Here is a 45,724-nt window from a genome sequence, read left to right on the forward strand (position 1 = left end):
AGCTCGTCCAGCGGGCGCCCGCTGCGCGCCATCGCCGCGATCAGGTGCAGGCCGGTCAGGACGCCGTCGCCCGTCGTGGCATGGTCCAGCATGATCACGTGGCCGGACTGCTCGCCGCCGAAGACGAACCCGCCCTCCTTCATGGCCTCCAGCACGTACCGGTCGCCCACCGCCGTCTCCACGACGTCGATCCCCGCGCCACGCATCGCGATCTTGAAGCCGAGGTTGGACATCACGGTGGCCACGACGGTCTCACCGGTCAGCCGTCCCGACTCCCGCAGGTCCATCGCCAGGATCGCCATGATCTGGTCGCCGTCCACCGGCTCGCCGTCGGCGGTCACGGCCAGGCAGCGGTCGGCGTCGCCGTCGTTGGCGATGCCCACGTCCGCGCCGTGCTCGCGCACGGCCTTCTGCAGCGCCTCCAGGTGGGTGGATCCGCAGCCCGAGTTGATGTTGAGCCCGTCCGGGGCCGCGCCGATCGCGATCACATCGGCGCCGGCCCGGCGCAGCGCCTCGGGCGCCACGTCGGAGGACGCGCCGTTGGCACAGTCGACCACCACGCGCAACCCGTGCAGCGACACCGGCACCGTGCTCAGCAGGTGCGCCACATACTGCTCGACGGCGCCGTGCGCGTCCCTGACGCGGCCCACCAGGGACCCGGTGGGCGCGTCCCAGTCCTGGCCGAGCGTCCCCTCGATCCTGTCCTCGATCTCGTCCGGCAGCTTGTAGCCGCTGCGGTCGAAGAACTTGATGCCGTTGTCGGGAGCGGGATTGTGCGAGGCCGACAGCATCACGCCGAGGTCGGCGTCCAGTGCGTGGGTGAGGTACGCGACCGCCGGGGTCGGCAGCACCCCCAGCCGCAGCACCTCCACGCCCGCGCTGGCCAGCCCGGCCACCACCGCGGCCTCCAGGAACTCCCCCGAGGCGCGCGGGTCGCGCCCGACCACGGCCACGGGACGATGCCCCTCGAACGCGCCCGCCTCACCCAGGACCCGTGCCGCCGCGACGGACAGGTCCATGGCCAGCGGCGCGGTCAGATCGCGGTTGGCGAGCCCGCGCACCCCATCGGTCCCGAAGAGACGACCCACTGTTCAACTCCCGATACGAACAAGAGACCGCGGGACACCTCCGGAACGCCGGTTCGCCGGATCCACGCGGTCGAGCCCAGAGCGCGCCCCGTCCGGCGCGCGGTCGATCTTGTGCCCGTATCCGCGGCAAGCATGCCCGGTCGTCCCGGACGTCCTGGACGGACGGCGCGCGTCCACGGGTGACCCGACCGCAGGCGCGCGGGTGCGTCGCTTCGCGGTCGTCTGTCATGAAGGCCATGAAAGCAGCCGGACCCGGCCCGCATGGCGCTCTTCGCGTGGCCGGATGCCGCCGTACCGCGTGCAGAGGGCGCACGAGGCGTCCAGAGTGCACAGGGCAGACGGCGCACAGGGTGCACGGGGCGCACGGGCCATGCGGGAGCGGAGAGCGGGCCGGAAAGCGGACGAGCCGCCGCACCCTGCCGCCGGCCATGGGGACCGGCCGCGGAAACGCCATGGGGTGCGGCGGCTCGTACTGCGATCAACGCTTGCTGTACTGCGGAGCCTTACGGGCCTTCTTGAGACCGGCCTTCTTCCGCTCGGGCACCCGCGCGTCGCGGGTGAGGAAGCCGGCCTTCTTCAGCGCCGGGCGGTGCTCGATGTTGGCGAACTGGAGCGCCCGCGCGATGCCCAGCCGCAGCGCGCCGGCCTGGCCGGTGGTGCCACCGCCGTTCACCCGTGCCAGCACGTCGAACTGCCCCTCCAGGCCCAGCAGCACGAACGGCTCGTTCACGATCTGCTGGTGCACCTTGTTGGGGAAGTACTGGTCGAGGGTGCGGCCGTTGATGGTCCATTTGCCCTCGCCGGGGACGATCCGCACCCGGGCGATGGCCTGCTTGCGGCGTCCGGTGCCGGCGGCGGGGCCGGTCGCGACCGGCTGGCCCAGGTAGCCGGTGTCCGCGGCCTCCGGGGTCTCGGTGGTGTACTCCGACGGCGCGTCCTCGTACGAGTCGTACTCGACGCCCTCGGCGGACGTCTCGGCGGCGGGCTCGGTCACGGTTCTCCTTGGGGTCTTCTAGCCAGGGCGGCGGGCCCGGTGTCGTTCGTCGGGTGCCCCGGCGGCCACTGTTTCGAGTCCGGCCGCGCGCTCGCCGGCGCGGGCCGGTGCCACCGCGCGAACGGCGGCGGGATGTCGCTACTGCTTGATCTGGGTGATCTCGAACGGCACGGGCTTCTGCGCCTGGTGCGGGTGGTCCGGACCGGCGTAGACCTTGACCTTGCCGAACATCTTCCGGCCGAGGGAGTTCTTGGGCAGCATGCCCTTGATCGCCTTCTCCACGGCCCGCTCGGGGTGCTTGCGGATCAGGTCGGCGTAGGTCACCGAGCGGAGCCCGCCCGGGTAGCCCGAGTGCCGGTAGGCACGCTTCTGCTCGAGCTTGTTGCCGGACAGCGCCACCTTCTCGGCGTTGACGACGATGACGAAGTCACCGGTGTCGAGATGGGGCGCGTAGATCGGCTTGTGCTTACCCCGAAGCAGCTGCGCGACCTGACTGGCGAGCCGACCCAGCACGACATCGGTCGCGTCGATGACGTACCACTGACGCTGCACGTCAGTGGGCTTTGGGGTGTACGTGCGCACGGTCGTAGCCTTCGTTTCTCGTCGACTTTCTCAGCGGATTCCTGCTCGCGCCGATCAGAGGCTGATCCGACCAGGCGCTCCCGGGAGACCGGTGATCCGGATCCGCGCGAGCCGACGGACAGCCGACGACGGCTGACGACAGCCGACGACGCGGAGGACACCGGCGATTCGCGGCCCGCCCGAGGACAGGCGTCACCGCATACAGCAGTAGGTCAGCATACCCGGCCGCAGGGGCGCTGGGCAAAGTGAGCCGGGCCCGCACCAGGTGATCGTCTTTTTGAGGGATTGCCGGGACGTAAGTGGCCTATCGGGATAAAGTTCGCGCGACCGGTCCATCACGGCGACGCCGGCCAGGCCCTGCCGCACGGCAGGTGCCAACGACGCTGTGCCGACGAGAACCGGGAGCCCCGCCGATGCCGACCTACCCCGCCGGACCCACCGAAACGCACCGTCCCGGCCGCGACCGGGACGACGACCGCCGCCCGTCAGGACACCGCGTCGGCGGCCGCTCCAGAAGGCGGCCGGACCGGCGCTCCGGCCCCAAGCGCGCGCTGACCATCACGGCCGTGGCCGCCGCCTCGGCCCTCGCCGTCGGGACCGGCGTGGCCCTGGATCGGCTCGTCCTCCCCGAGTTGCGGTCCGAGCCCGTCTTCGCGGGACGGGCGGCGCCCGGGAACGCCCCTCCTCCGCCCGGCACCGACCTCGGCACGCGCCGGGACGCGGCCGACGCGGACCCTGTCCCGTCGCCCGGCGAGAGCGCCCTGCCCCTCAAACCCCTCCCGGGCGGTACGAAACGCGCGACCCCGCGTCCGGAGGAGTCGAAGTCCGCGAGTCCGGGCGGCGGGTCGTCCGGCGGCGGCACCCCCCGCGTCGGCGGAGCGACCGTGGCCGAGACCACCGTGGTGACCCTCACCAACAAGGAGCGGGCCAAGGAGGGCTGCTCGCCGCTGCGGATCGACGCGAAGCTCATGCTCGCGGCCAAGCGGCACTCGGCGGACATGGCGGCGCACAACTACTTCGACCACACGTCCCGCAACGGCGACAGCCCGTGGGACCGCATGGAAGCGGCCGGGTACTCCCAGCCCGGGGCCGAGAACATCGCCAAGGGCTACGCCACCCCGGCGGCCGTGGTGCAGGGGTGGATGAACAGCCCCGGGCACCGCGCGAACATCCTCAACTGCAAGCTCCGGGCGATCGGCGTCGGGATGGCCCAAGGCCCCGGCGGCCCCTACTGGACGCAGAATTTCGGCTGGGTCTAGACCCCTGACCGGCGGCATGTGACCTTTCCCAAACCAGCCGCGCTGCGTTCTTCCCCATGTCATGGTGTTGTTCCGTTAGGTCAGCTACCAGACGAAGGGAACGGTAAGGTCCGACCCATGGGTTATCCGGGCGATCAAGGCAAACCGGGCGGCTGGCCGGTCGGGGGAGGCCAGGCGTCCCCCTACGACGCGCCCTGGGAGCAGGACCGGGCCGACCTCACCCAGCCCGCCTCTACGAGCGCGCCCTACCGGACGCCGCAGGGCAACGGCTTCCCCGGCCCGCCCCAAGGCGATGACCCGTACGCGCCGCCGAACGTGCCGTACTCGCCCGGCGGAAGCTTCGGCTCGCCCGGCGGCTTCGGCGACGACACCTACGGCGGCGCGTACGAAGAAGGCCCTGGGATGCCGGGCCCCGCGAGGCAGGCTCCGCCGGGCATGCCCGATCCGAACGGCCCCGACCAGGGCATGCACGGTCCCGGAATGCACGATTCCGGAATGCATGGCCCTGGGATGCCGGAGATGGGGATGCCGGGTCCGGGCGGCGGTGGCATGCCGAGGGAGAGGCGGCGCCTGCCGCTGATCGTCGGGGGTGCGGCGGCGGCCGGGCTGCTGCTCGTCGGTGGCGGCGTGGTGCTCTCCTCGATGCTTCGGGACGACTCGTCGGCCAACGCCGGGAACGCTTCCAACCCCGCGCGGTCACCGGCCGTCAAGGCGTCCCCCACCCAGCCCACCCTGGAGCCGGTCAAGCTCAAGAGCCGCGCGACCGACCCGAGCGCCCTGTCACTGAAGGAGGTGTTCGGCAAGGCCGCGTTCACCGGCTCGGGCAAGAAGTACGTGCGCACCGCCTGGCACATCCACCGCTCCTGCACGGGTGCGGTCGAGGGAGCCAAGCTGTCGGTTGCGATGAAGAGGGGCGGTTGCACGCAGGTGCTGCGCGCCACCTACGCCCGCCGCGACGGGCTGCTGGTCGGGACGGTCGGGGTGTTCAACCTGGAGACCGAGGACGCCGCCAAGGTCGCGCAGCGGGCCGCCACCGCCAAGGACGCCTTCCTGAAGCCGCTGCGCGGCGCCGGATACAGCAAGACGATCGGCAGGGGCGAGGCCCTGGGCACCGCCGAGGCGCGCGGGCACTACCTGGTGATGACCTGGGTGCAGCGCCCGGATGGTAAGAGGGTCGCCACCAAGTACCATTCGGTGGTCTCGACCTTCGGGCAGCACCTCATCCGGGGCAGCGGTCTCAGCTTCGCGCTGCACTACCGCGAGACCGAGGGCAAGCCCTTCCAAAACTGACCTGGACGAATACTTCGTGGCTATGTCTGGATCTCACGAGGCCGGTGACCGGCCGCAGGACGCGGAAACGCCCCCCGTCCCGGCGTCGGCCGCGCCGCCCAGCTTCGGCAAAGCCGAGCCGCCCGCCGCCGAGGCCGCCTCCGCCGCCGGCGAGAAGACGGCGGACGAGGGTTCCGTGCCCGTCGAGATCCGGCTGCCGATCGGCCTGCAGAAGCCGTGGTGGGCGGATGATGACGAGCCCGCTCCCACCGCGCCCGAACCCGCGCCGGAGCCTGAGCGGGCCGCAGAGCCCGAGGAGGCGAAGCCCGAGGCGTCGGAGTCCGAGGAGGCGGCGGAGCCCGAGGAGATCCCGGGCACGCTGGTCGCCGGGACGGGCGTCCCGAGCGTCGACACCCGGCGGGCCGTCCCGAACAAGCCCATCGTCGAGCGCCCCCGCCCCGCGTCCCGGGACACCGACCCGGACGGCATCCCCGCCGTCACGGCGACGGAACCGGAACCCGAGCCCGCGGCCCAGCCCGAGCCCGCACCGGAGCCTGAGCCCGATCCCCCGGCCCCGGAGGCGGAGGTCTCCGGGCAGGTCCTCTCGCCCGACTCGTTCCTCCCACCCGGGACGACACCACCCGAGGACGGCGACCGAACGCCCACAACGCCCACTCCGATACCCACTCCCATGCCCGCTCCGGTCGTGACCGAGGCGTCCAAGGAGACCCGTCCCCAGGTGATCACGCCCGTCTACCACGCGGAGGGCGGGCTCTCGATCGACAGCACGCCGTTCGCCGACGGCCTGCTCAACACGGGCACGGACACGGGCAGCGGCAAGGGCACGGGCCGCGCCTCCGGTGGACGCCGCAAGGCGCTGCTGATCGGCGGGGGTGTGGCCGTCGTGGCGCTGCTCATCGGCGCCGGCGGCTTCGTCGTCGCGAACGGGGGCTCCGACAGCACCACCCGCCGCGCCGGGGCGGCCGAGACCTCGGGACCGCAGGTCGCGCGGAACGGCCCCGCCCCGTCCCAGAGCCCCTCCAGTACCCCGACGCCGCCCTCGGAACCGTCCGTCATCGACAGCGTGCGCACCGATCCGAAGCCGCTGGCGCTCACCGAGGCGTTCCCGACCTCGCGGATCGTCCTGGCCGGGCGCGCGTACGCCCGCGACCGCTCTTCGGTCAACCACCAGTGCGCCCTGGTCGCCCGCGGCGCGATGGCGAAGGCGCTCACCGCGCTGCGATGCAGCAGCGTCGTCCGGGTCACCTACCTCGACAGGAAACGGTCCCTCGCCGTCACGTCCGGCATCGCGGTGCTGCCCACCAAGGCCGCGGCGCTCAAAGCCAACACGGCCGGCGACCCGAGCAGATACGAATGGTTCCGCGGGATGCCCGGCAAGCGCGCCCCCGACATCGACCGGGCGGGCGGGTACGCGGCCAGCACGGTCAGGGGACGCTACATCGTCTACGCGTACGCGACGTACGCCAACGGCAAGCGGCCACTGCCGGGCGACCCGATGCTCAAGGCCGTCGCCGAACAGTTCGTGGGGTACGCGCTGCGTCCCATCGACACGCGCGCCCGAGGCTGAACCATGGCACGGCGCTAGCCGGCCACGGAGTCACCGGACAACCCCGAGCCGGACCCGGAGTTGAGCGTGCGGACACGCCGGGTCTCCTGGGCGCGCTGGGCGAGGTTCTCCGGCTCCGGGTAGCGGATCTCCTCCAGGGAAAGCCCGTGCGCGGGCGCCACGTTCACTGCCGAGTCGCGGACCCGCCGCGACAGCACTTCCCTGGGCCATTCCACGGCGCGCCTGCCGTCCCCCACCACCAGCATCGCCCCGACGAGGGCGCGCACCATCGAGTGGCAGAACGCGTCGGCCTCGACGGTCGCCACGACCATCCCCCGCTGCTGAACCGCCGGACGCGGCACGTCGCCCCGCGCGGCGTCCCTCACGCCGTAGGGCTCCTCACGGTGCCACTCGAAGCGCTGCAACTCCCGGATGGTGGTCGCGCCCTCCCGTTTGCGGCAGTACGCGGCGAAGTCGTGCTCACCCAGCAGCATCGCCGCCGCGGTGTTGATGCGGTCCAGGTCCAGCGGACGGGGATGCCACAGGACGTCGTGGCGGCGCAGCGGATCCACCCCGACCGGGTCGTCGCACACCCGGTACACGTACCGGCGCGACAGGGCGGAGAAGCGCGCGTCGAACCCCTCCGGGGCGACCGACACCCGCCACACCCGCACGTCCGGCGGCAGCAGGCCCGCGAGCCGCCGCGGCATGGTGCCGTTGACCGTTGAGTACGAGGCGACCGGCACCACCACGTGCGCCACCTGGCCCCGCGCGTGCACGCCCGCGTCCGTGCGGCCCGCCACGGTGAGCGCCGGAGGCGGGTCGAGGCGCAGCAGGCGGGCCAAGGCGTCCTCGATGACGCCCTGCACGGTCCGCTGGTTGGGCTGGCGCGCCCAGCCGGCGAACCCCGACCCGTCGTAGCCGATGTCGAGCCGGAGCCGTACCAGCGCGGTCATCCCACCCCTCTCACGTGACCATGAACGTGACCATGACAGCAGTCTGGCAAAGATCGGGCCCGCCGTCCCGTAAGGGACCGGCGGGCCCGAGCGCATGTCGAACGCACCAAAAGGCGCCCTGACCTGCTACTTCTTGGTGTCGCCCTCGTCGGTGGCCGTGTCGGTGGCCTCGGTCTCGGCGTCCTCGCCCTTGGACAGGGTCACCTCGTCCTCGGCCTCGCCCTTCTCGGTGACCTCGGCCGGGGTGGGCGCCACCACGGCGGCCTTGGACCGCGGAGCCGCGGCGGGACGGCCGGTCGAGGCGGCCAGCTCCTCCTGGACGAGCTCGATCACGGCCATCGGGGCGTTGTCGCCCCGGCGCGGCCCGATCTTGGTGATCCGGGTGTAGCCGCCGGGACGGTTCGCGTAGCGCGGCGCGATCTCGGTGAAGAGCTCGTGCACGACGCCCTTGTCCCGGATCACCTTGGCCACCTGGCGGCGGTTGTGCAGGTCGCCCCGCTTGGCCTTGGTGATCAGCTTCTCGGCCAGCGGGCGCACCCGCCGGGCCTTGGCCTCGGTGGTGGTGATGCGGCCGTGCTCGAACAGCGCCGTCGCCAGGTTGGCCAGGATGAGCCGCTGGTGCGCGGGGCTGCCGCCCAGACGGGCGCCCTTGGTGGGCTGAGGCATCGTCGTTCCTTCCTGCGCCGGCCGTATCAGGTACCGGCGTCAGCCTGGTTCCAGGCCGGGGGCCGCCCGTGTTCGCGGCCCCCGGCCTGGAATGGAGAGTGCTTAGTACTGCTCGGTCTCGGCGTAGCTGGTGTCGTCGTCGCCGTAGTTGTCGGCCGCCGCGCTCGGGTCGAACCCGGGCGGGGAGTCCTTCAGGGACAGGCCCATGTCGCTGAGCTTCTGCTTGACCTCTTCGATCGACTTGGCGCCGAAGTTGCGGATGTCCAGCAGGTCCTGCTCGGAGCGGGCGACCAGCTCGCCCACCGAGTGGATGCCCTCGCGCTTGAGGCAGTTGTAGGAGCGGACCGTGAGGTTGAGCTCCTCGATGGGCAGCGCCAGGTCGGCGGCCAGCGCCGCGTCCGTCGGGGACGGGCCCATGTCGATGCCCTCGGCCTCGACGTTGAGCTCCCGGGCCAGCCCGAACAGCTCGACGAGGGTCTTGCCGGCGGAGGCCACCGCGTCCCGCGGCAGCATCGCCTGCTTGGTCTCCACGTCCAGGATGAGGCGGTCGAAGTCGGTGCGCTGCTCGACCCGGGTCGCCTCGACCTTGTAGGTGACCTTAAGGACGGGCGAGTAGATCGAGTCGATCGGGATCCGGCCGATCTCCTGGCCCGGCTGCTTGTTCTGGGCCGCCGAGACGTAGCCGCGACCGCGCTCGACGGTCAGCTCCATCTCCAGCTTGGCCTTGTTGTTGAGGGTGGCGATGTGCAGGTCGGGGTTGTGCACCTCGACGCCGGCGGGCGGCGCGATGTCGGCCGCGGTCACCTCGCCGGGGCCCTGCTTGCGCAGGTACATCACCACCGGCTCGTCGTGCTCGGAGGAGACCACCAGCTCCTTGAGGTTCAGGATGATGTCGGTGACGTCCTCCTTGACCCCGGGCACGGTGGAGAACTCGTGCAGCACGCCCTCGATCCGGATGCTGGTGACGGCGGCGCCGGGGATCGAGGACAGCAGGGTGCGGCGGAGCGAGTTGCCGATCGTGTAGCCGAAGCCCGGCTCCAGCGGCTCGATGGTGAACCGCGACCGGAACTCGTCGACCTGCTCCTCGGTGAGGGTGGGACGCTGAGCGATGAGCATGGGAATTCTCTCTTTCCGCGGTGCCCGCTATTTGACGACCGCGTGCTCCATGGTACTTGCCCGTCCCCGGCCGGCCTCCGTACGGGACGGAGGCCGGCCGGGACGGGCCGTGAGCCCTTGCCTGGACGAGCCCTTACTTCGAGTAGAGCTCGACGATCAGCTGCTCCTGGACGGGAGCGTCGATCTGCTGCCGGACGGGCAGCGAGTGCACGAAGATCCGCATCCGGTCGGCGTCCACCCCCAGCCACGCCGGGACCTGGCGCTCGCCCGCCTCGGCCTTGGCGACCTGGAACGGGGTCATCTCCAGCGACTTGGCCCGCACATCGACGATGTCGGCCTCGCTGACCAGGTAGGACGGGATGTTGACCTTCTTGCCGTTGACCCGGAAGTGGCCGTGCCGGATCAGCTGGCGGGCCATGTCGCGGGACTTGGCGAAGCCCGCGCGGTAGACCACGTTGTCGAGCCGCCGCTCCAGCAGGGACAGCAGGTTCTCACCCGTCTTGCCGCCCTGCCGGTTGGCCTCGACGTAGTAGTTGCTGAACTGCCGCTCCAGCACCCCGTAGATGCGCTTGGCCTTCTGCTTCTCACGAAGCTGGAGCAGGTACTCGGTCTCCTTGGGACGGCCGCGCCCGTGCTCACCCGGCGGGTAGGGCCGGATCTCGATCGGGCACTTGGGTCCCTCGCACTTGCTGCCCTTGAGGAACAGCTTCATCTTCTCGCGACGGCACAGCTTGCAGTCGGCGCCGGTGTAACGAGCCATTGTCCTGAATCTCCCCCTCAGACCCGACGGCGCTTCGGCGGCCGGCAGCCGTTGTGCGGAACGGGCGTGACGTCCTGGATCGAGCCCACTTCGAGCCCGGTCGCCTGCAGCGACCGGATCGCGGTCTCACGGCCCGAGCCCGGGCCCTTCACGAAGACGTCGACCTTGCGCATGCCGTGCTCCATGGCACGCCGGGCGGCCGACTCGGCGGCCTGCTGGGCGGCGTACGGGGTCGACTTGCGCGAGCCCTTGAACCCGACATGGCCGGAGGAGGCCCAGGAGATCACGTTCCCGTTCGGGTCGGTGATCGAAACGATCGTGTTGTTGAACGTGCTCTTGATGTGGGCGTGCCCGTGAGCGACGTTCTTCTTCTCCTTGCGGCGCACCTTCTTGGCGCCGGCACGGCTCTTGGGAGGCATCTGCTCTCTCTACTCCTGAGGTCGTCGATCCGGATCCGGCGGGCGCCGGAGGCCGGACTACTGGATGATGTGCGTCCTCTGCACGTTCGGACGGTCCGGCGTCCCGGCGAGGGCCGGAAGGGAATCGCTCACTTCTTCCCGGCCTTCTTCTTGCCGGCCACGGTCTTCTTCTTGCCCTTGCGCGTCCGCGCGTTGGTCTGGGTGCGCTGGCCGTGCACGGGAAGCCCGCGGCGGTGCCGGATGCCCTGGTAGCAACCGATCTCGATCTTGCGCCGGATGTCGGCCTGGACCTCGCGGCGCAGGTCGCCCTCGGTCTTGTAGTTCGCCTCGATCCAGTCGCGCAGCTTGACCAGCTCGTCGTCGCCGAGCTGGTGGACGCGCAGGTCCGGGTTGACACCGGTGTTGGCCAGCGTCTCCTGCGCCCGGGTACGGCCGATGCCGTAAATGTAGGTGAGAGCGATCTCCACGCGCTTGTCGCGCGGGAGGTCGACGCCCAGCAGGCGTGCCATCTAGGGCAGTTCCCTTCATGTCGCGGAGGTGTGTGCGCGCCGCTCCCGCGAACACCCTGCCCGGGTGGCGGCCTCGGCCTCCGTCCGAGGGTCCCCCTTCACCCGCGCGGGTCCCCGTGGAGGAGGCCGTGCCTCCGGCCCCGGGGACACCGGTGCCGCACGACCCGATCCAGGGTCGTACGGCCACGTGGTGAAAGATCGCGACGCGCTTGTCTTGTTCGGTTGTGCCGGTCCGGCGGTGCCGGTCGCCGGGCCGGGGCCTCAGCCCTGGCGCTGCTTGTGGCGCGGGTCGGAGCAGATCACCATGACCCGGCCGTGCCGGCGGATGACGCGGCAGTTGTTGCAGATCTTCTTGACGCTCGGCTTGACCTTCACTGGGTCTCCTTCGTTCAGGGTCACCCTCACGCCGCCACGCATGAGGAAGGCAACCCCAGTGGGTTATCGATTCACTTGTAGCGGTAGACGATCCGGCCGCGCGAAAGGTCGTAGGGGCTCAGCTCCACGACGACGCGGTCGTCCGGCAGGATCCGGATGTAGTGCATCCGCATCTTGCCGCTGATGTGGGCGAGCACCTTGTGCCCGTTGTCCAGTTCCACCCTGAACATGGCGTTGGGGAGGGACTCGATGACGGTGCCCTCGATCTCGATGGCGCCTTCCTTCTTGGGCATGTCCTCCGCGCTTCACTGATCGGCTCTTGGGACCGGCCCGCGGGACCCCCGGTCAGAACTCTGGTGATAAGAGATCTCCACGGGACTCCGGCCGCGACCATGCCGAGATCGAATCTCCGGGCAGGAATCGTGGGCGGCCGACAGCAGGACCGACATAGGAGTCTACGTCACCGGACCGCCGATTGTGAAATCAACGCATGTTCCGGTGCCCGACACCGCTCCCGTCCCCAGCATACAGCGCCCGCGCGTTGTACCTTTCCGGAAGGAAGGACGTCCAAGGAGGAGTCCAAGGAGGATCGGCATGCCGAGCTATGACTTCGCGCTGATCCTCAGCCGTCCCCTCTACGAGGAGGAACTGGACGCCCTGTTCGACCGCACGTACGGCCAGGTCACGGTCTCGATCATCACCGAGCCCCAGCACGCCGACCGGCCGGGCAACGCCTCCTGTAGCTGGCAGGGGCCCACGCTGGCGGCGGCGATCATGGAGCTGGTGGAGCATGTGGAGACCAGCGCGCCCGGCCTGCGTGTCCAGCGGGTGGAAGCCGACCCGCTGCTGACCATCCGCGACATCGCCGAGCGGGTCGGCCGGTCGGTCGACTCGGTACGGCTGTCGATCACCGGCGCCCGGGGACCGGGCGGCTTCCCCGCCTCGGAGATGTCGAGCGCGGGCCACCGGCTCTGGCGCTGGTCCAAGATCGCCGCTTGGTACGAGGTGGACGACCCGCAGCTACGCGAGGCCCGGCCCACCGTCCAGGCGATCAACGGCTGGCTGGCGCTGCGCGACGTGGTCCCGTCGATCGCCCCTGCCCCCGAGGACGTCACCTCGGCCCTGTCCGCGGTCATCCCGCATGTGGCCTGACCCGTCCCGGCACGCCGCCCCACCGCGGCGGACATGTCCCGCGCGGAATCGGGGATCTTCCCGACAGGAGTGATCTTGCTTTCGCCTGGGTGGATCGACAGGCCCGCCCGCGAAGGCGAGGATCGGATCGGACGGCACCCGGCACGGAGGACGGCCGCCGGCAAGGCACCGGGCACCGCCCGCATCCATGGCCCTGCGGGAGGGCGTGAGCGTGCCGGAGGGAAGGCAGCAATGGCGATTGTCGCGCAGTTCAGCGACACCCATATCACCGCGGACGAACGGGGCGTGGTGCCCGACGACTCGGGCCCGGTGCGCGCCCTGCGGGCCGCGGTGTCCGCCCTGCTGGCCCTGCCCGCCCGGCCCGACGCGGTGGTGCTGACCGGCGACCTCACCGAGGCCGGGCAGGCCGCCGAGTACGACCGGCTGCGCGCCCTGCTGTCACCGCTGCCGATGCCCGTCCACCCGATGCCCGGCAACCACGACGACCGGGACGCGCTGCGCGCCGCCTTCGGCGCTCACCCGGCCGTCGCGGCGACCGCCGACGGGCCGCTGGCGCCCGTCCAGTACGCGGTGGACGTGGCGGGGACACGGCTCGTCTGCTGCGACACCACCGTCCCCGGATCCCCGCACGGCGCGATGGACCCCGAGCGACTGGCCTGGCTGGACGACACCCTCGCCGCCGAGCCCGGCACCCCCACCGTGGTGGCCACCCACCACCCGCCCTATCCGATCGGGATCCGGTTCATCGACGACATGCGCTTCCGCGACACCACCGGGTTCGCCGAGGTCATCCGGCGCCACGAGCAGGTGATCCGGGTGATCAGCGGCCATGTGCACCGCGGCTCGGCGGGCACGTTCGCGGGCCGGGTCAGCACCACCTGCCCCAGCACCTACCGGCAACTGTTCCTCGACCTCAGCCGGCCCGGCCGCGCGGCGGTCACCGGCGAGCCGGCCGGTTTCGCCGTCCATCTGATCGGCCAGGACGGCGGCGCGACCACCCACTTCGTTCCCAGCGGCAGCCACCGGCCGCTCATGGACGTGGAGTGAGCCCGGCCCGGCCCCGGCCTTCAGCGGCCCCGGCCTTCAGCGGCCGCGACGCTCAGCGCCGGGACGCTCAGCGGCTGGGGCGTCTGGGCTGGCCGAGGAGCGTTCCGATCAGCAGAACGGCGCCCCACGGCCCCGCGACCCAGATCCACCACGGGTACACCAGGGTGCCGGTGAGGGCGAGGGCCAGCCAGAGCGTGACGTTGAGGGAGCTGATGACCGCCCACGTGGTCCACAGCGCGCGGCGTCCCGTCCGGAAGGACTCCGTGCCCGTCTCGTAACGCGTCGCCGGGGCGGCGGTCGTGCGCTGGGACGCCGGCACGGGCAGCTCGTACAGGTCCTCCTCGGGCAGGTCGGAGGTGATCTCCTGGAGCTGCCCGATGGTCTTGGCGGCGTAGACCGACTCAAGCCGCTCCTGGAGCTCGTCCATGGTGATGCGGCCCTGGGCACAGTGCTCGCGCAGCGACCCGGCCACGCGGTCACGGTCGGCGTCAGAGGCCCGGATATCAGGATTTGGCGGCATACCGGCCCCTTCACTGCTGTCAGAAGGGAAGGCTACTTCCCAGCCTCGACGATTCCCAGCTTCGTGAACCACTCCCGGCCCTCATCAAGGGCCGTGAGGACCCGGGGGCCGTCCTCGGTGACCGCGAAGGTGTGCTCGAAGTGGGCGGAACGGCGGCCGTCGCCGGTGACGACCGTCCAGCCGTCGGCCAGCTCCACGGTGTCCTTGGTGCCGAGGTTGACCATCGGCTCGACCGCGAAGCACATGCCCGGCTCCAGGACGGGGCCGTGTCCGGGCTCCCCGTGGTTAGGGATCAGCGGGTCCATGTGCATCCGCGTCCCGATGCCGTGGCCCCCGTACCCCTCGACGATGCCGTAGGAGCCCTGAGAGCGGATATGAGACTCGATCGCGTGGGACATGTCGGTCAGCCTGGCCCCGGCCGTTCCGGCCGCCAGACCGTGCCACAGGGACGCCTCGGTGACCTCCAGCAGCCGCGCCTCCTCCGGCGTGATCTCGCCCACCGGAACGGTGATCGCCGAGTCGCCGTGCCAGCCCGCCACGATCGCGCCGCAGTCGATGGAGAGGACGTCGCCGTCCCGCAGCTCCCGGTCGGCGCTGGGGATGCCGTGCACGATCTCCTCGTTCACCGAGGTGCAGATCGTCGCGGGAAAGCCGTGGTAGCCCTTGAACGACGGGACGCCGCCATGGTCACGAATGTGCTGCTCGGCGAGCACGTCCAGGTCCATCGTGGTGATCCCGGGCTTGACCGCCTCGCGCAGCCTCTCCAGCGTCTCGCCGACCAGCAGCCCGGCCGCGCGCATCAGCTCCACCTGCTCGGCGGTCTTGACCTGGATGCCGTGCCGCCTGCGCCGTCTCAACATGAATCCCCCTCATTCCCGATCTTACGGGCAATCCGGAATCGGGGGACCTGGCGGCGAAGCGGGCGCGGCGGGCGACGCGACAGGCCGGCGAGGACGGGCGGCGGGCGGTCCAGGAGACGGCCTCTCAGCGCTCCAGAGGACGCAGCGCGGCCAGGGCCCGGTTGGTGACCTCCTCCACCGGCCCCGTCGCGTCGATGCCGACCAGGATCCGCTCGTCGGCGTAGAACTGCACCAGCGGAGCCGTCTCCTGCTGGTACACCTCCAGGCGGTGCCGGACGACCTCCTCCTTGTCGTCGTCGCGCTGGAAGAGGTGGCCGCCGCAGTCGTCGCAGATGTCGTCCTGCTTGTCGTCGAAGTCGACATGCCAGATCCGCCCGCACCGCTCGCAGGTGCGCCGCCCCGACAGCCTCCTGATCACCTCGTCCTCGTCGACGATCAGTTCCAGGACGATGTCCAGCTTGACGTCCCACTCGGCGAGGATCTTCTTCAGCGTCTCGGCCTGCGGCACGTTGCGCGGGAAGCCGTCCAGCAGGAAGCCGTCCCGGGCGTCGTCCTCGGCCAGCCGGTCCCGCACCATCGCGATGGTGATCTCGTCGGGCACCAGGTCGCCCCGGTCCATGTACTTCTTGGCCTGCCGGCCCAGCTCCGTCCCCCGGCTCACGTTCGCGCGGAAGATGTCACCTGTCGAGATCTTCGGGATGGACAGGTGCGATGCGATGAACTGGGCCTGTGTCCCCTTGCCCGCTCCCGGGGGGCCCACCAGGACGATACGCACTACCGGAGGAAGCCCTCGTAGTTGCGCTGCTGGAGCTGACTCTCGATCTGCTTCACGGTATCCAGTCCGACGCCGACGACGATGAGGATGCTCGTCCCCCCGAACGCGAAGTCCTGGCTCGCGCCGATGAGCGCGAACGCGACCATCGGGATCAGGGCGACGACACCCAGGTACAGCGAACCGGGCGTGGTGATCCTGGTGAGCACGTAGTCGAGGTACTCGGCGGTCGGCCGGCCCGGACGGATACCTGGGATGAACCCACCATACTTCTTCATGTTGTCGGCGACTTCGGTGGGGTTGAAGGTGATCGCCACGTAGAAGTACGTGAAGAACACGATGAAGCCGAAAAAGATCGCCATATGCCAGGGGTTGTCCTGCGCCAGGTACGGCTGGATGCGCTGCAGCCAGTCGGTCTCCGGCCACAGCTGGGTCGCCAGCACCGGCAGGTACAGCAGCGACGAGGCGAAGATCACCGGGATGATGCCGGCCTGGTTGACCTTGAGCGGGATATAGGTCGAGGTGCCGCCGTACATCCGGCGTCCCACCATCCGCTTGGCGTACTGGACGGGGATCCGCCGCTGCGCCTGCTCCACGAACACCACGCCCGCCATGATCGCCAGGCCGACGATGAGCACGATGGAGAAGACGAAGCCGCCCTTGCTGGTGTAGATGCTCCAGAACTGGGCGGGGAAGACCGCCACCACCTGGGTGAAGATCAGCAAGGACATGCCGTTGCCGACGCCGCGGTCGGTGATCAGCTCGCCCAGCCACATGATGACCGCGGTGCCGGAGGTCATCACGATCACGATCGTGATGATCGTGAAGATGTCGTTGTCGTAGAGCACGTCACCGCTGCCGGCCACGCCCTGGAAGAGCTGCCCCGTGCTGGCCATCGCCACGATGCCGGTGGCCTGGAGGATCGCCAGGCCCACGGTCAGGTACCTGGTGTACTGCGTGATCTTGGTGGTGCCGGCCTGGCCCTCCTTCCGCAGGGCCTCCAGGCGCGGGATCACCACCGTCAGCAGTTGCAGGATGATGCTCGCCGTGATGTAGGGCATGATGCCCAGCGCGAACACCGACAGCTTCAGCAGCGCACCGCCGCTGAACAGGTCGACCAGCCCGTAGAGCTGGTTGCTCTCCCTCGCCGCATCGGCGGTCTCACGCAGGACCTCGGTGTTCACGCCCGGGGACGGCAGCACCGAGCCGATCCGGAAGATCACGATGATGAAGAGCGTGAACAGAATCTTCTTACGCAGGTCCGGCGTACGGAAAGCCCGGGCGAACGCGGTCAGCACCATTCCTCCTGCGCGACTGGCGAATCCTTGGCCGCCGACGAGGGGCCGGGTTCGGGTCCATGGACGGCGCGGCGCCGAGGAGTTGCCGACACCGCCGCCGGTGAGACTCTAACAGCAGATGATGCCGGGGCCGCGCGCCGTCGCGCCGGGGCCGCCGTTCCGGGTCCCGGAGCGGAGCGCCGGCGGAGCGCAGGGAACCGCGACGGCCTGCTCCCCCGGGGGGTGTGGGGGGTCGCCCCCCCACCGGCACATGCCGCCCCGGCGCGCGCGATCGGGCGCGTCCCCGGCATCACGGGTCCTTCTCCCTCGCCGCTTACCGGGACAGCTCTTCGGTGGAGCCGCCGGCAGCGGTGATCTTCTCCTTGGCGGATCCGGAGAAGGCGTGCGCCTTCACCTGGACCGCGACGGAGATCTCGCCGGTTCCGAGGATCTTCACCGGGCGGTTGCGGCGCACCGCGCCACGGGCCGCCAGGTCCTCCGCCGTGACCTCGCCGCCCTCGGGGTACAGCTCGGCCAGCCGGTCCAGGTTGACCACCTGGTACTCGACCCGGTTGGGGTTCTTGAAGCCCTTGAGCTTGGGAACCCGGCGGATCAGCGGCATCTGGCCGCCCTCGAACCCGACCGGCACCGTGGCACGGGCCTTGGTGCCCTTGGTGCCGCGGCCCGCGGTCTTGCCCTTGGACGCCTCGCCCCGTCCCTTACGGGTCTTGGGGCGGTTGGCACCGCGGGCCGGGCGCAGATCGTGCAGCCCGAGCGGGGTGCCCTCGGCACCCCCGCCGGCCTTGCTCAGATCGGCCATCGTCAGTCGACCTCCTCGACGGCGACCAGGTGGTTCACCGTCCGGATCATGCCGCGCACCTCGGGACGGTCGTCCCGCACCACGCTCTGCCCGATCTTCTTCAGGCCGAGGGTGCGCAGCGTGTCACGCTGGTTCTGCTTCTCGCTGATCACCGACTTGGTCTGGGTGATCTTCAGCCGTGCCATCAGGAGGCCCTTCCTTTCTGGGGGGGCAACCCCCCAGGCCCCCCGTCAAATGCAGCGATCATGCCCTCGCTCCGCTCGGTCATGACGCCTCCGCCCGCGGCTCGCTGCCAGCGGCGCGCGCCCGCAACATGGCGGCGGGAGCGACGTCCTCGATCGGCAGACCGCGCTTGGCCGCGATCTCCTCGGGCCGCTTGAGCGACTTGAGCCCGTCCACCGTCGCGTGCACGATGTTGATCGCGTTGTCGGTGCCCAGCGACTTGCTCAGCACGTCGTGGATGCCGGCGCACTCCAGCACCGCGCGCACCGGGCCACCGGCGATCACGCCGGTACCGGGGCTGGCCGGGCGCAGCAGCACCACCCCGGCCGCCGCCTCGCCCTGCACCTGGTGCGGGATGGTGCCCTGGATCCGCGGCACCTTGAAGAAGTGCTTCTTGGCCTCCTCGACGCCCTTGGCGATCGCCGCGGGCACCTCCTTGGCCTTGCCGTAGCCGACGCCGACGGTGCCGTTGCCGTCACCGACGATCACCAGGGCGGTGAAGCTGAAGCGCCGACCGCCCTTGACGACCTTGGCGACCCGGTTGATCGCCACGACCTTCTCGATGTACGACTGGCCCTTGTCGGCGCCACCGCGGCGGTCGTCGCGGCGGCCGTCGCGACGGTCGCCACCCTGACCGCCACCACGCCTCTGCGCTGCCATCAGTGGTTCCTCTTCCCGTTGTCGAAGATCAGGGCCATCAGAGCTCGAGGCCCCCCTCGCGTGCGCCGTCCGCGACGGCGGCCACGCGGCCGTGGTACTTGTTGCCGCCGCGGTCGAACACGACGGCGCTGATCCCGGCCTCCTTGGCGCGGGCGGCCACCAGCTCGCCGACCCGGCGGGACTTGGCCGTCTTGTCGCCGTCGAAGGCACGCAGGTCGGCCTCCATGGTGGAGGCGCACACCAGCGTGTGCCCGACGGTGTCGTCGATCACCTGGACGAACACGTGCTTGGTGGAGCGGGTCACGACCAGGCGCGGCCGCGCGGCGGTGCCGACGACCTTCTTGCGGACCCGGAAGTGCCGGCGCTTGCGCGACCGCGCGCGGGCCGACGTGGCCTTGCGGGCCAGGGTCTTGGTGCCTGCCATGACTACTTACCAGCCTTTCCGACCTTGCGGCGGATTTGCTCGCCCTGGTAACGCACGCCCTTGCCCTTGTACGGGTCCGGCTTGCGCAACTTGCGGATGTTGGCGGCGACCTCGCCGACCTTCTGCTTGTCGATCCCCTCGACGACCAGCTGGGTCGGCCGCTCCACGGTGAAGCTGATGCCCTCCGGCGGCTCCACCACGATCGGGTGGCTGTACCCGAGCGAGAACTCCAGGTTCTTGCCCTTGGCCGCCACACGGTAGCCGACGCCGTGGATCTCCAGGGTCTTCCGGAAGCCCTCGGTCACGCCGACCACCATGTTGTTGATCAGCGACCGGGTCAGGCCGTGCAGCGCCCGGTTGACGTTCACGTCGTCCGGCCGGGACACGGTGACCTTGCCGTCCACCAGCTCCACCGAGATGGGCTCGGCGACGGTGTGGCTCAGCTCGCCCTTCGGCCCCTTGACGCTGACCTGCCGGCCTTCGATCCGCACGTCGACGCCGCTGGGAACGGTGATGGGGAGACGTCCGATACGCGACATGTGTAGTGCCCTCCCCTCACCAGACGTAGGCGAGGACTTCCCCGCCCACGCCGCGCTTGCCGGCCTGCCGGTCGGTCATCAGGCCGGACGACGTCGAGATGATCGCGACGCCCAGCCCGCCCAGGACCTTGGGCAGGTTGTCCTTCTTCGCGTACACCCGCAGACCCGGCTTCGACACGCGCTTGATACCGGCGATCGAACGCTCCCGGGTCGGGCCGAACTTCAGCTCGATCACGAGCTTCTTGCCGACCTCGGCGTCCTCGACGCTCCAGCCCGAGATGTAGCCTTCCTGCTGGAGGATCTCGGCGATATGCGCCTTGATCTTCGAGTACGGCATCGACACCGAGTCGTGGTACGCCGAGTTCGCGTTGCGCAGACGCGTCAGCATGTCTGCGATCGGATCGGTCATCGTCATGGGCTACAGGCCCTCCCTCGCCACGGTTTCCTTGGTGTTCCCCGTGGACCTTTGGCGTGGTCGTGGACGCCTTCCACAGGCGCCCTGGTGGTTATTACAAGCTTTCGGCTGGTTACCAGCTCGACTTCGTGATGCCCGGCAGCTCGCCGCGGTGGGCCATCTCCCGGAGGCAGATCCGGCACAGGCCGAACTTCCGGTAGACCGACCGCGGACGCCCGCAGCGCGAACACCGAGTGTATGCGCGCACAGCGAACTTGGGCTTGCGGGCCGCCTTGGCGATCAGAGCCTTCTTCGCCATCGTTCAGTTCTCCTTGAACGGGAAGCCCAGGAGCCTCAGCAGCGCCCGGCCCTCGTCGTCGGTCTTCGCGGTGGTGACCACCGTGATGTCCATGCCCCGGGTGCGGTCGATCCGGTCCGGGTTCACCTCGTGGAACATGACCTGCTCGGTCAGCCCGAAGGTGTAGTTGCCGTTGCCGTCGAACTGCCGGGGCGACAGCCCGCGGAAGTCACGGATCCGTGGCAGCGCCGTGGACAGCAGCCGGTCGAGGAACTCCCACATCCGGTCGCCGCGCAGCGTGACGTGCGCGCCGATCGGCATGCCCTCGCGCAGCTTGAACTGGGCGATGGACTTGCGGGCCCGGTTCACCATCGGCTTCTGGCCGGTGATCGCGGTGAGGTCGCGGACCGCGCCCTCGATCACCTTGGCGTCGCGGGCGGCCTCGCCGACCCCCATGTTGACCACGATCTTGGTCAGCCCGGGGATCTGCATCACGTTGGCGTAGCCGAACTGCTCGCGCATCGCGGGCGCGATCTCCTCGCGGTAGCGCACCTTCAGGCGCGGCACCGGGACGGGACGGGCCTCAGTCGTCTCGGTCATGGTCAGATCTCCTTACCGCTGCGCCGCGAGATCCGGACCTTCGTCCCGTCCTCGTTGATGCGGTATCCGACCCGGACCGGCTTGCCGTCCTCGACGATCGCGACGTTGCTGACGTGCAGCGGCGCCTCGACCGTGACCCGGCCGCTCTCCTTGCCCGCGCGCTGCTGGTCGGCCTTGATGTTCTTGGTGATGAGGTTGACGCCCTCGACGACGACGCGCTCGCGGCGCGGATCGACGCGCAGCACCTTGCCGGTCGCGCCCTTGTCCTTGCCGGCGATGACGATGACCTCGTCGCCCTTCCTGATCTTCACTTACAGCACCTCCGGGGCGAGCGAGATGATCTTCATGAACCTCTTCTCGCGCAGCTCACGGCCCACCGGGCCGAAGATCCGGGTGCCGCGGGGGTCGCCGCCGTCCCGGATGAGGACGGCCGCGTTCTCGTCGAAACGGATGTAGGAGCCGTCCGGCCGCCGGCGCTCCTTGCGGGTGCGCACGATGACGGCCTTGACCACGTCACCCTTCTTCACGCCCGCTCCGGGAAGGGCGTCCTTCACCGTCGCGACGATGACGTCGCCGACTCCCGCGTAGCGCCGACCCGAGCCGCCGAGCACCCGGATGCACAGGATCTCCTTGGCACCCGTGTTGTCGGCGACCTTGAGTCGCGACTCCTGCTGGATCACGTTGACTCCTGTTCGTCACACCGGTTCTCCGCCTCGCTTGGGCGGAGCCTGGTGGAACCAATGGGTTTGCCTGCGGCCTTCGGTTACTTGGCCTTCTCGAGGATCTCCACCACGCGCCAGCGCTTGGTCGCCGACAGCGGCCGGGTCTCCATGAGACGGACGCGGTCGCCGACGCCACACTCGTTGGCCTCGTCGTGCGCCTTGTACTTGGTGGTACGGCGGATCACCTTGTGGTAGCGGCGGTGGGTGACGCGGTCCTCGACGGACACGACCACGGTCTTGTCCATCTTGTCGCTCACCACCAGGCCCTCGAGGACCTTCCGGGTGTTGCGCTGCCGCTCGGTCCGCTCGCTCGTCTGCTCACTCATCGTCGCCCTCCGCGGCGTCCTCCTCGGTCACCGTGACGATGCCGAGCTCGCGCTCGCGCATGACGGTGTAGATGCGGGCGATCTCGCGCTTCACGGTGCGCAGCCGCCCATGGCTCTCCAGCTGTCCGGTGGCGGCCTGGAAGCGCAGGTTGAACAGCTCCTCCTTCGCCTCCTTCAGCTTGGTGACCAGGACGTCCTGGGGTTCGGTCCGCAGATCCTCGGCGGTAAGACCCTTGGCCATCAGGACTCACCCACCTCTCGCTTCACGATCTTGCACTTCATCGGGAGCTTGTGGATCGCACGGGTCAGCGCCTCACGGGCCACGGTCTCGTTCGGGTACGAGATCTCGAACATCACACGGCCCGGCTTCACGTTGGCCACCCACCACTCGACCGAGCCCTTACCGGACCCCATCCGGGTCTCGGCGGGCTTCTTGGTCAGCGGGCGGTCCGGGAAGATGTTGATCCACACCTTGCCGCCACGCTTGATGTGCCGGGTCATCGCGATACGCGCGGCCTCGATCTGCCGGTTGGTCACGTACGCGCCCTCGACCGCCTGAATGCCGTACTCGCCGAACGTCACCCGCGTGCCGCCCTTGGCCATGCCACGGCGCCTCGGGTGGTGCTGCTTGCGGTGCTTGACCTTGCGAGGGATCAGCATGGGTTACTCAGCTCCCCTCACCACTCGCAGCGGCCTCGCTCTGCTGAGCCGGCTGCTGCTCCGACTGCTGCTGCTGCCTGGACGCGCGCTCGCCGCGCTCGCCACCGCGTCCGCCGCGGCCACCACGGCCGCCGCCACGCCGTTCGCCGCGGCGCTCGCGGCCACCGCCGCCGCCCGCGGCGCGCTGCTGAGCGGCCTGCTGCTCGCGCTCGGCGCGGGTCGCCGCCGCCTCGCCCTTGTAGATCCACACCTTGACGCCGATGCGGCCGAACGTCGTACGGGCCTCGTAGAACCCGTAGTCGATGTCGGCGCGCAGCGTGTGCAGCGGGACCTGGCCCTCGCGGTAGAACTCTGACCGCGACATCTCGGCGCCGCCGAGACGGCCGCCGCACTGCACCTTGATGCCCTTGGCGCCCGACTTCATCGCCGACTGGATCGCCTTGCGCATCGCGCGGCGGAACGCCACCCGGCTGGACAGCTGCTCGGCCACGCCCTGCGCGACGAGCTGGGCGTCTATCTCCGGGTTCTTCACCTCAAGGATGTTCAGCCGCACCTGCTTGCCGGTCAGCTTCTCCAGGTCGCCGCGCAGCCGCTCGGCCTCCGCCCCGCGCCGGCCGATGACGATGCCCGGCCTGGCGGTGTGGATGTTGACCTCGACACGGTCACGGGTCCGCTCGATCTCCACCTTGGAGATGCCAGCCCGGTCCATGCCCTTCTGCAGCATGCGCCGGATCTGGACGTCCTCCTTGACGTAGTCCTTGTAGAGCTTGTCGGCGAACCACACGCTCTTGTGGTCGGTGGTGATGCCGAGCCGGAACCCGTGCGGGTTGATCTTCTGACCCACTACCGGGCCCTCCTCTGCTTCCTGCCACCACTGGACGCGGCGGCCTCATCGCGCGACTCCAGAACCACCGTGATGTGGCTGGTGCGCTTGTTGATGCGGTACGCACGGCCCTGCGCGCGGGGCCGGAAACGCTTCAGCGTCGGCCCCTCGTCCACGTACGCCCGGCTCACGACGAGCGTGTCGGCGGCGAGGTTGAAGTTGTGCTCGGCGTTGGCGATGGCACTCGCCAGCACCTTGCCCACAGGCTCGCTCGCGGCCTGGGGGGCGAAGCGCAGCACCGCCTGCGCCTCCGCGGCGGGCAGGCCGCGGATGAGGTCCACCACGCGGCGGGCCTTCCTGGGCGTGACGCGGATGAACCGCGCCTGGGCCCTGGCTTCCATCGCTGTCCCTCTTTCTACGGTCTCTCTGCCCGCCGTCAGCCGCGGCGGCTACGGCGGTCTTCCTTGACGTGGCTGCGGAAGGTGCGGGTCGGCGCGAACTCGCCGAGCTTGTGCCCCACCATGGCGTCGGTGATGAACACCGGCACGTGCTTGCGGCCGTCGTGCACGGCGATCGTGTGACCGATCATCTCCGGCACGATCATGGAGCGCCGCGACCACGTCTTGATGACGTTCTTGGTGCCCTTCTCGTTCTGGTCGTCCACCTTCTTCATCAGGTGGTCGTCCACGAAGGGGCCCTTCTTAAGGCTACGTGGCATGACGAACGACTCCTACCGCTTCTTCTTGCTGCGACGCCGGACGATCAGCCGGTCGCTGGACTTGTTGGCCCGGCGGGTCCGGCCTTCCTTCTTGCCCTTGGGGTTGACCGGGTGCCGACCACCGGAGGTCTTGCCCTCACCACCGCCGTGCGGGTGGTCGATCGGGTTCATGGCCACGCCGCGGACGGTCGGGCGCCTGCCCTTCCACCGCATGCGGCCGGCCTTGCCCCAGTTGATGTTGGACTGCTCGGCGTTGCCGACCTCGCCGACCGTGGCGCGGCACCGCACGTCCACCATCCGCATCTCGCCGGACGGCATCCGCAGCGTGGCGTACTTGCCCTCCTTGGCCAGCAGCTGGACGCCCGCGCCCGCGCTGCGGGCGATCTTGGCGCCGCCGCCGGGCCTCAGCTCGATGGCGTGTACGACCGTACCGGTCGGGATGTTGCGCAGCGGCAGGCAGTTGCCCGGCTTGATGTCCGAGCCCGGCCCGTTCTCGACCCGGTCGCCCTGCTTGAGCCCGCGCGGGGCGAGGATGTAGCGCTTCTCGCCGTCCACGTAGTGCAGCAGCGCGATCCGCGCGGTGCGGTTGGGGTCGTACTCGATGTGCGCGACCTTGGCCGGGACGCCGTCCTTGTCGTGCCGGCGGAAGTCGATCAGCCGGTACGCGCGCTTGTGCCCACCGCCCTGATGCCGGGTGGTGATGCGGCCGTGGTTGTTGCGGCCGCCCTTCTTGGGAAGCGGACGCAGCAGCGACTTCTCCGGCTCGCGGCGCGTGATCTCGACGAAGTCGGCCACGCTGGAGCCGCGACGCCCCGGGGTCGTCGGCTTGTAGTTACGGATGCCCATCTTTTTCGTTCATCCCTTTTCTGCTCTTCGGTGGCGTCCCGGCCCGTTCTAGGCCGGGCCCCCGAAGATGTCGATCCGCTCGCCCTCGGCCAGGCTGACGATGGCGCGCTTGGTGTCCTTGCGCTTGCCGTAGCCGAACCGGGTCCGCTTGCGCTTGCCCGGCCGGTTGAGGGTGTTCACGCTCGTCACCTTGACGTTGAACACCGCCTCCACGGCCTGCTTGATCTGCGTCTTGTTGGCGTCGGGCCGGACGATGAAGGTGTACTTGTTCTCGTCCAGGAGCCCGTAGCTCTTCTCCGAGACCACCGGCGCGATGATGATGTCGCGGGGATCGGCGATCTTGGTCATTTCGCCGCCTCCTTCTTGCTCGCGCGCGCCACGAACTCGTCGAACGCCGCCTTGGTGAAGACGACCTCCTCGTTCCGCAGCACGTCGTAGGTGTTGAGCTGGTCGGAGACGAGCAGGTGCACGGACGGCTCGTTGCGCAGGCTCTTCCAGGTCACCTCGTCCTCGCGGTGAAGGACCACCAGGACGTGCTTGGCCTGGGAGACCTCGCGCAGCGCCTTCAGCGCCGTCTTCGTCTTCGGGGTGTCGCCCTCGATGAGGGTGTCCACGACGTGCACCAGGCCGTGCCTGGCGCGGTCGGACAGCGCGCCGCGCAGCGCGGCCGCCTTCATCTTCTTGGGCGTGCGCTGCGAGTAGTCCCGCGGCTGCGGGCCATGGACGGTGCCGCCGCCGGTGAACTGCGGCGCGCGGGTCGAGCCCTGGCGGGCCCGGCCGGTGCCCTTCTGCCGGTACGGCTTGCGCCCACCGCCGCGGACGTCGCCGCGGGTCTTGGTCGCGTGCGTGCCCTGCCGGGCCGCGGCCTGCTGCGCCACCACGACCTGGTGGATCAGCGGGACGCTGGTCTTGGCGTCGAAGATGTCCGCAGGCAGGTCGATGTCGAGCTTGTTCGTCACTTGCCCGTTCCCTTCACCGCATCGCGGACCAGCACCACGCCGCCGTTCGGCCCGGGAACCGCGCCCTTGATCAGCAGCAGGTTCTTCTCGGTGTCGATGGCGTGGACGGTCAGGTTCTGCACGGTGGTGCGGGCGTTGCCGTGCCGCCCCGCCATGCGCAGGCCCTTGAAGACGCGACCGGGGGTCGCGCAGCCGCCGATCGAGCCCGGCGAGCGGTGCTTGCGCTGGGTGCCGTGCGAGGCGCCCAGGCCGCGGAAACCGTGGCGCTTCATGACGCCGGCGGTGCCCTTGCCCTTGCTCGTCCCGGTCACGTCGATCTTCTGGCCGGCCTCGAAGACCTCCACGGTGATCTCCTGGCCGAGTTCGTACCCGGAGGTGTCGTCCGCCCGCAGCTCGACGAGGTAGCGGCGCGGCGTGACGCCCGCCTTCTCGAAGTGACCCGTGCGCGGCTTGTTCACCTTGCGCGGGTCGATCTGCCCGTACCCGATCTGGACGGCGGTGTAGCCGTCCTTCTCCTGGGTGCGGATCTGGGTGACGACACACGGCCCGGCCTGGACGACGGTCACCGGAACGATCCGGCCCTCATCGTCGAAGACCTGGGTCATGCCGAGCTTCTCGCCCAGGACGCCCTTCCTCTGCTTACTCATCTCGGTGCGTCCCTTTAGAGCTTGATCTCGATGTCCACGCCGGCCGGAAGGTCGAGCCGCATCAGCGAGTCGACCGTCTTGGGCGTGGGGTCGATGATGTCGATCAGCCGCTTGTGCGTGCGCATCTCGAAGTGCTCCCGCGAGTCCTTGTACTTGTGCGGCGAGCGGATGACGCAGTACACGTTCTTCTCGGTCGGCAGCGGCACCGGGCCGGCGACCTTGGCGCCCGTCCGCGTCACCGTCTCAACGATCTTCTTCGCGGAGGTGTCGATGACCTCGTGGTCGTAGGCCTTGAGCCGGATGCGGATCTTCTGTCCCGCCATGGTGGCCTCGGTGTCCTTTACTTCTGGCGAGCGATCTGTCTCCCGTCCGTTCGGCCGTCTGGGCCTGTGCCGAACGCCGGAGCGATTCACTCGGTGCCGCTGGGTTTTCCTGCTGTTGTCGCGGTTCGGCGGCCCGCCTGCTGTGTGCCGGCGGGCCGCCGAACCGGCGACGCTGCTACTTGATGATCTTGGTGACCCGGCCGGAGGCCACGGTGCGGCCACCCTCACGGATGGCGAACCGCAGGCCCTCCTCCATGGCGACGGGCTGGATCAGCTCGACGCGGATCTCGGTGTTGTCGCCGGGCATGACCATCTCGGTGCCCTCGGGGAGGTTCACGACGCCGGTCACGTCCGTGGTCCGGAAGTAGAACTGCGGGCGGTAGTTGTTGAAGAACGGCGTGTGCCGCCCGCCCTCGTCCTTGGACAGGACGTAGATCTGCGCCTCGAATTCGGTGTGCGGGGTGTTGGTGCCCGGCTTGATGACACACTGGCCGCGCTCCACCTCCTCGCGCTTGATGCCGCGCAGCAGCAGGCCGACGTTGTCACCGGCCTGGCCCTGGTCGAGCAGCTTGCGGAACATCTCGACGCCGGTGACCGTGGTCGAGGTCGACTCCGGCTTGATGCCGATGATGTCGACGGTCTCGTTGACGTTGATCACGCCGCGCTCGATCCGGCCGGTCACCACGGTGCCGCGGCCGGTGATCGAGAACACGTCCTCGATCGGCATCAGGAACGGCTTGTCGGTGTCGCGGACCGGCTCGGGGACGTTCTCGTCGACCGCGTTCATCAGCTCGGTGATGCTCGCGGCCCACTTCTCGTCGCCCTGGAGGGCCTGGTAGGCGGACACCCGCACGACCGGCAGGTCGTCACCCGGGAACTCGTACTCGGTCAGCAGCTCGCGGACCTCGAGCTCGACCAGCTCCAGGATCTCCTCGTCGTCCACCATGTCGCACTTGTTCAGCGCGACGACGATGTACGGCACGCCGACCTGGCGGGCCAGTAGCACGTGCTCCTTGGTCTGCGGCATCGGGCCGTCGGTGGCCGCGACCACCAGGATCGCGCCGTCCATCTGGGCGGCACCGGTGATCATGTTCTTGATGTAGTCCGCGTGACCGGGGCAGTCCACGTGCGCGTAGTGCCGGGACTCGGTCTGGTACTCGACGTGCGCGATGGAGATGGTGATACCGCGCTCGCGCTCCTCCGGCGCCTTGTCGATCTCGTCGAACGGCGTGAAGGGGTTGAGGTCGGGGTACTGGTCGTGGAGCACCTTGGTGATCGCCGCGGTAAGGGTGGTCTTACCGTGGTCGATGTGACCGATGGTGCCGATGTTCACGTGCGGCTTGGTCCGCTCGAACTTGGCCTTCGCCACTGGTTGCTCCTTGTTGCGATCCTCGGCCGGAAGCCGGCCGCTCCGTATGTCTGGCTGTGCTGTGATCTATGCGAGCGGGACGATCAAGGCTGATCCGAAGATCATTCGCCCCGGGCCTTGGCGATGATCTCCTGCGCGACGTTCGAGGGAACCTCCGCGTAGGAGTCGAACTGCATGGTGAAAACAGCCCGGCCCTGGGTCTTGCTGCGCAGATCACCCACGTAGCCGAACATCTCCGAAAGGGGCACGAGGGCCCTGACGACCCGGTTCCCCGAGCGCTCGTCCATCGACTGGACCTGACCGCGCCGGCTGTTGAGGTCACCGATGACATCGCCCATGTTCTCCTCGGGCGTGGTGACCTCGACCGCCATCATCGGCTCCAGCAGCGTGGGGGCCGCCCGGCGGGCCGCCTCCTTGAACGCCATGGAACCGGCGACCTTGAAGGCCATCTCCGAGGAGTCCACCTCGTGATAGGCCCCGTCCTGCAGGGTGACCTTGACGCCCACCATCGGGTACCCGGCCAGCACGCCGAACTCGGCGGCCTCCTGGCACCCGGCGTCCACCGACGGGATGTACTCCCGCGGGATGCGGCCACCGGTGACCTTGTTCTCGAACTCGTAGCCGTCCGACCCGCCGCCCAGCGGCTCCAGGTCGATGATCACGCGGCCGAACTGGCCGGAGCCACCCGTCTGCTTCTTGTGGGTGTATTCGACCTTCTCGACCTTCTTGGTGATCGTCTCGCGGTAGGCCACCTGCGGGCGGCCCACGTTCGCGTCGACCTTGAACTCCCGCCGCATCCGGTCGACCAGGATCTCCAGGTGCAGCTCGCCCATCCCGGAGATGACCGTCTGCCCGGTGTCCTCGTCGGTGCGGACCGTGAAGGACGGGTCCTCCTCGGCCAGCCGCTGGATCGCGGTGGACAGCTTCTGCTGGTCGGCCTTGGTCTTCGGCTCGATCGCGACGTGGATGACCGGCGCCGGGAAGTTCATCGACTCCAGGACGATCGGGTCCTTCTCGTCGCAGAGCGTCTCACCGGTGGTGGTCTGCTTGAGGCCCATCACCGCGACGATGTCACCGGCGCCCGCGCGCTCGATCTCGGTGCGCTTGTTGGCGTGCATCCGGTAGATCTTGCCGATCCGCTCCTTGCGCTCCTTGACGGAGTTCATCACGCTGGCGCCGGACTCCAGAACGCCCGAGTACACCCGGACGAAGGTCAGCTTGCCCAGGTGCGGGTCGCTCATGATCTTGAACGCCAGCGCGGCGAACGGCTCGTCCTCGCTGGGCTTGCGGGTCAGCACCTGCTCCTCGTCGCGGACGGCGTGGCCCTCGATGGCCTCCACGTCCAGCGGGGACGGCAGGTAGCGGACGATCGCGTCCAGCAGGGGCTGCACGCCCTTGTTCTTGAACGCGCTGCCGCAGGTCACCGGCGTCACCTTGGCCGAGATGGTGGCGCGGCGGATCCCGGCGTAGAGCTGCTGCACGGTGGGCTCCTCGCCCTCCAGGTACAGCTCCATGACCTCGTCGTCGTTCTCGGCCAGCGTCTCCACCAGCTTGTCGTGCCACTCGCGGGCGGCCTCAACGTGGGTGTCGGGGATGTCGACGACGTCGTACATCTCCCCGAGCTTGGCCTCCTCGTTCCACAGCAGGGCCTTCATCGTCACCAGGTCGATGACGCCCTTGAAGTCGGCCTCGGCCCCGACCGGGAGCTGGAGCACCAGCGGGGTCGCGTTGAGACGGTTCTCGATCATGTCGACACAGCGGTGGAACTCCGCGCCCACGCGGTCCATCTTGTTGACGAAGCACATGCGCGGCACGTTGTAGCGGTCGGCCTGCCGCCACACCGTCTCGGACTGCGGCTCCACGCCGGCCACACCGTCGAACACCGCCACGGCACCGTCCAGCACCCGCAGGTTGCGCTCCACCTCGACGGTGAAGTCGACGTGCCCCGGGGTGTCGATGATGTTGATCGTGTGCTTGACGTCCTCGACCGGCCATTCGGTGGTGGTGGCAGCAGAGGTGATGGTGATGCCCCGCTCCTGCTCCTGCTCCATCCAGTCCATGGTCGCGGCGCCGTCGTGCACTTCGCCGATCTTGTAGCTGATGCCCGTGTAGTACAGGATCCGCTCGGTCGTCGTGGTCTTGCCCGCGTCGATATGGGCCATGATCCCGATGTTGCGGACCTTGGCCAGGTCTACACCGGTTTTGGTAGCCACTGTGTCCTCGCGTCGTCTCGTGGTGGTTCCTGACCGCCGGGGTTACCAGCGGTAGTGGGCGAAAGCCTTGTTGGACTCCGCCATCTTGTGGGTGTCCTCGCGCTTCTTCACCGACGCGCCGAGGCCGTTGCTGGCGTCGAGCAGCTCGTTCATCAGCCGCTCGGTCATCGTCTTCTCACGACGCTGCCGGGCGTACACGACCAGCCAGCGCAGCGCGAGGGTGGTGCTGCGGGCCGGCCGCACCTCGACCGGGACCTGGTACGTCGCACCGCCGACACGGCGGCTGCGGACCTCCAGGGTGGGCTTGACGTTGTCGAGCGCGCGCTTGAGCGTGACGACCGGGTCGTTGCCGGTCTTCTCGCGGCACCCTTCGAGGGCGTCGTAGACGATGCTCTGCGCGATCGAGCGCTTGCCGTCCAGGAGGATCTTGTTGACCAGAGCGGTGACCAGCGGCGAGTTGTACACCGGGTCGGCGACCAGCTGCCGCTTCCCCGCGGGACCCTTACGCGGCATCAGCCCTTCTCCTTCTTCGCGCCGTAGTGGCTGCGCCCCTGCTTGCGGTTGCGGACGCCCTGGGTGTCGAGCGTGCCGCGGATGATCTTGTAGCGGACGCCCGGCAGGTCCTTCACACGGCCGCCGCGCACGAGCACCATCGAGTGCTCCTGCAGGTTGTGGCCGACCCCGGGGATGTAGGCCGTGACCTCGATCCCGCTGGAGAGCCGGACACGAGCGACCTTGCGCAGCGCCGAGTTGGGCTTCTTGGGCGTCGTGGTGTAGACGCGCGTGCAGACACCCCGGCGCTGGGGGCTGCCCTTGAGGGCAGGCGTCTTGTTCTTGGTCACCTTGTCCTGGCGGCCCTTCCGGACCAGCTGCTGGATCGTGGGCACCGCGTCTCCGTCTCCCTCGTACCAAGCCGGTAAGTCTTCTGTCTGGACCACCTGTGCGTGGACCCTTAATCACCACCACACATGTGGCTGTGACCTGCCGGTTTCCCGACTCTCTCCGACCCACGCGGTCGGGCGTGTCGCCCTCTCCGGGTTCCGCACACCACCGCCCGGCCCCAGGGGCCGAATCAAGCCGGGGAGATTGGCGCGGCACGGTGCAGTGCACCTTGGAAATGCACCTGGAGCAGGTACATCTGAGGCGGCCTCACCCGCGCGCACGCAGAGCGGCCCGCAGTGCGGGCACGAAGGTAGAGAGTACCCAGCCCCGCGGCAAAGTGCAAAGTGAACGCCGCCCGGCCATGGCCGCCTTCGCGGCACCGCCGCCGGGCCGCGCGCGGCAAGCCGGGCACAGCCGTCGTTACGTGCGTACAACGCTCGATCGCCGACCGGAGTTCCCGCGTCGGCTCCCCGATCCCGAAATCAGGACGGACGGCGCCGAAACGGAAGGGTGCGGGCGCCGCGAGCCGCCCCGGGTTGGGGAAGATCTGGCCGAAGTTTGGCCCTTCCCCGCCCCGCAGGCACCCGACGGGGCTAGAACACGAAGGCGATCAGGCCCACCGCGATGATCACGAGCCCCGCGACGATCGCGGCGATGGCCAGCATCATGTTCTTGTTGCCGCCCTTGGAGCGGCCACCGCCGGCCTCGCCGCCGTAGGTGGCGGGCTGGCCGTACTGCGGTTGCCCGTACTGGCCTTGCTGCCCGAACTGCCCCTGCTGGCCGAACTGTCCTTGCTGGCCCGGCTGTCCGTACGCCTGCTGGGGCTGCTGCCCGAACTGCTGCTGCTGTTCCTGCTGGCCGCCGTACGGGGAGGGCTGCTGCTGGCCGAACTGCTGCTGGCCTTCGGGCATGCCGTACTGCTGCTGGCCGAACTGTTGCTGCTGCTGTTCCTGCTGGCCGTACGGCGACTGCTGCTGCCCGTACCCCTGCTGTGCCTGGCCCCACTGCTGCCGGCCCAGGTCCAGGCGAGTCTGCTCGGGGTTGGCCGGAGCGTCGCCACCCGCCGGACCCTGCACCGCTTGCGACGAGGGGTCGAACGACTGCGTCGCCTGGTTGTCGTCCGCCGGCGACGCGGCGGGCGCGGCTCCGAAGGCCGGGCTCTCCTGCCCAAGGGGGGACGCGGCCGCGCCGTAGCCGGAGTCGGGCGGGGGCACCATCATGGTGCGCTCGTGGTCACCGCCCTCGGGCGTGGCCGGCGGCGCCGGCGGTTGCCACGGCTCGGACGAGCCGGACGGTGAGTCGGCGGGCTTGCGCTCGGGACCCGTGGCGACCGGGATGTCGGTGCCGGGCGACCAGTGCAGCGTCGCCTGGTCGTCCACGGGGGGCCGCGGCTGCTGCGGCTCGGGGGCGCCGGAGGCGGGCCCGGGGACGATCAGCGTGCGATCGGCCGTGCCCTCGCCTCCGCCCTGCGGCGGCTGCTGGGCCGCCTCGGGTTCGGGAGCGCTCTGCTGCTGCCCGTACTGGGGCTGCCCATAGCCGGGCGACTGCTGCTGCTGTTCGTAACCCGGGATCGTGGGCGGCACTCCGTACCCCTGCTGAGACTCCTGCGGAGACGTCGGCTGAGGCGGAGCCTGGTAGCCCTGCTGGGGCTGCTGGGGCTGCTGAGCGTACGGAGGCTGCGGCGCCTGCCCGTACCCGCCGGGAGCGGCGCCGGGAACGCCCGGAGGCGGGTCGTAGATACCGCCGCCCGGCGAGGGCTGCCCGTACTGCGGCTGCTCCTGCGGGGGCGCGTACGGCGGCTGGGGCGGCTGCGGCGGCCCTTCGGACTCGGGCTGCTGCCGCGGCGGCATCGGCTCGATCATCGTGGGCGGCGGCGGAGGCGGCGCGGGACGCTCCTCCTGCCGCGTCTCCGGCGGCTGCGACGGCTGGGGCGGCTGCGGCGGGCCGCCCGGATGGCCGGCTCCCGGCCGCGCGCCCTGGCCGCCGAGCTGGGGCGCGCCGAAGACCACCGTGCGGTCGCCGAGCGGCCGCTGTGGGGGTTCCTGCTGTTCCTGCTCGCGCTGCTGCTCGCCCGCGGGGGTGTCCTTGTCGTCAGGCAACGGCCACTGCGGTCCCTGGGTGCCGTCTCGCTCGGTCATCGTCGGGCTCCTTCAGCGCCGTCGTCCCTGGGCATTCCCGTCCCAGGCCCGTGCCGTCGGCCCGGAAACGCGCGGCGCATAACGCGGTCTCCAGGACCCTGCCGTGTCCCCGTGGCGGCCTCGCCACGCTGGGGACTTTCGTCCCCAAGCCTGCCTCCATCGCCAGTGTTATCGCAAATCATCCTGCGTGGAAGGGGCGAGTCCGGCCACGACACGCCGCCCCTGCCGACGGCAACGGGACGGTGATGATCGATCAATGTTCACCCAATGTCCGGCTGGTGTCCGCACGATCCCAAAGTTCTCAAAGATCGCACTTCCTACCTTCTCCGGCTATGTACGGAGATCGAGCGGGCCGGACACGGGTCCTGAGGGCACTGGTGACCTGCCTCGTCACGGCGGGCGCCCTCGTCGCCTCACCGCTGGGCGGGCTGGGCGCACCGTTGGGCGGGGGGACGGCCGAGGCGCAGGCGCATCCGTTCGGTGACCCGCAGCGGCTTGAGATCAGCCGCGAGGGCGCCACCGTACGGGCACGCTGGCGCGCCGCCCCGGACGACCTGACGGCGCTGGCATTGGCGCTGCGCGTCCTCGGCGGGAAGCGCACCTATGTCTACAGGGACGGCGCGCTGGTGCCTGAGGAGTCCGACAAGTCCGATGCGGTACTGCTCGCCGAGTCGCCCAGGCTCAGGGAGTACCTGCTCCGCAACATCCGGGTCACCGAGAAGGACGCGGCCTGCCCCGGCAAGGTGGTCTCCACCGGGAACCTCGCGGCGGACGGCGCGGTGCTGGACTTCGCCTGCCCTGGTGCGGTCACCTCGGCCTCCGTCACGGTGACCATGCTGACCGACCTGCACGCCTCGTACCGGACGCTCGCGAGCACGGCCCAGGGCGAGCGGCACACCTATACCAAGGCCGCGCCGACGCATACGTGGTCCTTGGATCGCTCCGATCGGGCCGGTGCCGGTTCCAACGGTACGGCGTCGTGGCCCACCGCGGCGGCGATCGCGGCGGTCGCGCTACTCGCCTCCGGAGGAGCCGTGCTCGGCGCCCGCCGGCTCCGCGCCGGGCGGCGGCGCGCGGCCCGATGATCATTCAGTGGCCCGACTTCGGGTCGGGGTTCCATGACCGCCTGCTGTCCTTCGTCGACTCCCCCGGCTTCGCCCCCGCCGCGGTCGCGGTCGCGTTCGCCGCCGGGGCCGCGCACGCGGCGGGTCCCGGCCACGGCAAGAGCCTGGCGGCGGCCTACCTGATCGGGTCGCGGGGCCGCGTGCGGGACGCGGCGTACCTGGGCGTCAGCGTCGCGGTGATGCACACGCTCTCGGTGCTGGCCATCGCGGTGGCCTGGACCTTCTTCTCCCTCTCGGACCTGGTCCGGATGGAGCGGCTCACCGCCGGGCTCCAACTGGCCGCGGGAGTCATGGTCGTCGCCCTCGGCGGCTGGCTGCTGCGGCGCCACCTCACCAGCCGCGGCCACCAGCACGCGCACGGCCACGGCCATGGACACGGACACGGGCATGGACACGGGCACGGACACGGGCACGGACACGGGCACGGGGCCAGTCGTCCCGGGCTGATGCTGCTGGGTGTCTCCGGGGGGCTCACGCCGTCGCCCTCGGCGTTCCTCGTGCTGCTGTCCGGCCTGTTCAGCGGGCGGACCGGGCTCGCGCTCACCCTGGTACTGATCTTCGGTGCCGGGATGGCCGCGGTGCTGTTCTCCACCGGCCTGACCGCGCTCTACGGCCGCGCCCTTGTGCTGCGGGCCGGCCGGACCCGCTCCCACTCGGCCGTCCGCGCCCTGTCGCGTGCGGCCCCCCTTGTCGCGGCGACCGGCATCACGCTGGCCGGTTGCGCGATCACCGCGACCGCGGTGATGAACCTCGCTGGATTCGCAAAGGAAGGTCTGGGATGACAGATCGTCACAAGCTGTGGCGAAGACTCCGGGCACCGATCGCCGTCACCGCCGCGCTCGCCGTGGCGCTCGGAGGCGCGGGGGCCGCCATGGCCACCGGAAAGGTCGAGCAGGGCATCTGGCTCTCGGTGAAGGACGGCGACATCCTCACCGGCAAGGTCACCCTGGCGGCCACCGACCGGCAGGACGGCAAGCCGGTGTCCCTCAGCGTCGAGGGGGAGGAGAAGGAGGTCACGACCGCACCACCGAAGATCACCATCAGCTTCGGCGCGGACGGCTTCGAGGCGGGAAGCGGCTTCAAGAACAGCATCTGGGTCAACGGCGTCAAGGTGGCCGAGCCCACGACGAGCGCCAGCGGCTACTCGCGCGTGACGGCGGCCGTCCCCGCGACCGCGTTCAAGGCCGGGGCCAACACCGTCCGCGTGCTGACCGGCAGCACCACGATGAACAACGACCCGGTCAACAACAACGACGACTTCACCGTCCGGGACCTGCGGCTCGTCTTCGACGACGGGACGAGCGCGGCCGACCCGTCGGTGTCGCCGACCACGATCATCCAGATCGGCGACAGCGCGGGGATGAGCCGCCACCGCGACTGGTCCGTGGACGTGCCCGCCGTGCAACTGCTGGCGCAGCAGACCCACACCTGGGACACCACGGCGCTCCAGGCCGGCACGTACGAGGTCGTCGCGGAGTCGGAGGACGGCTCCAGGGTGGCGCGCGCCGAGGTCCACGTGGACCACACCGCGCCGGTGACCATGAACCTGGCCGACGGTGACATCGTCGCGGGCGGACGGGAGATCGTCGCGGGCAGCGACGGCCCGGTGGAGATCAGCGTGGACGGCACGAAGCTGCCCACCGAGTCCCGCCAGGCCGCGGACCCCGAGTTCGTCTTCCAGGCGCACGACTACCAGACCGGCAGCTTCCGCAACAGCGTCTGGCTGAACGGCGAGCTGTTCACCGAGCCCAAGGTGGGCACGGTGAACAACTACGGTGAGGTCAGGGTCACCATCCCGTGGAGCAAGATGCGGGAGGGCCTGAACTCCTTCCGCGTCCGTACCGGCAGCGCGTCGGCACCAGTGGACGAGGGCGGCGCCAACAACAACGACGACTTCAGCATCCGCAACGCGCGACTGGAGTTCGGCTCCGGCCAGGTGCTGCGCGACCCGGCCGTGTCACCGGACGAGATCCTGCGCATCGGGGACAACATCAACCCGAAGGCGTACTACAAGGAGTTCACCATCAACGTGGGGCCCGCGTACCGCACCGAGTACGTGGCGCACTGGGACTCCAGCAAGGTCGCCGACGGCGAACGCACGGTGGTGGCCTCGAAGGAGGGCAGCAAGCGCACCGCCTCGGCCAAGGTGACGGTGGACAACACCGGCCCCGAGGTGACGGTGCGGAGCCCGGAGGAGGGGAAGCGGTACAAGGAGACGCCGTTCATCGTCGACGTCGCCGCCACCGACCCGCACGCCGTCGACAAGGTCGAGATCGCCTTGGACGGCAAGGTGGTCGCCAACGGCACCCGCTTCACCGCCGACGAGCTGAAGGACGGCGCGCACGCGCTGGTCGCCCGCGCCGTCGACAAGCTGGGCAACGTCACCGAGAAGACGGTGCGGTTCGAGACGGTCGGCAACTACCCGCTGACGCCGTCCGACCCGGACCCGGCCGACGGCGCGACCGACCTGTCGCCCAGCGACACGACGCTGGGCGTGAAGGTCGCCGACCCCGGCGGCGACCCCGTCGACGTGGCCGTGAAGTGGGCGTACACCGGCGACTTCGCCGAAGGGACGAACACCGCGACGCAGGGCTCGTCGACGGCGGCCGTCCCCGGCCGCGCCGCCGGTGACGAGCTCGACGGCGCCGGCTACGAGGCCCTGAAGGCCAGGGACGGGAAGGTGACCACGTCCAAGGGCACCGGCGCCTACCCGTTCCAGCAGTTCGAGATGGAGGTGCCGCCGAACCTGGCGGCGCAGGAGTACACCGTGTCCTGGAACGGGAAGGTCCCGGCCGGGCAGCGGGCCGCGCTGTCGGTGTGGAACTACGGCACGGCCAAGTGGCAGCTCCTCGCCGAGGGGCAGGGCGGCACCGACCTCTCCCTGAGCGGCAAGGCCAAGGTCGCCGAGACCGTGCGGGACGGCAAGGCCCGGGTGATGGTGCAGGACGTGGCCGCCTCGGTGATCTCGGAGAAGGACGCCGTGTTCGCCTGGATGACCGACACCCAGCACTACTCGGAGCGCGAGCCCGAGACGTACCAGAAGATGGTGGACTGGGCGATCGACAACCGGCATTCCCGGAACATCGGCTACGGCGTCCACACCGGCGACATCGTGGAGCACGTCGGGGTCAGCCAGGAGTGGGCCAACGCGTCCAGGATCATGAAGACCTGGGACGACGCGGGCCTGCCGTACGGCATCGTTCCCGGCAACCACGACATCGGCGACGGCCACTACGAGGTCTACCGCACGCACTTCGGCGAGCACCGCTACAAGGGCAAGCCGTGGTACGGCGGCACGGTCGACGACAACGTGCAGCACTACGACATCATCTCGACGCCAGGCGCCGACTACCTGGTCATGTACCTGGACTGGAGCCTGGGTGCCGAGGAGATCGCCTGGGCCAACAAGGTGATCAAGGCCCATCCCGAGCACAACGTGGTCATCGCGACCCACCAGTACATCACCGTCGGCGGCGCCTACTACGGGCCGGGCAAGCAGATCTTCGACGAGATCGTGCTGCCCAACAAGAACGTCGACCTGGTGCTGTCGGGGCACATCCACGGCGTCGCGCTGAACGTCAAGCGTGACGGCGACCGGACGATCGTCGAGGTGCTCGCCGACTACCAGGAGGTGCCCACCTCCGGCGGCGGCTGGATGCGCACCGTCGGGTTCGACACCAAGGCGCAGACGATCAGCAACGAGACGTTCTCGGTGCTGACCGACGGCGACCACTACTGGGACCGGGAGCTGGAGAACTTCACCGTCCAGTCCCAGTTGGAGGCGCCCACCCGGGAGGTGAGCACCGACTACGTCGGCATCACCGCGCTGACCACCACCACGGTGGGCACCGTGGCGGACGTGCCGTCCGGCACCCGGGTGAAGGTCCCGGCGGGCGCGTTGCAGCCCGACACCCGCTACAGCTGGTACGTCGAGGCCACCGACGCCGACGGGTACCGCGCCACGTCCCCCGTGTGGTCCTTCACCACCGGCAAGGCCCGGACGAAGACCACGCTGACCGGCAAGAACGAGTCCACCGAGTTCGGTGAGGGAGGGACCCTCAGCGCGGGCGGGCTGCCTCGCGACGCGACCGGAACCGTGGAGTTCAAGGAGGGCGACAGGGTCCTGTGCACGGGGACGGTCACCCGGGGCAAGGCGGAATGCGATTCGCCGCCTGACCTGCCCGCCGGTACCCACACGGTGACCGCGCACTACGGCGGTGACTCCGTCTACGCCGGGTCGACCGCGAACCTCACCCTGACCGTGGCCAAGGGCGACAGCGACCTCCGCGGCGACGCCACGGTGTCCGGCTCGTCCGTCACGCTCAAGGCGACCTTGGCCAAGCTCGCCACGGGCGGGGTGACGTTCAAGTTGAACGGTTCGGTGCTGTGCACGGCGACCGTCCAGGACGGGGCCGCGTCCTGCTCGCCCGCGGCCGTGCCCGGCGCCGGCAGATACAAGGTGACCGTCGAATACAGCGGTGACGCCAACTTCAGGGAGGAAACCGACACCTTCACGCTCCGGACACGCTGACCGGACACGAATACGGGCCGCCTCCCCGTACACGGGGGGCGGCCCGCCTTCGTCCGTCAGCGGTGGCCGCGGATCGGATGGGGCCGGTACGGGGCTTCCAGTTGCTCGACCTCGGCGTCGTCCAACTCCAGGTCCACCGAGGCGACCGCGTCCTCCAGATGGCCGATGCGGGTGGCGCCGATGATGGGGGCCGTCACTCCGGGACGTCCCAGCAGCCAGGCCAACGCCACCTGGGCCATCGGCACGCCACGTTCCTTGGCCACCGCGCGCACCGCGTCCACGACGTCGAAGTCGGATTCCTCGTACAGCGTCTCGGCGAACGCGTCCGTCTTGGCCCGCAAGGTACGGCGCTCCCCACCCCGTTCCCAGGTGCCCGCCAGTATCCCCCGCGCAAGCGGGCTCCACGGGATCAGCCCCACCCCCTGGTCGACGCAGAGCGGGTTCATCTCCCGCTCCTCCTCCCGGTAGACCAGGTTGTAGTGGTTCTGCATGGAGACGAACTTCGTCCAGCCGTGAAGCTCGGCCACATGCTGCGCCTTGGCGAACTGCCACGCGTACATGCTCGACGCCCCGATGTAACGCGCCTTGCCCGCGCGGACCACATCGTGCAACGCCTCCATGGTCTCCTCGATGGGCGTCTCGGGATCCCACCGGTGGATCTGGTACAGGTCGACGTAGTCGGTGCCGAGGCGCCGCAGCGAATCGTCGATGCCCGCCATGATGTGCTTGCGCGACAGCCCGCGGTCGTTGGGGTTCTCGCTGAGCTTCCCCCACACCTTGGTCGCCAGGACGTAGTCGTCCCGCCTCGGGAACAGCTTCGCCAGCAGCCGCCCGGTGATCTCCTCGGACCGCCCCATCGAGTACACGTCGGCGGTGTCGAAGAACGTCACCCCCGCCTCGACGGCCCGCCGCACGATCGGCTCGGCCTCATCCTCGTCCAGCGCCCATTCCCGGAGGGACTTGTCGCCGTAACTCATCATCCCCAGGCAGATCCGCGAGACCCTCATCCCCGTCCGCCCCAGCCTGACCTGCTCCACAGCCCCTCCTCGCAACGCCACGATCTCCGCTCCCACGATGCCCGCCAACACCGCCCCCGCCAACCCCTCACCGGAACCCGGCGCGCCTCGTCCCTTTGGGTGGATGGACGATCGCCTGAGCCTCGAACCGCGCGGGCCGAGCTACTGCGGCAGGCGGTCAAGGACTGCCTACGGGGTAGGTCCCTCCACTCGATCGTGCGCGAGTGGCAAAAGGCGGGCGTGAAGACAGCTCGCGGTAATGCCTGGAGCGTGCGCTCCCTCAAGGTCTCCATGATGAGTCCGCGTATCTGCGGCTGGCGCGAGATCTCCAGAGAGTTGGTGCGCGGGCCGGACGGGACGCCCGTGAAAGGCCAGTGGAAGCCGATCATCACCCCGGAAGAGTGGATGGCCGTTCGGGCCATCTTCGACAGCCGGAAGGGCCACTTCGTCGGCCGAGACATGAAGATCGGGCGTCCCCACCCGACCGACTACCGCGCCCCCACCTACCTGTTGGCGGGCATCTTGCGCATGGCCCCCGCACCCCGACGCCCCCGAGTGGCCCGGCGATGCCGAACTCGCCGGCGTCAAGCAGCAGCTAGACGAGTTGACCCGGCAGTGGAACGCACGGAAGATCACCAATGACCTCTTCTTCAAGGTGGCACCCGGCCTCAAGCAGCAGATCGCCCAGCTCCGGGCGGACAAGGCCAAGCACGATGCCACGATGACGGCCAAGAGAGAGCGTGCCGACACGAGCGCGGCCGAGATCCGGCGCCGATGGTATCTGCCCGAGAAAGAAGGCGGCTTCCCGATCTCGGTCAAGCGGACTTACATCCGGTCGGCTCTGCACGCGGTGATCGTCTACCCGGCTGGCAAGGGGATCAAGAGGTTCGGCCCTGACCTACTCGACCCGATCTGGCGGACTGACTGACGGACCACAGCCACCGATACGTGAGCCCCCGGCCGATGTACGGCGTCCCGGGGGCTCGTGGCTTCTGTCACTCGCTACAGGTCAAGGTCTCCAGACTTGATCCGGGAGACGAGATCAGCGAACGTTGCGGACGGCAGGTTCAAGTGCCCGTCCTGCGGTGCCCTGGAATCCCGGACGCCTACACGTCCGTTGAGCCTGGCAAGCTCAACACAGTCGCTCTGGTTGCCGCTGCTGCCGCTACGGCTGGACTTACGCCATACGGGAGTCATCGATAGCCCTCCATCACATGCTCTATCAGCTCAATCGACGCGCGGACGGGGAGCGCGTGATCTCCGATGCGGTCGAACCTACGTCGGAACGAGCGTACATCCGTTGCATCCTGGACAAGCCGCCCCTCTTCGCTCGCCTCGATGTAGGCAGATTCAGCTCCATCGACGGTCATGAGCTTGAACGATCCATCGCGCCCGACGTGCGCACCTTCGCTCTGGGGAACGACTCGCACCGAAACGTTCGGCATCAGCGAGACCTCGATCAGCCTCGCTAGCTGCCCCCTCATGATCTCCGGTGAACCGACAGGTTGCGTTAGAACGCCGTGGTCGAGGATGACCCACAGATACGGCGGCGGGGTCCTGGTCAGGCATCCTTGCCGCTTCATGCGGTCGGACACTCGTTTGTCGATGTTGTCCAGCCCGGCGCTCTCCACCTGAGCCCGTGTGTACGCCTCCGTCTGGAGCAGCCCAGGAATCCACAGGACCTCCCATATGCGCAGCTCAGACGCACGGGCTTCCATCTCGTTGTGGATCTTGAACCACTCTCGATTGTGGCCCTCCTTGGCGAGTCGGACGAGGGACGAGAACAGGCGGTCCGTACTCCACTCCCTGTCGATCGTCCTGGCGTGCCTCTCCACTAGCTTGATGTCGCCAGACTCAAGCCGCGAAACAGTTGAACGATCTACGCCCAGCATGCGCGCAAGGGCAGTGCCAGACATCCCGCGCTCTTCTCGGTGTCTACGCACTTGAACGGCTATTAGGTCCCACAGGGAGCCCTCTGGGTTGAGTGACTCTCGGCGGTCCATGGGCGACCCTCCGTCCCAAAATCTTGTTGCGTCTGCTGACCGAACGTAGCGAAGGTATATCGCCATGGGCCAGTCTGTGCGCTGAACGCACATGCAGGGAGGGACCGTGGCCCGCAGAAACGACCCCGTGCCGCGTATCTCGCAGACCGGCCTGTCACCGGTGCTGCCTGAGCATGCGGGCCGATGGGGCGTCCCGCATCTGGCCAATATGACCGATGTGACGACGTCAGTGGGGCCGCGTGTCACGCTCCCCCGTGGGCCCGTAGCAACCCTCCTGATGGGCGATGACGCGGGCGCGGTCTCACGTGCCCGTGAGTGGCTGCATGCGCGCGTGACCGAAGCCACCCCCTATCCCGTGCTGATCTCACGTGAGGCGATAGACGACGTGATGATCTGCGCTGGCGAGGTCTTGGCGAACGCCGTGCAGCATTCCAGCGCGGATGGTCGGTTCCCGGTACGAGTCCACCTGGCGATGGTCGCTGAACCGGGCGGTCCGCGGGCAGCCATCCGCGTTGAAGTCCATGACGCCGGGAGCCCTCCCGTGAGTGGTCCTTCCTGCCAACGGTGCGCACACCTCACTTGCGGCCGAATCCGTGTCGGACCTCCACGTCCGAGGTTGCGGGAAGCATCGGACGATGCGGAGTCCGGTCGGGGACTGCGAATCGTTGACCAGCTCGCGACCCAATGGGGAACGGAGATCGATGCGCACGGCGGAAACCTCGTGTGGTTCGAGGTCGACTACTAGGAAGAGCGGACTGCGCTCTAAGCGCCGATTGGAGCACCGCATCACATGACAAAGCAGACCTATGACTTCGCGGCTGACGCATGCCCGGCGGATCGCAGCCATGTCTGCGGCTTCCGCCGGTGCCGGTCCAGGAGCAGCGTGGCGCACCTGATGGTAGACGAACGCTCGGAACTGTGCCTGTGCCGAGCCCACTGGCTCAAGCTTTCGACGATCTTCAAGCCTCATGGCGTAAAGATCGGATGGATCAGACCCTAGCTAGGAGAGCTGCGGCTTCTTTTTCGCGCTGACATCGGTCGGTGCCGGTCGATGGCCGTAGGCCACCCCGGAGGGGCGACCGAAGGGAGTCAGCCGGCGCCGCAGGCACCTTCCGGGCCGGACGTCCCGCGACATGAGCGCCGCTACCCGGCCTTTTCAAGTGAGCCATCGCGCGGGAGCTGCCTGAGGCGGCGCGGTGCCGAGCGCGCGGACCGTCCCCAGCGGGGCGAAGGCTGTGGGCGGCCGGGGAGCTACCGCTTGAGCTGAGACAACAGCGCCGCGAAAGTCCGCCGTGACACGACCAGCTTCGGGCCATCCGGGTCCTTGCTGTCGCGGACGGCGACGGCTCCGGAGACCGGCGCCAACTCGATGCAATCTCCTCCGTTGGAGGTGCTGCTACTGGCCTTTCGCCACACGGCCTTGGTCACATCCATGTCGTCCACCGTCCAATGCATTCGATGTGCCGCGGAGGGCTACCGCTTGAGCTGAGACAACAGCGCCGCGAAAGCGCGCCGGGTCACGATCAGCTTCGGGCCGTCAGGGTCCTTGCTGTCGCGCACGGCGACCGTCCCGGTAATCGAGGTCAGCTCCACGCACTCACCGCCATTGGCAGTGGTGTAGCTGGACTTGCGCCATACAGCCTTGGTCAGGTCCATTTCTCGTGTACCACCTTACGAATCATTTCCATGGACTGATCTACGGGCAGGGCAAGCGATCGGACGATCATCAAGGTCCTGTTAAGGATGGCGATGTCGTCTGGGTCGCTCATGGTGAGACCGCGCGCGCCCATGTCCGCGTAGGCGATCTCGATCCTGTCGGCCAGCGTAGCGATCGTAAACGCCCCGCTGTTGCCTTCGTGTTCTCCCCGGCTAGGGACGATCTGAAGGGTCACCGTGCCTTGCTCGATCGCGTAAAGCAAGTGCTCCAGTTGTTCTCTCATGATCTCTGGGCTGCCTGTGAGGCGATGTAGGGACACCTCGTCCTGGAGAAGCGAGAAGTCCGGGGGCGGTGGTTCCTCCCTGGTCAGGACGCCTTGGCGGTTGATTCGAGCTTCGACACGGTCCTTTTTCTTGAGGATTGCGGAGGCGTAGGCCGGGGTCTGGAGCAGCCCGTGCACCAGGAGGGGCTGCCATGACTCCAACATGATCGCTTCTGGTTCGACGGTGTGCCAGTCGAACCAGGTGGGGAACATGGCGTCTTTGACCAGGTCGTCGTAGAGATCGAGCAGGTCGCCGTTGGCGTCGAGGGCCTCGTCCATGGTCTCGGCGAACTCGCGCGTGCAGCGGGTGCGGCCGTTCTCGACGGCCCCGATGTACTGCGGTTTGACACCGGCGCCATTGTTCGCGCGCCGGGCCACAGCTTCCTGCGTCCAGTTCTTGGCCTCGCGGAGCCGCCGGAACCTGCGGCCGAATGCGAGCAGCGTCGGCGAGACCGTCCCGCGCTTGCGCTGTGGAGCCATGTGTTCATCCTCCCTCGCCAAGGGCGCCCAACCAACACCCAAGCAGCCCGGGGCGTAGCGCCCGACTCGTCGCCCATGCTCGGCGCTTTGTAACGCAGAGTACGGCTCCTATGGCTGACTGTCATGAGAAGTTCAAGACTGCAGTCAAAGGTGGGTCCGATGCCTCCGACAACGACGGCGCCTGAGGTGCCGACGCTCGTCCTTGCACCGTCCGGCCGGGCGCCTGCGCTGGCCAGGCGATTTGTCGCCGAGCACTTCCGCGAGTGCAGTTTGGACGATGACTACGGCGCTCGCGTCGTGGTGACCGAACTGGTGACGAATGCCTATTGGCACGGAGAGGGCGTCATCGTGGTCCGCGCCTTCCTGGACGAGGGCAAGGGCGCGGTCATGGTGGAGGTGTGGGATCAAGGCGCCGGTATGCCGGTCGTCCGGACAGAGAATGTCGGGGCCACATCGGGGCGCGGGCTGCTGATGATGTCCCGGCTCGTACGGGAGTGGGGGACGAGGCCGATCACCGAGGGCGGGAAGATCGTTTGGGCGCGGTGCCCGCTAGAGCGGCCGCGCTTCGTTCTGCCTGCGTCCCCCGGTACGGGCAAGGTATGAGCGATCGCCTTGAGTGCCCCGACTGTGGCGGTACCGGGGAGCAGCGGTATGGGCCGCTGACGAAGACCTTCACCCCATGGCGGCCCCTTCTGAGGTTCCCCCCGTAGCACGGACACCTGCGGTGAGGTCACTCGGTGGTGTCTGAGGGCAGGTTGAGCCCTTCGAACGTGACGGGGCTGTGCATCCCGATACTGGAATGCCGCCTGTATGGATTGTA

59 protein-coding genes (1 of these 59 only partly in view) are annotated in these 45,724 nt (G+C 69.2%); 12 read left to right on the plus strand and 47 right to left on the minus strand.

The annotated features are described in order from the left end of the window. From glmM to rplM, 3 genes are all read right to left on the minus strand, one after another. A protein-coding gene (gene glmM, locus QSK21_RS07740) for a phosphoglucosamine mutase (protein ID WP_285694629.1) crosses the window boundary here: on the minus strand, nucleotides 1-1,088 show its 5' portion. It extends 256 nt beyond the left edge of the window; the window shows 1,088 of its 1,344 coding nt (coding positions 1-1,088); the start codon lies at nucleotides 1,086-1,088; the stop codon falls past the left edge of the window. A gap of 478 nt (nucleotides 1,089-1,566) precedes the next feature. Continuing rightward, entirely contained in the window at nucleotides 1,567-2,082 is a 516-nt protein-coding gene (gene rpsI, locus QSK21_RS07745) for a 30S ribosomal protein S9 (protein ID WP_285694630.1), read from the minus strand. Nucleotides 2,083-2,220: 138 nt separating this feature from the next. Continuing rightward, nucleotides 2,221-2,664 (minus strand): 50S ribosomal protein L13, encoded by a 444-nt coding sequence (gene rplM, locus QSK21_RS07750; protein ID WP_285694631.1) that lies wholly within the window; start codon nucleotides 2,662-2,664, stop codon nucleotides 2,221-2,223. 413 nt (nucleotides 2,665-3,077) lie between these two features. Here rplM and QSK21_RS07755 point away from each other — a divergent pair, with 413 nt between their 5' ends. From QSK21_RS07755 to QSK21_RS07765, 3 genes are all read left to right on the plus strand, one after another. Next, the gene (locus tag QSK21_RS07755; protein ID WP_285694632.1) at nucleotides 3,078-3,923 is read left to right on the plus strand and encodes a CAP domain-containing protein; all 846 of its coding nucleotides are present in this window, start codon (nucleotides 3,078-3,080) and stop codon (nucleotides 3,921-3,923) included. A 117-nt stretch (nucleotides 3,924-4,040) separates the two neighbouring features. Beyond that, nucleotides 4,041-5,213 carry a hypothetical protein gene (locus QSK21_RS07760; protein ID WP_285694633.1) on the plus strand — a complete coding sequence of 391 codons (1,173 nt, stop codon included), beginning with the start codon at nucleotides 4,041-4,043 and terminating at the stop codon, nucleotides 5,211-5,213. A gap of 22 nt (nucleotides 5,214-5,235) precedes the next feature. After that, nucleotides 5,236-6,780 (plus strand): hypothetical protein, encoded by a 1,545-nt coding sequence (locus QSK21_RS07765; protein ID WP_285694634.1) that lies wholly within the window; start codon nucleotides 5,236-5,238, stop codon nucleotides 6,778-6,780. A 14-nt stretch (nucleotides 6,781-6,794) separates the two neighbouring features. Here the strand turns inward: QSK21_RS07765 and truA are convergent, their stop codons facing one another. The 8 genes from truA to infA all read right to left on the minus strand — a co-directional run bounded on the left by truA (nucleotide 6,795) and on the right by infA (nucleotide 11,853). Beyond that, nucleotides 6,795-7,715, minus strand: coding sequence for a tRNA pseudouridine(38-40) synthase TruA (truA, locus tag QSK21_RS07770; RefSeq protein WP_285694635.1), 921 nt, complete (start codon nucleotides 7,713-7,715; stop codon nucleotides 6,795-6,797). A 126-nt stretch (nucleotides 7,716-7,841) separates the two neighbouring features. Continuing rightward, nucleotides 7,842-8,381 carry a 50S ribosomal protein L17 gene (gene rplQ / locus QSK21_RS07775; protein WP_285694636.1) on the minus strand — a complete coding sequence of 180 codons (540 nt, stop codon included), beginning with the start codon at nucleotides 8,379-8,381 and terminating at the stop codon, nucleotides 7,842-7,844. A gap of 102 nt (nucleotides 8,382-8,483) precedes the next feature. Then, complete coding sequence (locus QSK21_RS07780) at nucleotides 8,484-9,497, minus strand: DNA-directed RNA polymerase subunit alpha (protein ID WP_285694637.1); 1,014 nt, start codon at nucleotides 9,495-9,497, stop codon at nucleotides 8,484-8,486. A 133-nt stretch (nucleotides 9,498-9,630) separates the two neighbouring features. Continuing rightward, nucleotides 9,631-10,257 carry a 30S ribosomal protein S4 gene (rpsD, locus tag QSK21_RS07785; protein WP_285694638.1) on the minus strand — a complete coding sequence of 209 codons (627 nt, stop codon included), beginning with the start codon at nucleotides 10,255-10,257 and terminating at the stop codon, nucleotides 9,631-9,633. 17 nt (nucleotides 10,258-10,274) lie between these two features. After that, nucleotides 10,275-10,676, minus strand: a complete 402-nt coding sequence (gene rpsK / locus QSK21_RS07790) for a 30S ribosomal protein S11 (RefSeq protein ID WP_285694639.1) — start codon at nucleotides 10,674-10,676, stop codon at nucleotides 10,275-10,277. Nucleotides 10,677-10,804: 128 nt separating this feature from the next. Further along, nucleotides 10,805-11,185, minus strand: coding sequence for a 30S ribosomal protein S13 (gene rpsM, locus QSK21_RS07795; protein WP_285694640.1), 381 nt, complete (start codon nucleotides 11,183-11,185; stop codon nucleotides 10,805-10,807). Nucleotides 11,186-11,446: 261 nt separating this feature from the next. Further along, the gene (rpmJ, locus tag QSK21_RS07800; RefSeq protein ID WP_285694641.1) at nucleotides 11,447-11,560 is read right to left on the minus strand and encodes a 50S ribosomal protein L36; all 114 of its coding nucleotides are present in this window, start codon (nucleotides 11,558-11,560) and stop codon (nucleotides 11,447-11,449) included. Nucleotides 11,561-11,631: 71 nt separating this feature from the next. Beyond that, nucleotides 11,632-11,853 carry a translation initiation factor IF-1 gene (gene infA / locus QSK21_RS07805; protein ID WP_197009446.1) on the minus strand — a complete coding sequence of 74 codons (222 nt, stop codon included), beginning with the start codon at nucleotides 11,851-11,853 and terminating at the stop codon, nucleotides 11,632-11,634. Between the two features lie 301 nt (nucleotides 11,854-12,154). Between infA and QSK21_RS07810 the strand changes: the two genes are divergently transcribed. Both QSK21_RS07810 and QSK21_RS07815 read left to right on the plus strand, forming a co-directional pair. Continuing rightward, nucleotides 12,155-12,712 (plus strand): hypothetical protein, encoded by a 558-nt coding sequence (locus tag QSK21_RS07810; protein ID WP_285694643.1) that lies wholly within the window; start codon nucleotides 12,155-12,157, stop codon nucleotides 12,710-12,712. Between the two features lie 231 nt (nucleotides 12,713-12,943). Beyond that, nucleotides 12,944-13,759: a phosphodiesterase gene (locus QSK21_RS07815; protein WP_285694644.1), complete on the plus strand. Its 816-nt coding sequence runs from the start codon at nucleotides 12,944-12,946 to the stop codon at nucleotides 13,757-13,759. Nucleotides 13,760-13,826: 67 nt separating this feature from the next. Here the strand turns inward: QSK21_RS07815 and QSK21_RS07820 are convergent, their stop codons facing one another. The 30 genes from QSK21_RS07820 to QSK21_RS07965 all read right to left on the minus strand — a co-directional run bounded on the left by QSK21_RS07820 (nucleotide 13,827) and on the right by QSK21_RS07965 (nucleotide 33,771). Next, on the minus strand, nucleotides 13,827-14,279 hold the full coding sequence (locus QSK21_RS07820; protein ID WP_285694645.1) for a DUF1707 SHOCT-like domain-containing protein: 453 nt from the start codon (nucleotides 14,277-14,279) through the stop codon (nucleotides 13,827-13,829). A gap of 32 nt (nucleotides 14,280-14,311) precedes the next feature. Continuing rightward, nucleotides 14,312-15,136 (minus strand): type I methionyl aminopeptidase, encoded by an 825-nt coding sequence (gene map / locus QSK21_RS07825; protein ID WP_285694708.1) that lies wholly within the window; start codon nucleotides 15,134-15,136, stop codon nucleotides 14,312-14,314. A gap of 127 nt (nucleotides 15,137-15,263) precedes the next feature. After that, nucleotides 15,264-15,914 (minus strand): adenylate kinase, encoded by a 651-nt coding sequence (locus tag QSK21_RS07830; RefSeq protein WP_285694646.1) that lies wholly within the window; start codon nucleotides 15,912-15,914, stop codon nucleotides 15,264-15,266. Next, the gene (gene secY / locus QSK21_RS07835; RefSeq protein ID WP_285694709.1) at nucleotides 15,914-17,209 is read right to left on the minus strand and encodes a preprotein translocase subunit SecY; all 1,296 of its coding nucleotides are present in this window, start codon (nucleotides 17,207-17,209) and stop codon (nucleotides 15,914-15,916) included. The genes QSK21_RS07830 and secY overlap by 1 nt, the downstream gene beginning before the upstream one ends. 313 nt (nucleotides 17,210-17,522) lie before the next feature. Next, a complete protein-coding gene (rplO, locus tag QSK21_RS07840) occupies nucleotides 17,523-18,008 on the minus strand; it encodes a 50S ribosomal protein L15 (RefSeq protein WP_285694648.1) in 486 nt (161 codons plus the stop codon). A gap of 2 nt (nucleotides 18,009-18,010) precedes the next feature. Next, complete coding sequence (rpmD, locus tag QSK21_RS07845; protein ID WP_285694650.1) at nucleotides 18,011-18,193, minus strand: 50S ribosomal protein L30; 183 nt, start codon at nucleotides 18,191-18,193, stop codon at nucleotides 18,011-18,013. A 79-nt stretch (nucleotides 18,194-18,272) separates the two neighbouring features. Then, entirely contained in the window at nucleotides 18,273-18,890 is a 618-nt protein-coding gene (rpsE, locus tag QSK21_RS07850) for a 30S ribosomal protein S5 (protein ID WP_395110055.1), read from the minus strand. A gap of 37 nt (nucleotides 18,891-18,927) precedes the next feature. Then, entirely contained in the window at nucleotides 18,928-19,314 is a 387-nt protein-coding gene (gene rplR / locus QSK21_RS07855; protein ID WP_285694651.1) for a 50S ribosomal protein L18, read from the minus strand. 2 nt (nucleotides 19,315-19,316) lie between these two features. Further along, nucleotides 19,317-19,853: a 50S ribosomal protein L6 gene (gene rplF, locus QSK21_RS07860; protein ID WP_285694652.1), complete on the minus strand. Its 537-nt coding sequence runs from the start codon at nucleotides 19,851-19,853 to the stop codon at nucleotides 19,317-19,319. A 16-nt stretch (nucleotides 19,854-19,869) separates the two neighbouring features. Beyond that, complete coding sequence (gene rpsH, locus QSK21_RS07865; protein ID WP_117360379.1) at nucleotides 19,870-20,268, minus strand: 30S ribosomal protein S8; 399 nt, start codon at nucleotides 20,266-20,268, stop codon at nucleotides 19,870-19,872. A 112-nt stretch (nucleotides 20,269-20,380) separates the two neighbouring features. Beyond that, the gene (locus tag QSK21_RS07870; protein WP_285694654.1) at nucleotides 20,381-20,566 is read right to left on the minus strand and encodes a type Z 30S ribosomal protein S14; all 186 of its coding nucleotides are present in this window, start codon (nucleotides 20,564-20,566) and stop codon (nucleotides 20,381-20,383) included. 3 nt (nucleotides 20,567-20,569) lie between these two features. After that, on the minus strand, nucleotides 20,570-21,145 hold the full coding sequence (rplE, locus tag QSK21_RS07875) for a 50S ribosomal protein L5 (protein WP_285694655.1): 576 nt from the start codon (nucleotides 21,143-21,145) through the stop codon (nucleotides 20,570-20,572). Nucleotides 21,146-21,147: 2 nt separating this feature from the next. Then, nucleotides 21,148-21,456 (minus strand): 50S ribosomal protein L24, encoded by a 309-nt coding sequence (rplX, locus tag QSK21_RS07880; RefSeq protein WP_285694656.1) that lies wholly within the window; start codon nucleotides 21,454-21,456, stop codon nucleotides 21,148-21,150. Beyond that, complete coding sequence (gene rplN / locus QSK21_RS07885; RefSeq protein WP_285694657.1) at nucleotides 21,457-21,825, minus strand: 50S ribosomal protein L14; 369 nt, start codon at nucleotides 21,823-21,825, stop codon at nucleotides 21,457-21,459. It lies immediately after the preceding gene. 83 nt (nucleotides 21,826-21,908) lie between these two features. Next, nucleotides 21,909-22,193 carry a 30S ribosomal protein S17 gene (gene rpsQ, locus QSK21_RS07890; protein ID WP_285694658.1) on the minus strand — a complete coding sequence of 95 codons (285 nt, stop codon included), beginning with the start codon at nucleotides 22,191-22,193 and terminating at the stop codon, nucleotides 21,909-21,911. Further along, nucleotides 22,186-22,434, minus strand: a complete 249-nt coding sequence (gene rpmC, locus QSK21_RS07895; protein WP_285694659.1) for a 50S ribosomal protein L29 — start codon at nucleotides 22,432-22,434, stop codon at nucleotides 22,186-22,188. The genes rpsQ and rpmC overlap by 8 nt, the downstream gene beginning before the upstream one ends. Continuing rightward, entirely contained in the window at nucleotides 22,434-22,853 is a 420-nt protein-coding gene (gene rplP / locus QSK21_RS07900) for a 50S ribosomal protein L16 (protein WP_285694660.1), read from the minus strand. The genes rpmC and rplP overlap by 1 nt, the downstream gene beginning before the upstream one ends. A gap of 7 nt (nucleotides 22,854-22,860) precedes the next feature. Next, nucleotides 22,861-23,697, minus strand: coding sequence for a 30S ribosomal protein S3 (gene rpsC / locus QSK21_RS07905; RefSeq protein ID WP_285694661.1), 837 nt, complete (start codon nucleotides 23,695-23,697; stop codon nucleotides 22,861-22,863). After that, nucleotides 23,697-24,077 carry a 50S ribosomal protein L22 gene (gene rplV / locus QSK21_RS07910; protein ID WP_285694662.1) on the minus strand — a complete coding sequence of 127 codons (381 nt, stop codon included), beginning with the start codon at nucleotides 24,075-24,077 and terminating at the stop codon, nucleotides 23,697-23,699. Before rplV ends, rpsC begins: the two co-directional genes overlap by 1 nt. A 35-nt stretch (nucleotides 24,078-24,112) precedes the next feature. Then, a complete protein-coding gene (rpsS, locus tag QSK21_RS07915) occupies nucleotides 24,113-24,394 on the minus strand; it encodes a 30S ribosomal protein S19 (protein WP_285694663.1) in 282 nt (93 codons plus the stop codon). 12 nt (nucleotides 24,395-24,406) lie between these two features. After that, nucleotides 24,407-25,240 (minus strand): 50S ribosomal protein L2, encoded by an 834-nt coding sequence (gene rplB, locus QSK21_RS07920; RefSeq protein WP_285694664.1) that lies wholly within the window; start codon nucleotides 25,238-25,240, stop codon nucleotides 24,407-24,409. A gap of 48 nt (nucleotides 25,241-25,288) precedes the next feature. Further along, a complete protein-coding gene (gene rplW / locus QSK21_RS07925) occupies nucleotides 25,289-25,588 on the minus strand; it encodes a 50S ribosomal protein L23 (RefSeq protein ID WP_285694665.1) in 300 nt (99 codons plus the stop codon). Beyond that, the gene (gene rplD / locus QSK21_RS07930) at nucleotides 25,585-26,199 is read right to left on the minus strand and encodes a 50S ribosomal protein L4 (RefSeq protein WP_285694666.1); all 615 of its coding nucleotides are present in this window, start codon (nucleotides 26,197-26,199) and stop codon (nucleotides 25,585-25,587) included. Before rplD ends, rplW begins: the two co-directional genes overlap by 4 nt. After that, nucleotides 26,196-26,846, minus strand: a complete 651-nt coding sequence (rplC, locus tag QSK21_RS07935; protein WP_285694667.1) for a 50S ribosomal protein L3 — start codon at nucleotides 26,844-26,846, stop codon at nucleotides 26,196-26,198. The genes rplD and rplC overlap by 4 nt, the downstream gene beginning before the upstream one ends. A 14-nt stretch (nucleotides 26,847-26,860) precedes the next feature. Further along, a complete protein-coding gene (rpsJ, locus tag QSK21_RS07940) occupies nucleotides 26,861-27,169 on the minus strand; it encodes a 30S ribosomal protein S10 (RefSeq protein WP_018657599.1) in 309 nt (102 codons plus the stop codon). 175 nt (nucleotides 27,170-27,344) lie between these two features. Next, nucleotides 27,345-28,538 (minus strand): elongation factor Tu, encoded by a 1,194-nt coding sequence (gene tuf / locus QSK21_RS07945; RefSeq protein WP_285694668.1) that lies wholly within the window; start codon nucleotides 28,536-28,538, stop codon nucleotides 27,345-27,347. Between the two features lie 101 nt (nucleotides 28,539-28,639). Further along, nucleotides 28,640-30,751, minus strand: coding sequence for an elongation factor G (gene fusA / locus QSK21_RS07950; protein WP_285694669.1), 2,112 nt, complete (start codon nucleotides 30,749-30,751; stop codon nucleotides 28,640-28,642). A 42-nt stretch (nucleotides 30,752-30,793) separates the two neighbouring features. Continuing rightward, nucleotides 30,794-31,264 (minus strand): 30S ribosomal protein S7, encoded by a 471-nt coding sequence (rpsG, locus tag QSK21_RS07955; RefSeq protein ID WP_285694670.1) that lies wholly within the window; start codon nucleotides 31,262-31,264, stop codon nucleotides 30,794-30,796. Continuing rightward, nucleotides 31,264-31,638: a 30S ribosomal protein S12 gene (gene rpsL, locus QSK21_RS07960; protein WP_285694672.1), complete on the minus strand. Its 375-nt coding sequence runs from the start codon at nucleotides 31,636-31,638 to the stop codon at nucleotides 31,264-31,266. The genes rpsG and rpsL overlap by 1 nt, the downstream gene beginning before the upstream one ends. 588 nt (nucleotides 31,639-32,226) lie before the next feature. Continuing rightward, complete coding sequence (locus QSK21_RS07965; protein ID WP_285694673.1) at nucleotides 32,227-33,771, minus strand: hypothetical protein; 1,545 nt, start codon at nucleotides 33,769-33,771, stop codon at nucleotides 32,227-32,229. 332 nt (nucleotides 33,772-34,103) lie between these two features. On the opposite strand from QSK21_RS07965, the gene QSK21_RS07970 reads away from it, so the two are divergent. The 3 genes from QSK21_RS07970 to QSK21_RS07980 are packed head-to-tail and all read left to right on the plus strand — an operon-like array spanning nucleotide 34,104 to nucleotide 39,426. Next, entirely contained in the window at nucleotides 34,104-34,856 is a 753-nt protein-coding gene (locus QSK21_RS07970; protein ID WP_285694675.1) for a hypothetical protein, read from the plus strand. Next, complete coding sequence (locus QSK21_RS07975; protein WP_285694676.1) at nucleotides 34,853-35,677, plus strand: HoxN/HupN/NixA family nickel/cobalt transporter; 825 nt, start codon at nucleotides 34,853-34,855, stop codon at nucleotides 35,675-35,677. Before QSK21_RS07970 ends, QSK21_RS07975 begins: the two co-directional genes overlap by 4 nt. After that, nucleotides 35,674-39,426, plus strand: a complete 3,753-nt coding sequence (locus tag QSK21_RS07980) for an Ig-like domain repeat protein (protein ID WP_285694677.1) — start codon at nucleotides 35,674-35,676, stop codon at nucleotides 39,424-39,426. Before QSK21_RS07975 ends, QSK21_RS07980 begins: the two co-directional genes overlap by 4 nt. A 56-nt stretch (nucleotides 39,427-39,482) precedes the next feature. Here QSK21_RS07980 and QSK21_RS07985 read toward each other — a convergent pair whose 3' ends face one another. After that, nucleotides 39,483-40,463, minus strand: coding sequence for an aldo/keto reductase (locus tag QSK21_RS07985; RefSeq protein ID WP_285694678.1), 981 nt, complete (start codon nucleotides 40,461-40,463; stop codon nucleotides 39,483-39,485). Between the two features lie 99 nt (nucleotides 40,464-40,562). Here QSK21_RS07985 and QSK21_RS36085 point away from each other — a divergent pair, with 99 nt between their 5' ends. Then, a complete protein-coding gene (locus tag QSK21_RS36085; RefSeq protein WP_352231258.1) occupies nucleotides 40,563-41,084 on the plus strand; it encodes a recombinase family protein in 522 nt (173 codons plus the stop codon). After that, nucleotides 41,047-41,370 (plus strand): hypothetical protein, encoded by a 324-nt coding sequence (locus QSK21_RS07990; RefSeq protein ID WP_285694679.1) that lies wholly within the window; start codon nucleotides 41,047-41,049, stop codon nucleotides 41,368-41,370. Before QSK21_RS36085 ends, QSK21_RS07990 begins: the two co-directional genes overlap by 38 nt. Nucleotides 41,371-41,444: 74 nt before the next feature. Here the strand turns inward: QSK21_RS07990 and QSK21_RS07995 are convergent, their stop codons facing one another. Together QSK21_RS07995 and QSK21_RS08000 are read right to left on the minus strand one after the other, a co-directional pair. After that, nucleotides 41,445-41,639, minus strand: coding sequence for a DUF397 domain-containing protein (locus tag QSK21_RS07995; RefSeq protein ID WP_285694681.1), 195 nt, complete (start codon nucleotides 41,637-41,639; stop codon nucleotides 41,445-41,447). After that, nucleotides 41,636-42,445: a helix-turn-helix domain-containing protein gene (locus QSK21_RS08000; protein ID WP_285694682.1), complete on the minus strand. Its 810-nt coding sequence runs from the start codon at nucleotides 42,443-42,445 to the stop codon at nucleotides 41,636-41,638. The genes QSK21_RS07995 and QSK21_RS08000 overlap by 4 nt, the downstream gene beginning before the upstream one ends. Nucleotides 42,446-42,722: 277 nt before the next feature. Here QSK21_RS08000 and QSK21_RS36090 point away from each other — a divergent pair, with 277 nt between their 5' ends. After that, nucleotides 42,723-43,190, plus strand: a complete 468-nt coding sequence (locus tag QSK21_RS36090) for an ATP-binding protein (RefSeq protein ID WP_352231259.1) — start codon at nucleotides 42,723-42,725, stop codon at nucleotides 43,188-43,190. 506 nt (nucleotides 43,191-43,696) lie between these two features. On the opposite strand, the gene QSK21_RS08005 is transcribed toward QSK21_RS36090, so the two are convergent. The 3 genes from QSK21_RS08005 to QSK21_RS08015 are packed head-to-tail and all read right to left on the minus strand — an operon-like array spanning nucleotide 43,697 to nucleotide 44,904. Next, on the minus strand, nucleotides 43,697-43,879 hold the full coding sequence (locus QSK21_RS08005; protein ID WP_285694683.1) for a DUF397 domain-containing protein: 183 nt from the start codon (nucleotides 43,877-43,879) through the stop codon (nucleotides 43,697-43,699). Nucleotides 43,880-43,918: 39 nt separating this feature from the next. Then, a complete protein-coding gene (locus QSK21_RS08010; RefSeq protein WP_285694684.1) occupies nucleotides 43,919-44,101 on the minus strand; it encodes a DUF397 domain-containing protein in 183 nt (60 codons plus the stop codon). Then, a complete protein-coding gene (locus QSK21_RS08015) occupies nucleotides 44,092-44,904 on the minus strand; it encodes a helix-turn-helix domain-containing protein (RefSeq protein WP_285694687.1) in 813 nt (270 codons plus the stop codon). Before QSK21_RS08015 ends, QSK21_RS08010 begins: the two co-directional genes overlap by 10 nt. Before the next feature lie 186 nt (nucleotides 44,905-45,090). On the opposite strand from QSK21_RS08015, the gene QSK21_RS08020 reads away from it, so the two are divergent. Further along, nucleotides 45,091-45,507: an ATP-binding protein gene (locus QSK21_RS08020; protein WP_285694689.1), complete on the plus strand. Its 417-nt coding sequence runs from the start codon at nucleotides 45,091-45,093 to the stop codon at nucleotides 45,505-45,507. The last annotated feature ends 217 nt before the right edge of the window (nucleotides 45,508-45,724 follow it).

The sequence above is a fragment of the Actinomadura sp. NBRC 104412 genome, assembly GCF_030269515.1.
GTDB lineage: Bacteria > Actinomycetota > Actinomycetes > Streptosporangiales > Streptosporangiaceae > Spirillospora.

Bases quoted from the DNA above. Each gene is read 5' to 3' on its own strand.
- rplP (WP_285694660.1), bottom strand. From the start codon at position 22,853: ATGCTGATCCCTCGCAAGGTCAAGCACCGCAAGCAGCACCACCCGAGG.
- rplW (WP_285694665.1), bottom strand. From the start codon at position 25,588: ATGACCAAGATCGCCGATCCCCGCGACATCATCATCGCGCCGGTGGTC.
- rplF (WP_285694652.1), bottom strand. From the start codon at position 19,853: ATGTCGCGTATCGGACGTCTCCCCATCACCGTTCCCAGCGGCGTCGAC.
- QSK21_RS07870 (WP_285694654.1), bottom strand. From the start codon at position 20,566: ATGGCGAAGAAGGCTCTGATCGCCAAGGCGGCCCGCAAGCCCAAGTTC.
- rpsK (WP_285694639.1), bottom strand. From the start codon at position 10,676: ATGCCTCCCAAGAGCCGTGCCGGCGCCAAGAAGGTGCGCCGCAAGGAG.
- rpsE (WP_395110055.1), bottom strand. From the start codon at position 18,890: ATGGCAGCGCAGAGGCGTGGTGGCGGTCAGGGTGGCGACCGTCGCGAC.
- QSK21_RS08005 (WP_285694683.1), bottom strand. From the start codon at position 43,879: ATGGATGTGACCAAGGCCGTGTGGCGAAAGGCCAGTAGCAGCACCTCC.
- rpmC (WP_285694659.1), bottom strand. From the start codon at position 22,434: ATGGCCAAGGGTCTTACCGCCGAGGATCTGCGGACCGAACCCCAGGAC.
- QSK21_RS07810 (WP_285694643.1), top strand. From the start codon at position 12,155: ATGCCGAGCTATGACTTCGCGCTGATCCTCAGCCGTCCCCTCTACGAG.
- rpsQ (WP_285694658.1), bottom strand. From the start codon at position 22,193: ATGAGTGAGCAGACGAGCGAGCGGACCGAGCGGCAGCGCAACACCCGG.
- rpsD (WP_285694638.1), bottom strand. From the start codon at position 10,257: ATGGCTCGTTACACCGGCGCCGACTGCAAGCTGTGCCGTCGCGAGAAG.
- rplE (WP_285694655.1), bottom strand. From the start codon at position 21,145: ATGACCGAGACGACTGAGGCCCGTCCCGTCCCGGTGCCGCGCCTGAAG.
- QSK21_RS08010 (WP_285694684.1), bottom strand. From the start codon at position 44,101: ATGGACCTGACCAAGGCTGTATGGCGCAAGTCCAGCTACACCACTGCC.
- QSK21_RS07815 (WP_285694644.1), top strand. From the start codon at position 12,944: ATGGCGATTGTCGCGCAGTTCAGCGACACCCATATCACCGCGGACGAA.
- QSK21_RS07970 (WP_285694675.1), top strand. From the start codon at position 34,104: ATGTACGGAGATCGAGCGGGCCGGACACGGGTCCTGAGGGCACTGGTG.
- QSK21_RS07980 (WP_285694677.1), top strand. From the start codon at position 35,674: ATGACAGATCGTCACAAGCTGTGGCGAAGACTCCGGGCACCGATCGCC.
- QSK21_RS07820 (WP_285694645.1), bottom strand. From the start codon at position 14,279: ATGCCGCCAAATCCTGATATCCGGGCCTCTGACGCCGACCGTGACCGC.
- QSK21_RS08015 (WP_285694687.1), bottom strand. From the start codon at position 44,904: ATGGCTCCACAGCGCAAGCGCGGGACGGTCTCGCCGACGCTGCTCGCA.
- QSK21_RS07780 (WP_285694637.1), bottom strand. From the start codon at position 9,497: ATGCTCATCGCTCAGCGTCCCACCCTCACCGAGGAGCAGGTCGACGAG.
- rpsH (WP_117360379.1), bottom strand. From the start codon at position 20,268: ATGACGATGACCGATCCGATCGCAGACATGCTGACGCGTCTGCGCAAC.
- QSK21_RS36090 (WP_352231259.1), top strand. From the start codon at position 42,723: ATGGGCGATGACGCGGGCGCGGTCTCACGTGCCCGTGAGTGGCTGCAT.
- QSK21_RS07995 (WP_285694681.1), bottom strand. From the start codon at position 41,639: ATGACTCCCGTATGGCGTAAGTCCAGCCGTAGCGGCAGCAGCGGCAAC.
- QSK21_RS07765 (WP_285694634.1), top strand. From the start codon at position 5,236: ATGTCTGGATCTCACGAGGCCGGTGACCGGCCGCAGGACGCGGAAACG.
- truA (WP_285694635.1), bottom strand. From the start codon at position 7,715: ATGACCGCGCTGGTACGGCTCCGGCTCGACATCGGCTACGACGGGTCG.
- rpsJ (WP_018657599.1), bottom strand. From the start codon at position 27,169: ATGGCGGGACAGAAGATCCGCATCCGGCTCAAGGCCTACGACCACGAG.
- QSK21_RS07755 (WP_285694632.1), top strand. From the start codon at position 3,078: ATGCCGACCTACCCCGCCGGACCCACCGAAACGCACCGTCCCGGCCGC.
- rpsS (WP_285694663.1), bottom strand. From the start codon at position 24,394: ATGCCACGTAGCCTTAAGAAGGGCCCCTTCGTGGACGACCACCTGATG.
- rpsG (WP_285694670.1), bottom strand. From the start codon at position 31,264: ATGCCGCGTAAGGGTCCCGCGGGGAAGCGGCAGCTGGTCGCCGACCCG.
- rplQ (WP_285694636.1), bottom strand. From the start codon at position 8,381: ATGCCTCAGCCCACCAAGGGCGCCCGTCTGGGCGGCAGCCCCGCGCAC.
- rpmD (WP_285694650.1), bottom strand. From the start codon at position 18,193: ATGGCACGGCTGAAGATCACCCAGACCAAGTCGGTGATCAGCGAGAAG.
- QSK21_RS07965 (WP_285694673.1), bottom strand. From the start codon at position 33,771: ATGACCGAGCGAGACGGCACCCAGGGACCGCAGTGGCCGTTGCCTGAC.
- rplB (WP_285694664.1), bottom strand. From the start codon at position 25,240: ATGGGCATCCGTAACTACAAGCCGACGACCCCGGGGCGTCGCGGCTCC.
- QSK21_RS07760 (WP_285694633.1), top strand. From the start codon at position 4,041: ATGGGTTATCCGGGCGATCAAGGCAAACCGGGCGGCTGGCCGGTCGGG.
- rplC (WP_285694667.1), bottom strand. From the start codon at position 26,846: ATGAGTAAGCAGAGGAAGGGCGTCCTGGGCGAGAAGCTCGGCATGACC.
- QSK21_RS08000 (WP_285694682.1), bottom strand. From the start codon at position 42,445: ATGGACCGCCGAGAGTCACTCAACCCAGAGGGCTCCCTGTGGGACCTA.
- QSK21_RS07975 (WP_285694676.1), top strand. From the start codon at position 34,853: ATGATCATTCAGTGGCCCGACTTCGGGTCGGGGTTCCATGACCGCCTG.
- rpsM (WP_285694640.1), bottom strand. From the start codon at position 11,185: ATGGCACGCCTGCTGGGCGTCGACCTCCCGCGCGACAAGCGCGTGGAG.
- rplO (WP_285694648.1), bottom strand. From the start codon at position 18,008: ATGGCCGATCTGAGCAAGGCCGGCGGGGGTGCCGAGGGCACCCCGCTC.
- rplV (WP_285694662.1), bottom strand. From the start codon at position 24,077: ATGGAAGCCAGGGCCCAGGCGCGGTTCATCCGCGTCACGCCCAGGAAG.
- rplR (WP_285694651.1), bottom strand. From the start codon at position 19,314: ATGGCAGGCACCAAGACCCTGGCCCGCAAGGCCACGTCGGCCCGCGCG.
- infA (WP_197009446.1), bottom strand. From the start codon at position 11,853: ATGCCCAAGAAGGAAGGCGCCATCGAGATCGAGGGCACCGTCATCGAG.